Genomic DNA, 55,734 nt, shown 5'->3' on the forward strand with positions numbered 1-55,734 from the left:
AAGGCCGGAGGCTCCGGCGGCCCGCGCCTCGCCCCGCGAGGTCGGCTTTGACCTGGCCCGCCCCGCCCTAGGGATGGCGTGACCGATCGCGCGGGTCCGCGGCCCTGCCGGGCCCGGTCCTGTCGAAGAGGAGACCCGCTCAACACGGTGATGATCGACGCGCCTGCGCCGACGCCCTCCGGACCCAACCAGGCAAGGCCGCCAGGTTCTTAGCCGCCGCCCCGGCGCATCAGACGGTGACGCAGGACCTCGCCTCGGCTCGCTCGAGGCTGCCGCCCGAGACGGATCAAGGCGCCGTCGCCGTCCCTGCCAGGGCCGCCACGGCTCTGTCGGCGAAGCACAAGCGCCATCGACAAGGACGGCCAAGGCGCGTCCAACCCGCTAGAACGCCGGCCGGACACGATGACCCGCCGCTCGGCCGACGAGATTCGCCTGTCAGGACGAGGGGGAGGCTCCTTGCTGCCCGGCAAGCCGGCGCACCGGGGTCGCGCCGAGGAACGAATCGCCAACCTCTAAGGTTGGCGCCGCGCCGAGGCGGTCTCGCAATATCTGGCGTTTCGTTCCGGGTTTATTCCAGGGACGCCGAAGGGGCGCGGGATCAGCTCATCAGAGGGCTGTCTTCCTCCGACATGGCGCGCACCAGCTCCAGGATCTGCCGACGGACGCGCCCGCGTCCGATCCTGGCGAACTTCTCGGCGAGCTCCAGGCCCTCGGGGGTGCTCAGGAAGGCGTCCATCGTGCGCGAGGCCGCCTCGCCGGCCGGGTCGGGCGCGCCGTCGGCCGGATCGGCGAGACCTTCGAAGAAGTAGGACACCGGGACCTTCAGCTCGCCGGCGATCTCGTAGAGTTTGGAGGCGCTGATGCGATTGGCGCCGCGCTCGTACTTCTGGACCTGCTGGAAGGTCAGCTTGAGGCCGGCGGCCAGTTGCTCCTGGCTGACGCCCATAACCTTGCGCCGCGTGCGCACCCGCCCGCCGACATGGAGATCCACCGGATTGGGCGAGCGGGAGTCAGGGGGAGAGTCCGCCAAGTCGAAGTCCTTCATCCAGCGCTGCGGGCCGACAGGGCCCGATGGGCGAGAAGAAAAGCGCCCGGCGGCGGCTTTTCAACCCTCATATTCTCCAGGGACGATCGCCATGGACCAAGCCGCCCGAAAAGGACGACGCGGCGACCGGAGCCCCCGCGTCCAGGCCATCAGGCCCGAAGCTTCACGCAAACGCAACGGATGCCGCGCTCGGCCGCCTTCTGGGCCAGGTTGAGGGCCGGCCCGAACGGCTTGAGGTCCTTTGCTCGGGCCGCGTCCAGCGAATTGGCCAGGGTCAGGACGCAGACCGGCTCCAGCTCCAGCAGCTCGTCATTGGCCCGGAACGGCGCGGCCCGGCCGTTGCGGTCGAAATCGGCGCGGGCCAGCACGGTCGTCACCCCGTGCGAGCGCGCCCACTTCTGGGCCAGCTTCTCCCCGCCGCGCGCGCCGGTGATCGCCAGGGCCATGTCGGGCCAGGTCTGGCGGGCCCAGTTGAGGGCGTCGAAGATCCGCCCAGCGTCGACGGCGGTGTCGGCCTGAGGGGCCGCGCGGAAGCCCACCACCACGGCGCCCGGATCGACGGCGCGATGCCGGCGGGCCTTCATCGCCCGGATCGCTTCGCGGGCCTCGACCTGGGCGGCCGACAGGCGCGAGGCCTTGACGCTGCCGCGCCAGGGCTGCCAGGCCTCGCCGGTCGCCAGGGCGTAGGCCTGGGCGGCGGCGTCGCGGATCATTTCCACGGCCTGGACGGCGACGTCGGCGGCGCGGGTCCGCTGGGTGGCCTCCTGCAAATCCGTGTCGGCCACTTCCGAGCCGTTAAAGTCGCGAACCTGGCGCTGGAGCTCGTCGCGGGCGCGGTCGGCTTCACGCTCGATCCGCTGAGCGGCCGAATGAAAGGCGCCGATCAGGGTCTCGGCCAGGGTGGTCTGGAAATCCTCCAGGGCGGTGTCGGCCAAGAGGTCGAGCAGCTCGGTCATCACGCAATGGCCCAGCTGGACGAGGGCGTCCTCGGGCGGGTGCGGCCGCGGATCGTCCAGGGCCAGGGCCTGGGCCTCGAGGGCGGTGAGGGGGCCGGTGAGGAGGGCAGGGGAGATGGCGGTCATGGGACCAGTCCTTCAAGCGGTTGGAGAGCGAGCCCGTCGGCTCCCGACCGCCTCCGCGCCGCCGGTCGGTCCCGGCCGCAGGGGCTTTGAGCGCAGCGTCCCTTGCGGCCGGGGCCAGCCGGTGGCGAGGTCGCTGGGGCCACGGGCGGCCCGCCGCCGCGAACGGGTCACCGGCCGCCCCAGCCCCACCGCTCCGGCCGCTTCCCGGCCGCCTCGCGGTCCGGCTTGACCTGCAGACGCGGCGGATAGGCCACCGCGTGATGACCCGGACAGTAGGGGCCCTTGCCGATGACCGCCGCGCCGCAATAGCCAAAGCCATCCGCCTTGGGGTCGCCCACCGGCCAGTGGCAGATCCGCGCCGTCAGGGCCGCGCCGTCGAACACGCGGGCGACCGCCTCGATCGTCCGGACCTGGGGCGTTCGCGCCCGCACGGCCGGGGCGGCCGGCGGGGGAGGGGGCCTGGACGGCGATGGCCGGCGCGGGGTCGAAGTCCTTGGCCGTTCTGCCCGCGCCCGGCGCGGGGTCGACGGCTCCATGCGTCCGGCCAGGCCCAGGCGATGGACCTTGCCGATCACGGCGTTGCGGGTCACCCCGCCCAGGGCCTTGGCGATCTCGGCGGCGGAGCGGCCCGCCAGCCAGAGGGTTTTCAGGACGGTGACGCGCTCGGCGCTCCAGGAGGAAGACGGCATCGGACAAACCTCGTCTGCTCGCGCCCGATCGGCGCGCAGACGGGTCCCTTCCTTTGCCTTTCCCCAGGCTGGGCGGGTCCCGGCCCACCCTTGAGATTCTCCGGTATTGGCAGGCCGCCCGCCCCCGCCTAAACCTCGTCAATTCCGATCCTGGCCCCGCCCCATCGGGGCTCGCCCGGGAGGCCAGCGTTATGTCCAGGCTCCGGCTAAAGACGCTGGCGGGTGTCTATCAAGCGCCTTCTCAACTCCCGGAGCGGCTGGTCAAGGTCGACGTCCCGACGCCGCGAGGCTCTAGCGCGTGGCGCATGATGCGCTTGGCGACAGCGCCGGAATGGTCTATTTAAAGCCTTCCACGCGCCCGGAAACATTTAGACCAAGCCATGGCTCGCAGCGCCGCCCCCCTGACCGCCAACGAGGCCGCATCCGTGACACGCGTGCCGCTAAAGCAGGTTCATCGCATCATCGACGCGGGCCTGCTGCTCGACGGCGTGCAGGTGCGCTCCGGATCCCGGTTGATCTCCGGGCGGGCGCTGGTGGGGCTGCGGCTCGCGCATCTGACGGCCGACAGCCTGACGGCCGAGGCACGCCGACGCGTCATCCGACGCGTCCTGGAGGACCCCAGGGCGACGACCGTCGAAGACCATGCCGTGACCGTGCCGGTGACGCCCGCCGCGGCCGATGTCCTGGAAGGCCTCGAAACCCTGGACCGCGCCAAGGCCGAGATCGCGATCGATCCTGAGATCCTGGCCGGCGCTCCGTGCGTGGTCGGGACGCGCATCCCGGCGCACGACCTCGCCGACATGGTGGCGAACGGCGCCTCCGTCGAAGCGGTCGTGGCGGCCTACCCGTCGCTGACTGCGGAGCAGGTGAGACTGGCCAGCGTCTACGCCACCGCCTATCCTCGGCGGGGACGGCCTCCGGCCAAGCCAGCCTGGCGCCAGGCAGAGCCGACGGCGCTGAAGACCTTGAGTTTGGACGCGCTGCCGAAGGCGCCGTGAAGTACTTGATCGACGAATGCCTCAGCCCGGATCTGGCGGCGCTGGCGCGGGTCCATGGCCATCCAGACTCTACCCACGTCTCCTGGCTTGGCCTTTCGGGCCAGCCCGATCACGTGATCACGCGCCGCGCCGTCGACGAGGGCTTTGTGCTGGTCACCCACAACACCGCCGATTTCCGGGCGCTCTACGGCCGCGAGGCGCTCCACCTGGGACTGGTGGCTTTCAACACCTCGGCCAGGATGATGACCCTGCTCCTGCAGAAGCAGCTCTTCTTGCAGGCCATGAACGAGCTTGGACCCGACGAGGACTTCAATTTCGCGCTCGAGATCAGCGTCGACGCCGAGCGTCGGGTAACCATCGCGCGATATGACTTACCTGGCTCGTCGCCAGCGCCCGCGCGATAGCCTTGTCCCACACGGCGCGGTCGGCGAGACTCCACGGCGATGAAATCGAATCTCGACTACCTGCCCGACCGCCAGCACCGGGAGCTGGACAAGATCGTCGGCTGCCTGCTGGCCGGGTTCGAGCAGGCCGTGGCGGGCGGCACCCAGGCCTGGCGGCGCGGGGCCAAGATCTACAAGATCATCCTCTTTGGCAGCTACGCGCGCGGCGACTTCGTCGACGAGCCGCACAACGGCTACCTCTCCGACTTCGACATCCTGGTGGTGGTCAGCGACGAGAAGCTGACCGACACGGCCGACTACTGGTACGAGACCGAGGAGAAGATCGCCCACGACCCGTCGATCGGCCGGATCGTCAACCTGATCATCCACGACCTTGGCGAAATCAACGCCGCCCTCGACGCGGGCCAGTACTTTTTTCGGGAGGTCATCGAGCAAGGCGTCGTCCTTTACGAGGTGCCCGGCCATGCCTTCCACCCGCCCAAGCCCCTGACACCCCAGGCCGAGCTGGCCCTGGGGGAAAAGTATTATCGCCAGATCTTCGACACGATAGAGACGCGGATCGAGACCGCCACTTTTGCGATGTCGAAGGGCGATACGAAGGATTGGCCTCACAACGCGGCCTTCAACCTGCACCAGGCCGTCGAGGCGGCTTACATCGCCGTCTTGCTGCTGACCGGCTTCTACGCCCCGCGCTCGCACAACATCCTGTTCCTGCGCTCCCAGGCCGAGGCCAAGGCGCCGTCGCTGATCCCGGTCTGGCCGCGCGACACCCGCGCGGCGCGCAAGCCGTTCGGCAAGCTCAAGCGCGCCTATGTCGACGCCCGCTACAACCAGGACAGCTTCCACATCACCCAGGCGGAGCTGGAGCACCTGAAGGCCAGCGCCGAGCAGCTGATCGGCCTGGTGCGGGCGGTCTGCGACGCCCGGCTGGCCGAGCTGCGGCGGGCCGTCCACGACGCTCGGCCGTGATCGTCAGGATCAAGAGACGATCCATGACCGAGACCCGCATCCACCCCGAAACCGGCAAGATCCTGCGACGCGCCACCCGCGCGCACACGGTGCGGTTCGGCGCAATCGAGCGCGTCGTCCAAGCGCCCGGCTGGTATCCCGAAGACGACAGCGACTCCCTTCACTCCGGGGCCGATCTCGCCAAAGCCGATCAAGCCTTCAGCGAACTCCAGGTCGCCTCCGTCGAACAGGCCCCCTGACGCCGGCGGGTCCGCCACGCCCGCGTCAGGGATCGTAACCCGAAGGGCCAAGACCCGCGTGCGGGGCTTGGGGCGGCCAGGCCGCCTAGAGCCCGGCCGCCGCAGGCGGGACGCCCAGGCTGCAACAAGAACCGATTATGCCTGCGAAGGGGTCGGCGCGCCGATCTTATCAGGGGACCGGCGGCATGGCCTTGAAGATGGCGAGCAATTCCTCCCCGACCTCGCGGGCTGAGGCGACGGCCGCTGGGTCGTTGTCGAGGCCATGCGCCGCGCGGTTGGCGAGCGCGATGATCGGCGCGAGACGCGCGTGGTCCTTCGGGCTCAAGCCATGGCCGACCAAGCGTCGAACGCCGTCGGACAGCGAAATCGGCCGCTCCCCGTCAGAGCCCAGGAGTCTGCGGACTTCCCGCTCCAGCTCGATGCGCAGGCTGACCAGTGAGAGGTCGCCGAAGTCCTGGGACAGCTCCTCGGTGGATGGCAGAGCCTGCTTGAACGCCTTGGGCAGCTTGGCGAAGGTGTATTCGGCCACGCCCATGGGCTTGTGGCTGTCCCGCAAGGCATATTCGACGATCACCTTGTTTCGGGTCCGGCAAAGGATGATGCCGATCGAGGGCTGGTCGTCGGGATGACGAAGCTGATCGTCCACCGCCGACAGATAGAAGTTCATCTTGCCGGCGAACTCGGGCTTGAACTCCTCGATCTTCAGCTCGATCACGACATAGCAGCGCAGCTTCAGGTGATAGAAGAGCAGGTCGAGATAATAGTCCTGGCCGCCCACCTCCAGGTGGTGCTGACTTCCGACGACGGCGAAACCCTTGCCCAGCTCCAGGATCAGCGACTTCAGCTGGTCCAGCAGACCCTTTTCGAGATCGCGCTCCAGCAGGTCCTCGGCCATGGCCAGGAACTCGAAGCTGTAGGGGTCCTTGATCAGCTGCTGCGCCAGCTCCGATTGCGGCGCGGGAAGGGTTCGTTGGAAGTTGGTGAGCGCCTTGCCTTGCCGATGGAAGAGATCGCTGTCGATCTGGTTGGCCAGAACGTTGCGGCTCCAACCCAGCTCGACGGCTTGCTCGATGTAGAACTGGCGTTCAGCCGGATCGGCGACACTGTCCAGCAGTTTGATGTGATGGCCCCAGGGCAATTGTGCAGCACCCTGCTGCACAAATTCAGCATCGGGGTAGGCTTCGGCGAAGCGCCTCATATATTTGAGGTTTCGAGGTGAGAACCCTTTCATTTCCGGGAACTCAGCCCGCAGGTCCGCCGCGAGGCGATCAATCACCTTGGCGCCCCAGCCCTCGCGCGCCTGGCGGGCGAGCACATCCCTTCCGATCGACCAGTAGAGCTTCACGAGCTCTCGATTGACCGAGACCACGGCCGCCAGACGCGCCGATCGGACCCGCGCCTTCAGATCAGAAAGCAGGTCGATATAGTCGACCGGAATCAGGGGAGGCGATGTCGTCACGCTGCATAGTAGCCCGATTTCGCATCACGCGCGCGCGACCCGGCCTGGCGGCGCGCCATGGGCCTGGACGACGACGCCTAGTCCAGAGGTCCGCTCGCCCCGGCGGCGTCGGGGCGGGCAAGGCCGGCGATCTTGGCGTCACCGCTTGTCGATATACCAGCAAGCCCCCGCCACCTTGATCGGGCGCGTCCAGCCGGGCTTCATTCCGCTCGGGGGAAACCGCCTGTGCGGGCTTAAACAAGGTGGGTCATGAGCTCGGAGTCTCAATCGACCTGGTTCCTGCGGTACCGAACGGACTTCATCCGTAACTATTACGACACGGCCGCCGAGCCGTTCGAGACGATCAAACGCAAGATCGAGGCCGAAGCGCCACCCTACGTTCCGCCATACTCCGAAGACGGGGAGCCGCCATTCCTGGAAGAATTCGACAACGCCGATACCGCGCTCAACGTGCTGGGGCAGTCGTGCGTGTCGCTGCTGTCGGACACCTTGAAGCTGTTCTTCGAGGACTGGAGCTCGACGGTCGTGCGGTTCGAACTTGACGATCGCGAGCGGCCGATCCTGAAGAAGGAGGGCTTCGTCGCCGCCTACCGGGCCGCCTTGGGCGAGATCTACCAGACCGACTGGAGCGATTGTCCGGTGCGGTTCGACGTCATCGAGCAGGTCGTGCTGGCGCGCAACCGCAGCCAGCACGGCGGCAGCCTGATGACCCTGCGCGTGACCCACGACCCGCGCACGCTCGATCGACACCCGCGCCCCCATTTCGCGCGGCCGGAGGAGGCCAAAGCGTGGACCGGGGGTGACGGACCTTGGAGCCGCTATGTCGCGCCGGCCGTGAGCGTGTCGCGCGCGTCGCTATTCAGCGCGATCGACGAGATCGAGGCGCTGGCCGACTGGCTGGACGCCGAGGTCCACCGGGCCTGGGCCTGGGTCGGGCGTCAAGGCAAGGCCTAGGCGTTCTCAGCAGACCCACGCCGATCTCTGGCCAGCCTGCCCCGACCGGAACGACGTCTTAGCGGCCAGGCCCAACGGCAACATCACGGCGACGCCGATGAGCCTGCAGCACCGTCACCGCCCGGGTGATCGTGCCGATCGTCGAGCGGCCGCGGGAGGCGACATTGGGCCGAGGCGCCACGAGTCCGTGGGGCGCGCAGATGCGCTACCCAATCTCTGGGCATGGCATGCGGCTTTGTATAGGGAGGAAGCGCCATCTCAAACGAGAAGGACCGCCCTTTTGCACTCCACCCGGAGGTGGATCGTGTGGCGGCCCGTGACCCCTTATAAGTAGCCTTTCGGACTTGAAGTTCAACTAAATGGGCCCGCTCGCCGTCGCCAATCCGCAAGCCGCCTCTTTCCGCCTGACAATATTGGGGCCCGCCCGAGCCCCGGGGCAGCGCGAAGGCCGGCGACCGGCCTCCCCGGATGGTGGAAATCGGTACGATTACGCCGTAAGATCACCGCCAAGCCCGCCCGGCGGATGTTTTTTCGCGCCTCCCCCAGGGCGCCAACGCCCCCCGGGGGAGACCCCAGCGCCTACCGCCCCCTAGGCGGGCGCGCCTCCCCGGCGGGAGACCCCTACGCCCGACCAAGCAGATTGCCGCCATGCTGCATCCCGTTGGAGCTGCATGCCCTGTCGCTCATTCCCAGATTCCCGCAACCGGGAGACGCCCGCGCCTCCCCCTCTAAGTTGCGCGCGGACCGGCCCGGGCTCATATCGGTTTCAGCAACCGGAGCCGAAGCGATGAGCGCCAAGGAAAAGGGCAAGGCCGCCGACGCGGACCTGCGCACGAACGAGAAGAAGTGGTCCAAGCCGCTGATCGAGGCGGGCTACACGGTGTTCCCCACCGTGATCATCGAGAACCAGCGCCAGCTGGGCCTGGACGCCGTCGACGTCAACATCCTGATGCACCTGGCGTCCAAGTGGTGGAAGGCCGAGGGCAAGCCCTATCCCTCCAAGGGCACGATCGCCCAGGCCATGAACCTGGACCCGCGCACGGTGCAGCGGCGGATCGCGGCCCTGGAGAAGGCCGGCTATGTCCAACGCGAGGAGCGGCGCGAGACCCCGACCGGCAGCAAGACCAACATCTACCACCTGGACGGCCTGATCGCCGCGGCCAAGCCCTTCGCCGAGGAGAAGATCGCCGACATCGCCGAGCGGGTGGCGATCAACAAGGCCAAGGCCGCCCGCAAGGGCGCGCCCAAGCCCAAGCTCACCCTCGTGGCGACCGAGGAGGACTAAAGCCTAGTCCTCCTCCCTGACGCGGCGTAGCTCAGCCAGGATAGAGCCCCTGTTTTCGACATGGACTGGGCGGTGACACGCCAGACTATGGGCAGGGAGGTCGCGGGTTCAAGTCCCGCCGCCGCGTCCCATCCCTTCCGCACCGGACCTCCCTTCGCGCCGTCCGACCTCTCCCCGAGCCGCTCCATGCGCCCCGAACTCGAAGACCACCCCGCCATCCAGTCGATCCGGGCCGAGGGGTTCCTGTCCCCGATCGCCGCCTTCACGCCGTCCCTGCGGGCGATGCACGCGGCGTGGTTCGGCCTGGCCGAGGACATCAACCGCCACGGCCAGGGGTTGATGAACGCGCTGGAGTCCGTTTGCCAGGGCCGTTCGACCCACGACCCGGTCTGTCTGACCACGCGCCTGCTGATGCGCAGTCTCTCGGCGTTCCAGGGCGCGGTCCTGCTGGCCGAGCGCGGCATGGCCGTCGATGCCGAAACCCTGGCGCGCGGCGTCCTGGAAAACGCTTTCTGGCTCGGCTACCTGGCCCGCTCGCCGAAGGAGGCCGTCGCCGCTCTCGTCGCAGAAGAACAGTTCAGCCAGAGGGCCCGCGACCGGGTGCTGCTCAAGGACATCGAGCAGGATCAGCCGGCCCGTCCGGCATTGGCCGCGAGCCTGCGCGCCAGGATCGCCAAGGCCGACGCGGCCCTGAAGGGCGCCAAGTCACTCAGTCTCCCGGCGCTGGCCGCGCGCGGCGGGGGTCCGGCCGACTATTTTGCCTACAAGATGCTGTCCTCCGGGGCGGCCCACGCCTCGCTCCACTCGCTGTCGAAACACCTGGCGAGCGACGGGGAGGGGACCTGGTCGGGCCATGTCACCGGCCCGGACGCGGACGGCGCGCGGCGGGCCCTGGTGCTGGCCACCCACGCCCTGCTGTCGGGCCTGCGCGCCGTCGAGGCTCAGGACGGCGCCGCGCCCAGCGACGCCCTCACCGCCCTGGGCCAGATTCACGCCGACCTTTGGACCAGCCTGCCACCGACCGGAGCGGCGCTATGATCAACATCGACGAGATGCGCGAGGCGGAACTCGCCATGGGCCTGCCGCGCCTGAACGCGGTCTTCACGCTCTACTACGACGAGACCAACAATATCCGCCGTCTTCATGTCCGCCCCGACGGCCTGAACGTCAAACAGCCCAAGGTGTTCGTCCTGGGCGGGGTGGCTCACCCCGGCGCGCCCAAGCCTGTCGACCTGACGCGGCTACGCGCGGATCTGCGCCTGCAGCCCTCGGTCCGCGAGCTGAAGTACAAGCACCTGGCCGACGGCGAATTTCTCGAGGCGCTGGCCTCGCCCAAGGTCGGGGTCTTCCTGGACTGGCTCTTGGGGGAGGGCTTCACCGTGCACCTATTCGCCCTGGACCCCCTCTACTGGTCCATTGTCGATGTCATCGACTCCATCCTGGCCGAGCACCGCGACTGGCGTCTCGATCAGGCGCGCGACCATCTCAAGAACGATCTCTACGGTCTTCTACGCCTCGAGCCGGACCGAACGATCAACCTGCTGCGCCGCTACGACTATCCGGACGTGGGACGGGCCCGCCGCAAGGCGTTCGTCGCCGAGCTCCTTGTCCAACTGCAGGAGCACGAGGCGGCGTTTCCGAAATTCAACTACGACATGCTCAAGGGCGTGCTGCAGATCGCCCGCTCGCTCGAACGCCTGCCGTTCCTGGAGGACGAGCGGCCCAACGTGCTGATCGACCGGTTCGCCACCTTCTTCGTCAAGCGCATCTGCCTGTTCAAACACAGCCACCACGTTCTGGACGTCGAAGAGCTGGTCAAGGCCGAGATGCTGCGCCAGCCGATCCTCGATCGCGGAGCGCCCTATGAGCGCTACCGCTTCGCCGACTCTCATGATGAAGCCGGGATACAGGTCGCCGATCTTACGGTGGGCCTCCTGGGACGCTTGTTCAGCTTCGTCGTCGCCCACGACCGCGACAGCCTCGATGCGATCCGGCGCTCCCTGAGCGAGCGGCAGGCCGCCACGCTGGCGAGCCTCTCGCGGGTGCTGGCCGACAGCCTAAAGGAGACCCCCGCCTTCGTCCAAGTCGTGATGAGCCTGGAAGATCAATTCAAGCTCTGGAGGTTCGTCGATGCCGCGTGATCCCAAATCCCACGGCGGCGCCGCGCCCGAAGGCGGCGATCGGGAGTGGATGAAGGCGGCGCGGATCGTCGCGGAAATCCCTTATCCTCCGGTCTCGGCCTGGGAGTTCAACCAGCTCAAGACCGAGGCGGCGGTGCGCGAACGCCTGCAGGACGCGACGGTCTACATCATCGCCCAGCGTCCGATCCTATGGTTCGACCGGGTCCGTGACGACGGCGGCGACATCAGGTTCGAGATCAACGACGGCTGGGGCCCGCCGGTGAAGGGGATCATCGATCCGCTGCGCCTAGGACTCTTCAGCCCCGGTGAGCCGATGCTGCTCGAATGCGGCTTCCACCATGACGCCGAGGAAACCCCGCCGCCCTGGGACCGCGCCGGAAGCATCAAGCTTTTCGACCGCGACAAGCGCCTGCGGGCCTGGTGGAGCCCGCAAAAGCTGCTGTTCGAGGCCTTGGCGCACGATCTCAAGGTCCCCTTCGCCGGAGACCTCGAACGGTTCATGGAGTTTGAGATCCACTATATCGGCAAGGCCTACGACCAGAGCCTCTGGGAGCGGCTGGCCGCCCATCGCCGCTATCTGGAGATCCTGATCAACGAGAAGGTCCGGGGCGTCGACCACGCCCAACCGTCGCTGGAAATCACCATCTTCGCCCTGGAGGTCGTAGACCTGGAAGAGCTTGCCGGCATGCGCGATGGGCCCGACGAGGACACACCCGATCCGCCTCATGTGAAGATCTTCCGCCACCCCGATGATCCGGCCGATCCGCGCTGGCAAGCCTTCAGGCGCCGCTGGGCCTACCCCCACGAACCGGCGGTGACGACCGAGCTCGAGGCGGCGCTCATCGACCTGTTCAAGCCCGAGCACAACAGGATCAAGGTCAAGAAGTATCCCAACATCGCCGGCGGCCTACAGGCCCTGGGCTATAGCGACACTCTGCTGCGGCTGAGGAATTGCCCCTACATCTTCCGCACCCAGGCCGGCGGGACGCCCCTGGAAGGCGCCGACCCCGGCAACGGCTGGTAGACCAGTTCAGTCGACGCTAGGAGCCGCCGCCCCGCCGCCGAACCGAAACGCCCTGTCCGGCGGCCCTCAGCGGTCCAGGCGCACCCGAAGCCGCCGGGCCCGCTCCATGAACGCCGCCTCGCCGCCCTCCAGGATGTCGCAGACGTCCTTGCGGATGTCGGCGTTCTCCAGGCCGCCGGAGCGGTAGGAAATCTCGGGCAGCTGGCCGCGGGCGTGGGGCCCGGCATGGGCGACGATGATCTGGTCGGCGTCGGTGTTGACCACCAGGTTGGCGTTGTGGGTGACCATGATCACCTGGCGCTTGGCCTTGGCGGCGATGAACAGCTCCACCAGCTCGTCGTGGACGGACTTTGGATCGAGGTTCTCCTCGGGCTGGTCGATGATCAGCGGCCGGTCGTCGGCCTCGTCCAGCGCCAGATACAGCAGGAGCAGAACGATGCCGCGCGTGCCCGGCGAGAGCTTGCGGATATCGATGTTGTCGTACTCGATGCCGTAACGGATTTCGATGTGGTCGGTCGAGTAGAGCCACTGGGCGAAGCGCTTGGTCCAGGCTCGATAGGCGGCCGCGTCGGCCCGCGCGACCAGGGCGTGCTCGAGGATGTCGTCCTGGTACTGGCTGCGGAACGCGTCCATGGCCTGGCCGACCGTCTGCGGGTCGCCCGTCTCCCAGGCGGTCTTCAGCAAGGCCTCGGCGGCGGCCAGGAAACTTCCTCGGCCCCGGAACGGACCCTGCCGGCGCAGGTCCAGCAGCTGCTCCTCGGCGGTCTTGGCCCAGTGTTCGACGTCGGCCGCCCGCGTGACCGAGAAGGTCAGCTTCTTCAAGGTGCCCTTCTCGGCGGCGAGGCGGTCCATCAACGGCTGGTAGAGGCTGCGCAGGACCCCCTCTTCGGCGGTCAGGGCCTCGAAGACCCGCCGGTAGGCGGCGGCGCGATCGTCGAGCAGGCCTCGGATCCGGTCCTCCGCGCCCTTGGCGTCGGCCAGGCGCTCCTTCAGCGCCTCCAGAAGGGCCGTCTCCTGGACGATCTTGGTCGAGAGGCCCTCGAACTTGCGCTGGGTGTCGGTGTCGATCGCCACGAGCTTCTGTAGGCGCTCGATCTCGGCGGTCAGGACGGCGAGCGAAAGCTTGGTCAGGTCCGCGCCCTCGCCGATATGGGGCGTGTTGGGGTCGGCCAGGGCCTGGGGCGCGGTTCCGCGCCACGAGGCGGCCAGGTCCCGGCAGCGCTCCAGATGGGCGGTGATCTGGGCGTCGACGTCGCCGGTGAAGTCGACCAGGAAGTCCTTCCAGTCGTCTTCCTTCAGCTTGGCGGCGGCGTAGTGGGTCTGGCGGGCGCGCAGGGCTTCGGGCGCCTGGTTGTCGCGCAGGTCCTTGACCTCGTCCTGCAGCGACAACAGCGCCTGATCCTGCGTGGCGAAGTGGCGAAGGGCGCCGCGAACGCGCTCGGCCGCGGCGGTCAGCGCCGTGAGCCGACCGACGCGCTGTTCGCTGCCCGGCGTCACCAGCTTGGCCCGATCGGCCACATAGCCGGCGATCTGGCTTTCCTTGAGGGTGATGGAGGCCTCGATACCCGGCTTTTGGCGGTTCTTCTCCAGCTCCGTGCCGATGCGATCCGACAGCACCACCAGGTTCTGCTGCTCGCGCTGGCGCGCCTGGCGGAAGCGGTCGGCCCGCAGGCTCAGCAGTTCCTGGAAATCGACCGCCCCGTCGCGCTCGAGCACCGGATGGGCCTCGAAGATCACGCGCTCGACCTCGGCCAGCAGCGCATCGGTCATGCCCTCGGCCGAACAGAGCTCCTCGACGAACTGCTGGGATAGGTAGCGGACCCGCGCCCCGGCGTAGCTTGGCCCCATGTCCGTGAGCGAGCGGGTCAGGGTCTGGCCCGAGCCCCAGTCCAGGGCCACGCTCGCCCCGTCCAGGAGACTCCCCGCCCGGGCCACGAACGAGGCGCTGGGGCGATCCTCGCGGCTGGGGTCGGGCAGGGCGTCGGCGCCGGCGGCGATCAGGTCGGCCAGGGCGGTCTTGCCCGAGCCGCGCGCCCCGATGATCGCCACCAGGCCGGGGTTGAGCGGGATGGACGGGGTCTTGGCCCAGGACGCATCGAGGATGCGCGCCTCGGTGATCACCTGGGACGGCGCGGCCCCCGCCGGCGGGGCGGTCCCGACATAGGCCCGGCCCTCCGGATCGATGCCGGCCTGGCGCAACGCGTCGAACGCCGCCGCGCCCTTGATCCAGGAGAACCGCTCCTCCGGATTGGCCAGGCGCTTGGGGTCGTGGGCGTCGCTGCCGTGCAGGCAGGGCTTGAGCCCGCCGTACCGCGCCTTGATCTGCTCGGAGCTGTCGGCCCGGCGGCCCAGCCAGAATTCCCGCTGCGCCACGCTGCTGGCGAAGATGATGTGCGCGAAGCTTTCGATCTCCTGGCGCAGGGTGGTGTCGCCCGCCTCGCGCACGCCCGAGGTCCCATCGGTCTTGGAGCCGGCGACGGCGATCAGGATATTGCCCCTGGCCCAGGCGCTGGCGCGATACTCGTCGCGGAGCTTGCTGAGGTTGACCTTGAACTGGGAGGCGCCGTGCCGCAGGGCGGCGCGATCATCGACAACAGCCGGATCGAGCTTGCGACCCAGCCGGGTCAGGTCCTCGGGCGTGCAGGTGAACTTGTCGCCGAGGCTCTCGAACGACAGCCGCCCCAAGAAACGGTCGAGCTCGGCGAGGTGGTCTGGATCCTCGGGACTGACCAGCAGGTGGATGTTGGCCCAGTTGCCCGACACCGTGGCGATGTCCAGCCGCAGCTCCACGTTCGGAAACAGCAGAACGCCGGGAAGGCGTCCGTCGCGCTGATGAGCGAGCACGGCGCGATAGGTGTCGGCGCTATAGTAGTCGGTGACCCCGATCGCCTCGATCGGCGGGTCCGCCGTCTCCAGGCCCGTCAGGTACGCCGCCCACGGATCGCCGCCGAACTGATCGTTGAACAAGGTGCCGGGCGCATGCACATGCGGCTCCCAGCGACGCCAAATCGATCCGCGGCTTGCGGCCTCGGTCATGCCTGTCTCCCCCGTCTCGGCGACAGGATAGAACGCGACTACGGGCCGCGCCACCCGCATCGCTTGCAGTGCGGCGGTCCAAACGCCCGTTCGCCGCCGAGCCGCGCTAAAGCCGCGCGCCCGTGCTCATGGCACGGTAGAAGTCGGCGACGTTGTAGCGGGTCCCCTCGGCGGTCTCGATCACCACCCGGGTGCTGCCCTGCGCCTCGAAGGCGCGCCCGACCGCGTAGGCCTCCTCGGCCGTCTCGCGGCTGGTGGTCACCGCTCCCATTGTATTGACCCCGGTGATCTTGAACGTCATCGGCGTCGCCGTCCCTTTCGCACCGTCTTGCCATCGAAGGAACCGTCGTTCTAGACTCGACCCGCGTCGCTGAAAGCGCGGCGTCGAGGCGTGAGAACCTCGCTTGATAGAGCCGCTTCGCGCCCGGACGTCACCCGGCGCGACCGGTGTGCCTGCGACGCTGGCGTCGACGACGACGCGCGCCTTGTCACTCAAGCCATGGTCTCAAGGACCCGACCCTCGTCGGGCGACGCCTCACGGAGGCAAGCCATGGCCGGTGGCCAAGATCCAAAGGGCGGGTCGGTGACGACGCCCGCCGCAAGGCCGAGCGGGGAGAGGACGCGATGAGCGAGCTTCTTGTCGAACCGCGTCCCGCGTCCAACGAAACGGACGCCCCGGCGCCCAGCGGCGAGGTCGAGCGCCTGTTCCGCAGCCAGGCGCCCCGGTTGTTGCGCCTGCTGACCCGGCGCTACAGCCGCGAGGAGGCCGGCGACATCGTCCAGGAGGTCTTTCTGCGTCTGACCGGCGCGGCCAACCGCCAGACCCTGACCAATCCCGAGTCCTACATGAAGGGCATCATCTGGAACCTGCTGCGCGATCGCTCCAAGAGCTTCACGCGGCGGATCGAACGCAGTCACGCCGAACTGCAGCCTGACCGCCACGCGACGGAGGAGGGCGATCCGCATCAACTCCTGGTGGCGCGCCAGACCCTGGCGCGCTACGAAGCCGCCGTCGGCACGATGAAGCCCAAGACGCGCGAGGTCTTCCTGCGCCATCGGCTCGACGGTGAAAGCTACGGGCAGATCGCCGAGGAGCTGGGCATGAGCGTGAGCGGGATCGAAAAGCAGATGGCCAAGGCCGCCGCGCATCTCAAGCGCGCCCTGTCCAAGCGCTGAACGGGGAAGGGGGCCAATGAGCCAGCAGGACGAGGCCAGGGACGAGGCGGCGGCGCAATGGTTCGCACGGATGCGGGGACCCGGCGCCCTGACCCATCGCGCCGCGTTCGACGCCTGGCGGGCCGATCCGGCCAATCGCCAGGCCTATGAGGAGCTCGAGCAGCAATTCGAAGAAGCCGGCGTCCTGGCCCAGTCGCGCAGACCCGAACTGCGTCATCGCACGCGGCGTCGCCGCGACCGCGCGCCGGTCTACAAGATCACCGGGGCCCTGGCCGCCTGCGTGATCGCGGCCGCCGTCCTGTCGATGATCGTCTGGCGCGGAACCCAGGCCGAAACCCGCTACGCCACGGGCCTTGGCCAGATCCGATCGGTGATGCTGGCCGACGGCTCGTCCCTGGTGTTGGACACCGACAGCATCGCGACGGCCATGACGCGCGGCGGCCGGCAGGTTGTTCGGCTGGACCACGGTCGAGCCCGGATCGTCGCCGCGGGGAACCTGCGGATCGAGGCCGATCGCGCCCAGCTTGACGGCGAGGGCGCCACGATCGATCTGGCCCTGGCCCCGCAGGGCGGCCTGGCCGTCACCGTCGTCTCGGGTCAGCCGCGCCTGACCGGCGCAGCGGCGAAGCTGCTCCCCGCCGGCACGACCTTGCCGGCCGGCCGCGAGGTCCTTTTCGGGCCCAAGCTCTCGTCGGTGAACATCCGCCTGGCCTCCAGGGTCGAGGCTCAGTGGCCGTCGGGCCTTCGCAGCTTCGATCAGACGCCCCTGTCCGAAGTGGCCGCAATCGCCAACCGCTACAACAGCCACAAGATCCGCCTGGCCGATGCGTCCATCGGAGCCCTGCGCGTGTCGGGCGCCTTCCGGGTCACCGGCGCGAAGGAGCTGGCCAACGGCCTGGCCGCCGCCTTCGGCCTCACGGTCGTCACCGCCCCGAACGGAGACCTGATCCTCAGCCGCGCGGCGGCCTGACGACAAGGCGGTGACACCGGCGTGAACTTTTTTGGGAGGCGGCGGCCCCCCGCCTCGTCCCTAGCCCCCAGACACGACGCGCTTGCGTCCTTTGGGGGAAACCATGTTCTCGATCTCGACCCGCCGGGCCCTGCTCGCCAGCGCCGCGGTCCTCAGCCTGACCCTCGCGGGCCAGGCTTCGGCCCAGACCCGTCAGCCCACGGCCGCGCAAGCCTACGACCTCAAGCGCCAGGATCTCGGCCAGGCCCTGACCGCCGTAGCCCAGGCCAGCGGTCGCGAGGTCATCGTCCCTTCCGACCTGGTGGCGGGCAAGGCCGCCCCCGCCCTGAAGGGCCGGTTCACGGCCGACCAGGCCTTCGAGCGCCTGCTGGCCAACACCGGGCTGGTCCTGATCCCGGTCGGCGACAAGCTGGTCCTGCGCCGGGCCTTGGCCGCCGCCCCGGGGGAGCAGACGGCCGGCGACCCTGAAGTCCTGTCGGAACTCGTGGTCACCGGCACGCGCATCCGGGGCGCCGCGCCCGTCGGGGCAGCGCCGATCGTACTTTCCCGAGAAGACCTGGCGAAGAGCGGATACGCTACGGTAGCCCAACTTATTCAGGCCACGCCTCAAAACTTCGGCGGAGGACCGAGCGAGACAACTCCAGGTCTGAGCATCCGCAACGGCGCCGACGCCAACCTCGGCAACGGATCGGGCGTCAATCTCCGAGGGCTGGGCCCAAGTTCTACGCTGGTCCTTTTCAACGGCGTGCGTCCGGCCCTGGGTGGGGTCTCCGGGACGTTCGCCGATCTGTCCCTGGTGCCGTCGTTGGCCGTCGAGCGCGTCGAGATCCTGGCGGACGGCGCCTCGGCGCTCTATGGCTCGGACGCGGTAGCCGGCGTGGTCAATATTGTCCCCCGGCGCAACTTCGACGGGGCTGAGACAGCGGCCCGGATCGGTCTGGCCAATGGCTTCAATGAGTATTCGTTAGGTCAGATCTTTGGACGGCGCTGGTCGAGCGGACACGCGGTCCTGGCCTACGAGCACTACCATCGTGACAATCTGGCCGCATCTGATCGCGACTACGCGACCGAGGATCTGCGCCCCTTCGGCGGATTAGACTATCGAACGTCCTATGGAGCGCCGGGAACCATTGTCGCGGGCGGACGAAGCTTCGGCATTCCGGCCGGTCAGAATGGCCGCGCTCTCACCGCGGGTCAGTTGTCAGCGGACCGTCCTAACCTCGGCGATGTGTGGGCCAGCAGCGATCTGCTGCCCCGGCAATCGCGGGACGCGGTCTATGCCGGCGCCAGCCAGGATTTCGGCGCAGACCTGACTTTGTTCGGCGATCTGATGTGGGCCCAGCGCGACTTTGAAAGGCGCAGCATCGCGGAGGTGAGAACGTCGAGCGTCACGTCCGCCAACCCGTTCTATGTGGATCCGATTGGCGGCGGCCAGCCGATCCAGGTGAGATACAACTACACGGGCGACTTTGGTCCGATGACGAATTCCGGCTCGGTGAGGGCGCTCAACGGCGTAGTCGGCGCCACCTATCGCCTGAAGGCGTGGTCCGCAACGGCGAGCGCGGGCTACGGCCGGCAAACCGAAGCCACGCGCACCGACAATCAGATTAACACCTATCGGCTGGGCCTGGCCCTAGCCGACACCAATCCTGTGACCGCCTACAATCTCTTCGGCGATCCGGGCTCCACGTCGAAGGCTACGATCGACAAGGTCCGCGGATTCTCCAGCAGCCGCGGGCGAGCAGCGGTTTGGTTCGTCGCGGCTAAGGCCGATGGGCCGCTGTTCTCGCTTCCAGCGGGTGTCGCCCGGCTGGCGGTCGGCGCTGAGCGTCGAGAAGAAGAGTATCAGAAGTCCTCGATCAGCGACCTTGCCGCCGCAGCGCCGCGCTCCATCCCCAACGCCTATCCACCGGGCAGGACCGTCTCAGCTGCCTATGCCGAATTGCGCGTGCCGCTGCTGGGCGAGGGCCAGACGCCGCTGCGTCGCCTGGACCTGTCGTTGGCTGGGCGCGTGGAGCGCTACGATCAATGGGGCGTCACCCGCAATCCCAAGGTCGGGCTCGACTGGCGACCGATCAAGGGCCTGGTTCTGCGCGGCGCCTATGGGACCTCGTTCCACGCTCCGTCTTTCGAGAACCAGATAATCGGCATCGGCACGGTCGGCTACCAGCCGATCACGATTCCTGATCCCAAGTCGCCCACAGGGATGTCGACGGTTCTGGGCTTGCTGGGGAACACCACGAATCTTGGCCCGGAACGGGCAAAGACTTTCACGATCGGCGCGGAGGCGAGACCGACTTGGCTGCCCGGCCTGCACGCCACAGCGACCTACTACAAGATCCGCTACCGCGACCGGATCGCCAATCCCAACTCGGCGGCTTTCGACGTGCTGCCTAATCGCGATGTTTACGCCAGCTTGATCAACGAGCACCCGACCCTCGCCGAGGTTGAGAGTTACTATGCCTCTCCGTACTTGCTGAACTTCGACAACATCCCCGCGTCGGCGGTGCAGATCATCCTGGATCTACGGGTGCAGAACCTGTCCGTGGTCGACCAGGACGGCGTCGACTTCGCTCTCGACTATGGCGCGGATTTGGGTCCTGGCCGCCTTAGCGCCAGCCTCAGTGGCAGCTACACCCTGGGCATCGAGCAGCGCTTCACACCGACGGCGCCCAAGATCGACGTTCTCGGCTCCGTCGGCTCCCCCGTGCCCCTGCGCCTGCGGGGTCAACTGGGCTGGAGCCAGGGTTCGATCGCCATCACTGCAGCAGTCAACTTCACGGACGATTATCGCAATCAGACTGTTTCGCCAGCCCAGCACGTCGACGCCTGGACAACCACTGACCTCCAACTGAGCTACCAGTTCCGAAACGGGAGTGGTCCATTGTCGGGGGTGCGGGCGGCTCTATCCGTCACCAACCTCTTCGACAAGGACCCGCCGTTCGCCGTTCTGCGCACGCCGACGACGGTGATAGGCTTCAACCCGGACAACGCTAGCCCCGAAGGGCGGCTGGTGTCGCTGCAGGTCGCCAAGGCATGGTGAGGCGTCGCCGTTCCATCGCCGTGAGGCTCTGCGCGGTCGCCTGGACCTTTACGGCCATCCCGGCGGCTGGATCGCCCAGCCAGCGCTCCCTCATCGAGATCGTCGATCTCTCCAGTCCCGCGATCTCCCCAGACGGGCAACTGGTCGCCTACCGGCAGAACCAGGCGTCGATCGAGCGGAATCGCCAGGAGTTATCCTGGTGGCTGCGCCCGCTGGCCGGAAAGGTGCGGCCGCGCAGGATCGCCGGTGGGGGCGAGGCGATCTGGCAGGACTACGGCGGACTTCGTGCCGAGGCGCCGCGCTGGGCGCCTGATTCCCGGTCGTTTTTCTACCGAGCGCTGATCGACGGTCAAGTTCAGGTGTGGCGCGCGACGATCGACGGCAAGGCGGCTCAGGTCACCCACGATGACGCCGACATCGAGACGTTCGGTCTTTCGGGTGACGGCGCCCGATTGATCTACGCCGCCGGCCCGACTCGCGAGGCGCTGATCCGCGCGGAGCGCCGGCAATATGATCTGGGTGTCCGGATCGATCCGCATGTGGATCCCAGCCAGAGCCTGTTTGCGGCGATCGAGGTCAATGGCCGCCTGTCGGCACAGAGACTGACTGGTCAGTGGTTCGACCACGGAACAGTGCTCTGGGACACTCCTCGCCGGTATTTCACCCAAGACCTCGCGTCGGGCGAGGTGCGGGTGGCGACCGAGACGGAGGTGGCAGCGGCCGGAATCATCCCGCCGGCTAAACCTGAACTTCTGGCGCATGCGGCTATCTCGGCCCGCTCTGCGGGTGAAGATCTGGAAGCAGTTGCCTTGGGCGAAGGCCCTGACCGCCGACTTGAGATCCGGCGCGGCGCGACCATTATCGCTACCTGCACGGCCCCGGCATGCCGTGTCCGGGTTGTGGCGTTGGGTTGGCGCGGCGACCGGGAGGTGATCTTCACAGCGGTCGATCCGCGCCGTCGGCAATCGCTGTGGGCATGGCGACCCGCTTCCGGTGAGACCCGCCTAGTCACCGCAGCCGAGGGGGTTCTCGACGGCGGCGACGGCCTTGGCGCGCCCTGCGCGTTCGACGCAAAGCAGGCGGTCTGTGTCGCAGCCGCTGCGTCGGTCCCGCCGAATCTCGTGCGTATCGACCTAGCTACTGGCCGTCACACTGTGCTGGCCGAGCCGAATCTTGACCTGAAGCGGGAGGCCCCGAGCGTCGAGGCGCTTTTCTGGCAAGATTCGTCCGGACGATCGTTCACTGGATTTCTCGTGCGGCCGGACAAGGCGCCGCCAAGTCGGCCCTGGCCACTTTTTGTCACGTACTATGTGTGCGACGGGTATTTGCGTGGCGGCACCGGTGATGAATGGCCGCTCGCCGTGTTGGCTCAAGCCGGTATCGCGGCGCTGTGCATCACCAAGACCCCCGCAGCGACCGGCGCCTACGATGCCGCCAGTGAGTACGCGGCCGGACAAGCCGGGATTGAATCGATCATCGACCAGCTGGCGGCGCGTGGCTTGGTCGATCCTCGCAAGGTCGGGATGGGCGGCCTGAGCTTCGGCAGCGAGGTCACGACTTGGATGGCAATGCGCACCGGCCGCTTGGCCGCCGCCTCGATCGCGTCGACCCAGGTCGAGGCCGCCTATTACTGGGCGCAGGGGGTGGCCGGGCGTGACACCCCGGAGGCCCTGCGTCGAGTCTGGGGCCTCGGTCCGCCCGGCGAGACGCCGGAGACTTGGGCCAAGCTGTCGCCGGCGCTCAATGTCGACCGGATCCAAGCGCCCATGCTTGTGCAAATTCCCGAGCAGGAATACCGGATGATCCCGGAGTTCGTCGCCAAGCTGTCACGGTCGACCACACCGTCCGAGGTCTGGGCCTTTCCGAATGAGCCCCATGTTCTGGTTCAACCACGCCATCGCGCCGCCGCCTATGCGCGTAATGTCGACTGGTTCCGGTTTTGGCTCCAAGGCTACGAGGATCCGGATCCGGCCAAAGCAGAGCAATACAAGCGCTGGCGCTCTATGGCGGCGCGTCGTCCTGCGCCGTAGGCGACGCGGCGGCGGTGCGAGTCCAGGCCCGAGCCCAAGCTTCGGCGTCGGCCAATTCTAGCAGCCGGTGGGCATGGCTCGAGTGCCCCGTAGCGAGGGCGGCTTCCAAGGCCCGGCGATCAATCAGGCCCGCCTGGGCCAACAGGCCTCCTAGAAGGGCATCGCGCACGGCGGCGCGATTGCGCTCGAACACCCCTGTCACATAGTGATCGACGCCGCCCTTGGACCGGCGCTCGACCACTCGCGCGGGCAACCTGTGGCGATAGGCGAACCTCGCGACTGCACGGTCGCGCCCTCCCTCGATCCAGCGCCAGGCGGGGAGACTAAGACACGCCTCTAGCACGGGGCGCGACAACAGCGGCGAAATCGTGGGCACGGTGGCCGACCTCCCTTGACCGTCGATATAGCCGAGGATGAAGGCGATGGCTTCGATGTGGAGGCTGTGCCCAAGTAGAGCGCGCGGCGGCGCGGCCGCGAGCCAGGGATGCAGATCACGTCGCTCAGGCCGAGCTTCCGACGCAATGAAAAGGGTAGCCGCGCCACGATCGGGGTCAAAGGTCCGACGGATCGAGCGAAATGTCATTCGCGCCGTAGTCCAGATTGACACGTTGTGGCGATCGGAAAGGTCGCCCAGAGAGCGCAGGAAACCTAGACCTGGTCCGCAAGCTCGGAAACGGTCGGCGACCGGGGCCGGCGTATTGAGGGAGCAGAATACACTGTCACCGCCTGCGCCGTTGAATACGGCGTCCGCGCCGAGGGCTCGACAATGGCGCTGAACGACGCGATGGGCCGATCCCAACACACCCGGACGGCCGGGTCTTGGCAGACACGGTTCCGACACCGCCATGGGATCGAAACCTTCGATGGCCAGAAGATGCTCGTCTATGGGAAGGTCGAACGCCGCAGCGACAGCGCGTGCGTAATCGCGCTCGTCGCCTTCAGGTCCGGGCGAAATACAATGCACCGTCGAAAGACCGCGGTGACCTGCCAGGGCCGCCGCGACGATTGAGGAATCCAGGCCTCCCGACAGTTCCAGCGCTGGGCGCTCGAAACACCCAGCCAGAGTCGCGGCGCATAGGTCGATCCGCGCGCGAAGCACGCTAGCCGCCCGGTCGAGCGACGATCGTGAGAGCGCGCGGTCTTGCACGAGCCATGGATCCCAGAAAAGCCGCGTCGCGGCGTTTTCGGAGCCGACCGTCGCAGCTGCTCCGGGAACCAACTCATCGAGCCCAGAAAGACAGGTCCTGACCCCCCGCGCGCGCCGATAGACGATGTCCTCGGCGAGCACGGCCCAGTCGATCCCGGGCGCCGGCATGCCGGCCTTCAGCGCGAGAGAAAGATCCGATGTGAGATAGACACCCGCGGGTGTCTTGGCGATGTAGCAGGACAGGCCGCCGCTCGGATCGCGTGCGATCTCGAAACGGGCATATGTAGCTCCGGCGGGTCCGCGGCATGGTGCGATCGCAACGCAGGGCCCCCAGTAGCGCCCAAGCAGCCCTTCTACATCAAGACCGCACAAGTCGCTGGGACGGGCTGATGTTCCGGTCGCGTCGAACGCAAGGCCCAGCAAGATGCGGCCATCGGAGCTGACGACGCGAGGTAATCGTTGCTCGGCCAAGAGCAACAAGCCATTCTGGGAATGCACGACCTTTTCAAACCGGGACCGCGCGAAGCGCGCCTCTAAACCGCGTCTCGCGGCTTGGCCAGTTGGGCCGCTTCGCGCAAGTAAGCCGATAAACCGCACGCTACACCGCTAGGATAGGCGTATGTCGCCGCGCTTGGTGGAGCGTCTCGTTCAATGCGCAATCACCGGATTGGACCCAGCAATGAGCGGAGAAGGGCGCCGCCTGGACACCGATCACAAGATCGGCGGCACACCCATGCATGGCCAGGAATTCCAACAGCGCCAAGGAGTCCCGTAGACAGATCGGTTCCAACGGCAGGAGCCGGCGCGCGGACAAAAATCGATCGGCCAGTCGGCTAATCTTCGCCCCATGGGGGTTTGCGGTTAGGCGGGTACGGCGGCGTGAGAGTCGGTCGAGGGTCGCCTTCAGGGCACAACGGCGAAGCCGAATTGCCGAAGCCGCGAGCGCGAGGCCGGCCAGGAAGACATCAGCAGCACCCGGCTTCGCGACTGTCGCACGTTCCAGACCGCTGTCCTCCGGCGACGGCCAGGCGAAAGGGCTAATTGGCGTCGCTTCTGCCGGGACCTCGACGACAAGGCCTTGCCCGGCGAGCATCAGCGCCGCATCCGGCGCCTGTTCTCCAATGAGCTGATCGAGCGCTGCGGCAAGCGGCGAGCCGAGCTCGAAGTAGCGATCGGCCTCCAGGTCCAGGAAGATGATGCGCCCTTCAGAACGACAAAAACTGAGCCCCGATCGCAGGCGATAGGCCATTTGGAACCTTTAAGGTCAGGCCGGGGCGTCCAGCCAACGGGCAGACGCCCCGAGCACAGGTTAGTCGTCCGACAGGCCGATCGGGGCGCGGTGGCCCATAATTTCGATCGGTCCCTCGGTGTAGGGACCTTTGGTTTCGGCGCTGGCGCGGCCGAGGTCCACGATCGGGCATTCGGGAGTCTTGTCTTCGGTGTTCATGATCGTCTCCTTGGCGGACTTGGCGTCTCGCCCACGATGATGCGAAAGTTGAGACGTCCGAAGTGTCGGCTCCGGACGTCCCGCGCGGGATCAGAACCGACGCTAATTGCGCCGGCGCCGATTAGTCGTCGGCAAGGCCGGTCAGAGGCTGGCGGCCACCGAACTCGACGTCACCGGCCTGCGGCCCCTTGGTCTCTTCGCTGACGGCGCCCAGGTCGATCAGGGCGTCTTCGATGTGGTCTTCGATCCGTTCCATGACGGTCTCCTTCATGAGGTCACGCCCACCGTGACGGTTGTAAGGTGCGACCGAAGGTGGAGAACACGCAGGGAATAACGCGAGGATTTTCCGAAAATTCTCGCAGGATCTGCTGCCTTGTTGGCTAGCTCCTTGGCCAAGTGTCGAACGTCTGTCCCTAGAGGTGCCCGGGGCAGTTGCCGGACTTTTGCGGAGTCTGCGGCTTCGATTGTCCAATAGACTTGAAGCCGGCGCGCGAGGACGGACTGATGCCCGACAGGGTCACGATCAGGACGTGGTTCATCCAGGAGGTCCTTCCCCTGGAAGGTGCCCTAATGCGCTATATCCATCGGAATTGGCGTAATCCGAGCGAAGCTGATGACATTCGCCACGAAGTGTATGCCAAGCTCATCTCGGCTGCCGCAGAGGGGCTTCCCAGGAATACGCGCGGCTTGGTTTTCACGATCGCCAAGAACCACATGATCAACCTGGCCCGTCGCGCTCGGATCGTTTCGTTCGACTATGTTGCTGACCTGGAAGCGATCGATGCAGCTTCCGAGGAAATCGCGCCCGACCGCCATCTATCCGCGCGTGAAGAACTCGCCCGGCTTCGCGAGGGGCTCGGGCGACTGCCCGACAGGGTTCAGCAGGTCATCTTGCTTCGCAGCCTGGAGGGCCTGACCCGACAGGAGACTGCCGATCGCGTCGGGGTTAGCATCAGCTCGGTGGAGCACGATCTGGTCTACGGCACCCGCGCGCTGATCGATTTTATGATGGGGGGACAAGGCGATTTTATCCGAGCCGCACCATCGAAGGTCAGACGCCAGGGGCGTGAGCCATGAGCCGGGAACAGGTTGAGATCCGCGCCACCGACTGGCTGGAACGGCGCTCTGGCCCAGAGTGGGGGCCGGATGACGCGCATGGGCTCGACCTTTGGTTGGCCGAGAGTCCGGAACATGAAGCGGCGTTCTGGCGGCTCGAACATGGCGAAGAACGCCTTCGACGCCTGCCTGCGCTCAAAGGCGCCCTCGTTGGCGAGCGACCGGGTTCGCATAACCGCCGCTGGATGTGGCCAGCGGCAGCGGCCCTGGCCGCGTGTCTCGTCGCGGTCGCGGTCCTCCCGAGACTTGTTGCGCCCCCCCGTGTTGTTTCCACGGAAATCGGCGGCCGCGAGACCGTGCCCTTGCCCGACGGCAGCCGCGTCGAGCTCAACACGTCCACCAAGCTGCGAGTCAGCGTCTCCAGCGATGCTCGCAGCGTCTGGCTGGACCATGGCGAGGCGTTCTTCGATGTGGCCCACGACGCCGCCCATCCGTTTGTAGTTCATGCGGGACCCCGGACGATCACGGTCCTAGGCACGAAGTTTTCGGTGCGCCGTGACGGCGACCGCGTGCAGGTCGCCGTCCTCGAAGGGCGCGTCCGGCTCGACAGCACGACCGGACCTCGTGCGCAGGCCATGGTCACGCGCGGCGATGTCGCCATGGCATCCGCCGCTTCCATCTTGGTGGCTCCGAACGCGCCCGAAAAGGTGTCTGAAGCGCTTGCCTGGCGCACTGGCCGTCTGAAGTTTCTCGAAAGTCCGCTTAAGGACGTCGCCGCCGAGTTCAATCGGTACAATCAGACGAAGCTGGTCATCACCGATGCTCAGGCGGAGGAAACGCGCATCGGAGGCAATTTCGCCGCAGATAATGTTGAGGATTTCGCCGAGCTCCTGCGTAACGCCTACGGCTTCGAGGTCAAGAAAGAAGGCGCTGTGCTGAAGATTTCCAGCCCCTCCTGATGCGGGTTTCTCGGGCTCCCTTGTCCTGTTTTCAGGGGCTCAAGAGAGCCGAGACACGGGGGTGATAGTGAATCGATCCAACATTCTGAAGACGATGCTCGTGGGGAGCGCTTGCGGCCTGATCCTGGCCAGCGCAGCCCAGGCGCAGGTCCGGACGTTCGACGTTCCTGCTGGTGATCTCCAAAAGGCGCTCGACGCCTATGGCGCTCAGAGCGGCGTCCAACTGATCTACCGATCGGCGGACCTGCGAGGCCTTCAAACCAAAGGAGTGCGCGGGCCGATCGACCAAGCCCAGGCCCTCGAACGCCTCCTGGCCGACAGCGATCTGGTCGCTCAACGACAAGCCTCTGGCGCGCAAGCGATCATAAAGGCGCCGCGCCGCCCCCAGGGTCCATCGGCGGACGCCGCCATCCTTGAACCCCAGCTTCTGTCGGAACTGGTCGTCACCGGCACGCGCATTCGGGGCGCCGGCCCTGTCGGCTCGAACCTGATCTCGATCAGCCGCCGCGACATCGAGGCGAGCGGCTACGCCACCACCCAACAGATCGTGCAGGCGTTGCCGCAGAACTATGGCGGCGGTCCCAACGACAGCACGATGTACGGCACGGGCCGCAACGGCAGCAGCGCCAACCTCGCCGCCGGCTCGGCGATCAACCTCCGTGGGCTGGGCGCGAGCTCCACCCTGGTCCTGCTGAACGGGTCGCGACCGCCGATGGGCGGTCGCACCGGCGTTTTCGCGGACATCTCGCTGGTGCCCTCGACCGCGATCGAACGGATCGAGGTTCTCGCCGACGGCGCCTCAGCCCTCTATGGCTCGGACGCGGTGGCCGGGGTGGTGAACGTCATCTTTCGGGACCGCTTCGAGGGCCTGAGCACGCAGCTGCGCTACGGCGGCGCTAAGGGCGGGGCGGAGGAAGCTCAGGCCGGCCTGCTGGCCGGCAAGACCTGGAGCGGCGGTCATGTGGTCGTCGGCTACGAGGTTGCTAGGCGCGACGCCCTGGCCGCCTCCAAACGCTCCTATGCCACGTCGGACCTTCGTCCGTTCGGCGGGCCGGATTACCGGTCGATCTACGCCAGTCCCGGCACGATCGTCGCGGGAGGCCAGACCTTCGCCATTCCTGCCGGCCAAAACGGCGTGGCCTTGCGTCCTGACCAACTGATCCGCGGGGTCACCAACAAGGAAGACGGTCTGCTCGACACCGACATCCTGCCTCGGCAAACCCGTCAGGCGCTCTATGTCAGCGCTGACCAGAACCTCGGCAAGAAGACCAATATCTTCGTTCAGGCCCTGTTGGCCGATCGGCGCTTTTCGTTCCGCACGCCGACCGGATCCCAGAGCGCGGTAACCGTGCCGGTGGCCAATCCGTTCTATCTCGATCCAATCGGTACCCACCAACCGGTCAGGGTCCAGTACAGCTTCGTCCGCGACCTTGGTCCCAACATCTATAGCGGCCATGTGCGCGCCTATGACCTCACCGGCGGCCTGCGTCGCAGCTTCGGGTCCTGGTCTGCGACCGCGCGCGTCGGCTACGGTCGCCAAGAAGAAGCCACCCTGATCAAGAACTACGTCAACACCTATCGCCTCGGCCTGGCCCTGGCGGACATCAATCCCGCGACCGCCTACAATGTCTTCGGGGACGCGCGCTCGACGCCGGCGGCGACCATCAATTCCATCCGCGGGTTCGCCTCTTCAGACAGCGTCTACAAGGCCTGGTCGGCTGACGTGAAGGCCGATGGGCCGCTCTTCGCCCTTCCGGCCGGCGAAGCTCGACTGGCCGTCGGAGCCGAGCACCGCGACGAGCGCTACCGGTACGACAGCTTCAACGACATCAGCGCCGCGACGCCCCGCGCCAGCAGTCTGCTGTTGCCGGGACCACGCCAGATCGACGCCGCCTTCGCCGAGCTTCTGGTTCCGCTCGTCGATGAGACCATGGCTGTCCCTGGAGTGCGTCAGCTGAAGGTGTCGCTCGCCGGACGCATCGAGCGCTACAGCGACTTCGGCACGACCAGCAACCCAAAGGTCGGCCTGGATTGGGAACCGGTGGAAGGCCTGGTGCTCAAGAGCGCCTACGGGACTTCGTTCCGCGCACCCAGCTTCAACGACATGCGCCAGGGGGTTGGCAGCACCCTCTACCAGCCCGCGCCCCTTAGCGATCCCAACTCTCCGACCGGAAGCACGGTCGTCCTGGCCCTCATCGGCAATTCGCCCGACATCGGGCCGGAACGGGCGAAGACCTGGACCTCGACTGCCGAGTGGAAGCCGGCCTTCGCGCCTGGGGTGAAGCTGACCACGAGCTATTTCCGGGTGAAATATCGCGACCGGATCGCCAGCATAAACGGCGACATTTTCAACGCCCTGATCAACCGCGCGGCCTATTCGGCCCTGCTGACCGACACGCCGGCCGCCAGCGTCGTGGCCGGCTACTACGCCAGTCCCTACTTCTCCAACCCGTCCAACATCCCCGCATCGAGCGTGAAGGTGATCGTCGACGCGCGGGTCCAGAACCTCGCCATCGTCAACCAGGACGGCCTGGACGTCGACATCGATTATCGTCGGGCGCTGGGCGGGGGTCAGATCAACCTGGGCCTTGCCGCCACCTACACCTTCAGGGTCGAACAGGCCGTGACGGAGAACTCAGCCAAGGTCGACACGGTCGGGACGGTCGGTTCACCGGTCAAATTGCGCTGGCGGGCGCGGGCGGGCTGGACGCAGGGCGGCTTCGACGCCGCCGCCTTCGTGAACTTTGTCGACGGCTATCGAAACCAGACGGTGACCCCGAACGAGCACGTCGACGCCTGGACCACGGTGGACCTGACCCTGGGATACCGTTTCACAGGCGGGCGAGCAGACGGCCTACGGGCCAGCCTCGCGGTCGCCAACCTGTTCGATCGTGATCCGCCCTATGTGAACCTGAGAACCTCCTCGTCAGGAATCGGCTTCGACAGCGATAACGCCAATCCGCTGGGACGGACTATCGCGATTCAGCTGGCGAAGTCGTGGTGAAACCCTGGGGGCTAGCGATCTTGGCGCTTCTGGGCGCGGCGCCCGCCGCTGCCCAGGTGTCACTGCGGGACTTGGTCGAGGTCGTCGATGTCTCAAGTCTTTCGATCTCCCCCGATGGCCGGCATGTGGCGTTTCGTCAGGACCAGGCCTCGTTGGCGCGAAACGCCAGGGAGCTGACCTGGTGGGTCGCCGATCTTGACGGGAGGCCAAACCTCCGACGGGTCGCTAACGGGGGGAGGGCGCTTTGGACCTACGCGGGCACCCTGCCGCAGGAGCCGGCCCAGTGGTCCTCCGACAGTCGCCGGATCTACTTTCGCGCCCTCCTCGACGGCCAGGTTCAGGTATGGCGCGGGACGGTCGCCGGCGAGCACAGCGACGCGGTGACGTCCGATCCGGCCGACGTCGTCTCGTTCAGTCTCGCGGCGGATGGAACCGCCCTGACCTATAGTGTTGGCCCCGCCCGGGCGGCGATCCTCGACGCCGAGGAGCGTCAACAGGAAGCCGGCGTGCGCATCGACGCCTCCGTCGACGTGGCGCAAAACCTCTTCGCTGCAGGAGAGATCAATGGCCGCATGGCCGCGCAGAGACTGACGGGCAAATGGTTCCGCCGCGCCGGTCTGTTGTCGGAGACGCCGCTTACGAAGCGAACTGTGCGGCTGGACGGCGCTGAAGCCGGGACCTTGTCCTCCGGTCCAAATCAAGCCTCCGACGGGTCGAAGTCAGCTTTTGGCGAGATAGAGCTCGCCGATGGCGCGTTGCGCGTTCGTCGGCCGGACGGCCGCATCGTTGAGCTTTCCAATCGGCTTGAGGGGCGCGCTTCATGGGCCGTCTGGCGTCCCGGCCATGATGAGGTCATGGTCGCGGCGGGTGACCTGGCGCGTCGCCAAGCGCTCTATTTGTGGTCGATCCCAGACAGACACCTTCGAAAGGTGCTCGTGGCCGACGGGCTCGCGGGCGGCGGCGACTTCTACACGCCTTGCGCGCTCAGCGCCCGCGTTGCGGTTTGCGTGCTGGCGACACCGACTTCGCCACCGCGCCTTGCCCGGCTCGACCTGGAAACAAAGGCGTTGACCGAGCTCGCCGCGCCGAACCGCGACCTTCATCTGACGCCGGCTGGCGCGGTTAAGCCACTGGAGTGGACCGCCCCTGACGGGACGCGCTTCGCTGGATGGCTCTACCTTCCGCCTGGGGGAAGCGACAGGCGCTCGCCACTGTTCATCACCTACTATCTCTGCGACGGCTATCTGCGCGGCGGCTTGGGCGATGAGTATCCGCTGACGTTGCTCGCTCAGAAGGGCATCGCCGCCCTTTGCGTCAACAAGGCCGCTCAGTCTCCGCAGCAGTACGACGCGGTCGGGGACTATCGGCGCGCCACTCAAGGGATCGACGCCATTATCGCCCAACTAGGTCGCGACGGCCTGATCGATCCAAAGCGCGTGGGCATGGGCGGATTCAGCTTCGGCAGCGAAGTGACGACGTGGATCATCATGAACAGTTCGATGCTTGCCGCCGCCTCTATCGCCTCGACCCAGATCGAACCGGCCTATTACTGGCTGAATGGCGTTGCAGGACGCGATAACCACTCGGTCCTGAAGCGAAGTTGGGGCCTGGGCGCGCCCGACGAAACGCCCGAGCGCTGGCGCGAAGTGTCCCCGGCGCTGAACACGGGGCGCATCCATACGCCCTTGCTGCTGCAGATGCCCGAGCAGGAGTATCGCCTTAGCTTCGAACTCTTCGCCAGGCTCACTCACACGACGACGCCGGTCGACCTCTACGCCTTTCCGGGCGAGCCGCACATCAAGACCCAACCGCGCCATCGCCTTGCCGTCTATCAGCGAAATCTTGATTGGTTTGGGTTCTGGCTCGCGGGCGAGGTCGACCCCGATCCCGCTAAGGTCGAACAATACGCGCGCTGGAGAGAAATGGCGAATCGCCAGGTCTTGGCTCAAGACGCCTTGGCGCCCGCGTCGAGCCAGCCTTGAGCCCAGAGTTCGACATCGACAAGTCTGATCACGCTCATGAAGGCGGCGTCGTCGAGGGCGACTAGCGCGGCCATTGTGCGCCGGACGGTCGCCATGTCAATCACGACCTGGCGTTGCATGACGGTCTCCTTGATGAGGTCACACCCACCGTGACGGTTGTGCGTGTGACCAAAAGGTGGAGAGCAAGCAGAAAATAACGCGGAATTTGTCGAAAATCCCTCTGGAATTCAGCGAGGTTCGCGATCGGCCAGACCGTGCATATGACGGACGAGGGTCGGCACCAGGCGGAGACGCCGGCGATGATAGGCGACCATCGTCGTGCGGATCGCCCCGCTGTCGCCGTCTCCAAACAAACGATGAAGCTCGGCGACTTCATCGCCGAAGTCGGGGACGAGAACGATCTCCGCCCTACGAACCCGGCGCAGTCGGTCGCTGACACCGGCCACGGCCCATTCGACCTCGACATTGTCGCTCTGCGCGGCCAGCACGGCGAAAAGCGCCTCCAGGCGAGCGAGCGGCGCCGAGACGGCGATCTCCGGCGCTGGAGGAAGCGCGCGGGCCGGCCCAGCCCTCAGGGCGTTGACCAGCAAGGCGGCGTTCCACTGATAGAGGTCCGAAAGCGCGGGCTCGGAGAGCCGCGGGAAGGAGAAGCCCTCGCCTTGGTGGCTGACCAACAACCGCTCGCCGGCCATGCGGTGAAGCGCCGCCCGCACGGGCGAGGCGCTGGCCCCGACACGACGCGACAGGTCGCCAATATCGACGCGCTCGCCAGGGCGATAGTCGCTCTCGGCAAGGAGGAAGGTCTTGATGGCGAGATAGACCCGCTCTCCGGTTCCGGCTTTCTCGATCATCGCCTGTCGATGATGACGACGAGCTCGCCGTCGCGCATCTCCCGAATAATACGGGTGGAGTTCTCCGGTGTGGCCGGTCACATCAGCCCCTCGGCCTTCAGGCTCAGGACGCGATCACGCCCGACGATCATGTGGTCCCAGACGTGGACGTCCAACGCCTTGCCGGCCGCGACGATCTGCTTGGTCATTTCGATGTCCGGCGCCGAGGGGGTCGGATCGCCGGCGGGGTGGTTGTGGGCCAGGATCATGGCCGAGGCGTTGACCTCCAGGGCGCGGCGCAGGACTTCGCGCGGGTAGACCGGGACATGGCTGACCGTCCCGCGTCCCAGTCGCTCGCAAACGATCAGCTGGTTCAGCCGATCCAGAAACAGCACCCAGAACTCCTCGCGCGGCAGGCCGACCATCTGCGCCCGCAGGAACGCGCTCACCTGGCCGGACGACCCCAGCAAGTCCCGGCGCGGCAAAGCGGCGGCGGCCAGGCGCGCGGCGATGTCGCGCGCCAGCTTGAGCGAGAACGCGGCCTGGTCGCTGACCGTCCTGACGAGTTCGGACCGATCGGCGGCGAGGACGGCCGGCAAACCGCCGAAGCGGTTGATCAGGGCCTCGGCGCAGGTGAAGGCGTCGGGCTGGCCCGCGGCGTCCAGCAGCAGGTCCAGCACCTCGATCTCGTGCAGCACCTCGAACCCGTAGCGCTGGGCGATCGAGGCGACACGCGCCTCGGCCGGCTCGTCTACGACGTCGAAGCGCAGGATCGAGGCGTCCTCGGCGAGCCCGTCCGCAGAGGTCACGGATTGGGAAAGGGGGAGAGTAGGGGACATGGCGCTCTCGGCGCTGCCGGCGCCGGACCCAGTTCCGGATCGCCCGCTCTCTCCCGCCTCCCTTTGCCCTTTGGCCTCAGGCGGCCGCCGGCAGGATTGTCTGAGCCGGCCACTTGTCGAGCAGCGCGGTCAGGATCGGCGGCTGATCCACCGGCACGAAGACGCGCGGCTGGTAGTTGATGATCTCGACGAAGCAGCCGAGCAGCCGGAAGGCCTCACGCTGGGCCGCCGCGCCGACGACCTCGATGCGCCAGCGGTCCATGACCCTGGCTCGCCGCAGCCAAAGCCCGCCGGCCAGGGCGATCGAAGCGCCTTCGTCGAGGATCATTCGTCGGGCCAAGGCTCCGTCACCGACGGCTTGGGCCATGTCGGTCAGGCCCAGCGCGACCTTCACCGCCGGGATCTGGCCGATGTCGAGCGTGCGGCCCAGCCAGCGTCGGCCATCGGGCGCCCTGACGCGACGCACGGTGGCCTGGCGGCTGGGCAGGCTCGCCCATACCGGCAGAAGGAGCCCGGTGACCAGGGCGATCTCGCGCGATATCCACGGGTCGGCCGCCGCCAGTTCGGCCGCCCACGCCTCGCGCCAGCTCGGCTCGTCCGTCGGCTCCCATGCCGATTCCTCGAAGGCCTTCAACGGGGCGATGGTGCGCTTTTCGGGCCGGATCAACCTTACGGCCTGGATCAGCCGGTCGTTGTCGTCGGTCGTGGTCAGGCCCTGCACGATCAACGCCGCGCGGCGGGACTTGCTGTTGACCGCGAACATCAGGCCCGTCGGCGTCTGGCCGGCCAAGGCCTCGTCGGCGGTGATCAGCTGGCGGCGCGTGCGCACGGCGAACCGCATCAGGCGCGTCTCCGCCCCCGTCGAAAGGTCCGTGCGCAGCACCTCCTCGCCCAGCACCTCCAGGTCGTCGGCGACGACGTCCTCCATGCCCTTGTCGAGCGCCCCGGACGCAGCCGCCTTTTCCAGGATTCCGGCCAGGATCGTCTCGAACTTGGCGAACAGTCCGTTCTGGTCTTCGATGCGGAGCGCCAGCAACCGATTGAGGAAGGTGTTCATCGGCGGAAGGTCGTCGCTGTCCTTGAGATTGCCCTCATGGTCGAGCAGGGACAGGCCGGTCTTGGCCTCGAACGCCTCTCGGGTCATGGCCTCGACCTGGCCAAAATGCAGGGCGACGTAGAAGGCCTGCAGGGCCCGATGCGCCCAGGGACTCTCCAGATTGTCCTCGGCCCGAAAGAGGCCGTTTCCGGCGGATCGACGCTCCCCGCGCGTCAAGGCGCCAAGACTGTCCAGCCGACGGGCGATGGTCGACAAGAACCGCTTCTCGCCATGGATGTCGGTCGTCACCGGCCGGAACAGGGGCGCGCTGGCCTGGTTGGTGCGATGCGACCGGCCCAGACCCTGGATCGCCGCATCGGCGCGCCAGCCGGGCTCGACAAGATAGTGCACGCGCCGCTGTTGATTGGTCGCGGCGAGATCGGCGTGATAGCTGCGGCCGGTGCCGCCGGCGTCGGAGAACACCAGGACGCGCTTGCGCGCGCCCATGAAGGCGTCGGTTTCGGCCTTGGCCGCCGAAGCGCTGCGCCGCTCGACGACGCGCCGCCCCTCTCGAGTGACGACCCGGCGCGGCCGGCCTGTGACCTCGGCGACGAGATCTGGCCCCAGCACCTCAAGGAGGGTGTCCAGGACGCCTTGAACCGCCGGCAGGCAGGCCAGGTCGGCGATCGTGGCCTCGCGAAGGGCGAGCGCCTCCTGGCTCAGCACCGGCCTGCCGTCCTCGAAGAGCGGCACGACGGTCGTCTCGCCGTCCTCGGTCTCGACCTCGGTCATGGCCTGAACGGGGAAGGCCGACATCAGGTAGTCGAGCACTTGGTCCTTGGGGGTCATGTCGATCGAGAGGTTGTTCCACTCCTCGACCGGGATCTGCGACAGGCGGCGCTCCATGACCGCGGCGTTGGTGGAGACCACCTGGACCACGGCCGAGCGGCCGCTCGCCAGGTCGTTTCGGATCGCGGCGATGAGGCTGGGCGTCTTCAGGCCGGCGAGCAGATGACCGAAGAACCTGAGTTTGGCCCCTTCGAACGCCGACATGACGGCCGAGGCGGCCATGGCGCTGCGGACCTTGCCTTCGGGATCGGTGACGCCCGTGGCTTGCAGCGCCGCGCGCAGATTGCGGTGGATCATCTGATAGGCGTCGGCCCACGCGTTCCAGATGGCGATGTCCTGCTGGGTGAGGGCGTGACCCAAGGCCTCATACTCAACGCCGTCGAACGACAAGGACCGAGCGATGTAGAGGCCCAGGGCCTTCAGCTCCCGAGCGATCAGCTCCATCATCGCCACCCCGCCGGCCTCGACCGCGTTCAGGAAAGCCTCGCGATTGAGGAACGGCGCTTCGGTTCCGCCCCACAGCCCCAGGCGCGGCGCATAGGCCAGGTTCTCGGGGGTGGTGGCGCCGGTGGCCGAGACATAGACGATGCGCGCCTTGGGCAGGCGGTTCTGCAGCGCCAGACCGGCCATGCCCTGCAGGGAGGCCTTCTTCGGTCCGCGCGAACCCTTGCCCCCGCCCGCGGCGTTGGCCATGGCGTGAGCCTCGTCGAAGACGATGACGCCATCGAAGTCCTCACCGAGCCAGGCGACGATCTGGTCTAGGCGCGACGGCCGCGCCCCTCGGGCCGGTTGGCGAAGGGTCGCGTAGGTCGAATAGAGGATCCCCCGGTCGAGGCGGATCCCGTCGGCCTGTTTCCAGGCGCTTTGCGCGACGATGTCGCGCGCCCCGCCGCCGATCGACGCCCAGTCGCGCCGGGCGTCCTCGAGCAAGGCGTCGTTCTTGGACAGCCAGAGCGCGCGAACGCGGCCCTGGGCCATGTTGTCGGCGATGACGCCGGCGATCTGGCGTCCCTTGCCGCAGCCGGTGCCGTCGCCCAGGAAAAAGCCGCGCCGGAAATTGACCGCGCCCTCGGTCTCGGCCGTGGCGGGCGTGACGGCGTGGGCCCCTTCCCCCAGGAGCCACCATCCCGGCAGCATCGCCGCGTGTGCCTCGCCCGCATAGATCACCGTCTCCAGCTGCGCGTCAGACAGCCGCCCTTCGGCCATGACCGAGACCGGCAAGACGGGTCTATAGGTGGGGGCCGGGGGCGCGACCGAGGCCATCGGCCTGGACTCCACCAGGGCCGAGGGATGGGCTGGGGCGGCGTCGATGGCGATGCGGCCCAGGCGGTAGGCCTGATAGAGGCCGACGTCCTGGCCCTCTCCCGTCCAATCGACGACGCGATAGTCGAGGGTCGCGGTCGCATCGACCACGCTCAGCCGTCCGCAGGGCAGGGCCAGCGACCGCGCCCGTGCGCCCAGGACCGAGGTCTGGGAGACCACCTGGAACCGCCGAGGCTTGGCCGTCGGCCGCGCGGCGACGGCGGCGGCCGCCTGCGCGGCCTCGGCCAGGCTCGCGCAGATGACGAGCGGGGCGGCCTCGCCCGATCGCGAACGATCCACGACCAGAAGCCCGGTCTCGACCGCGGTCCCCTGGCCGGCATAGGCGCGGGGCGGGAACGCGATTCGGCCGACGACCGCGGCGAACGGTCCAAGCCGGTCCAGCGCGGCCGCGTCGTCAAGCATCCGCGCCGGCACGATCGCCGCGAGGCGACCGCCTTGGGCCAGGGTCGCCAAGGCGGCGCTCAGATGCGCCTCGAGGTGTTGGAACGGCGGATTGAGCACCACGGCGTCGAAGGCGCCCGACTGGGGCAGGAGGTCCTTCAGGTGAACCGCGTCGTGGCGCGTGCGAGCCGCGCTGGCGAACAGCCCGTCGAGCAGGGCTGCGCGACCGGGCGCCAGCTCATTGAGGCAAACCGCGCCGCCACAAGATTCGGCGATCACGGCCAGGAGCCCGGTTCCGGCCGAGGGTTCCAGGACGACATCGCCCGCCCGCACCTGGGCGGCGAGCACCGCCAGCGCCGCCAGCTGGGGCGGCGTCGAGAACTGGTCGAGCGCCACCTGCTCCTCCGAGCGCCTTGTCTGGGTCGGGGTGAGGCCGCTCAGGCTGGCCAGCAGCGCGCAGATCTCGGCCGGCGCGTCCTCCAGCCGCGAGACCTGCGGCGCCAAGCGGCGGATCTGCAGCACCATGGCCGCCTCCACCGCGTCATAGGCGTCTCGCCATGTCCAGGCGCCATCGGCGTCCGACGCCCCGAACGTCGTGGTCATCACGCCGGCGATGAGCTTGCGATCAAGGGTGCGGGAACGATTGAGATGCGCTGAAAGCGCCCTGGCGGCCGAGAGCGTATTGGCGCTGGCGTCGGCGTGCGCGGCGAACAGGGGCAGCGATGCGGTCATGGCGAGATCCTTCGATCACCCGCCGCGGAGGGCTCCTCCCTCCAGTCCCGACGGGCTCGCCTCCAGCCCCGTCCCTTTGCCTCCGGGCGGCCCCGCCCCGCCCAATGTCCAGACGCCGCGGACCCGGCGGCGCAAGCAGGGCCCCCTCGTCAGAGGGGGCCCCTGGCGATCACGCCGCCGCGCTCTCGGGCGGGTCGGCTTCCTGGCCATCGCTCTCGTCAGCCGGCGCCTCGGCGGCTCCGGCCTCGCCGACCTCGTCGGGCTCGACCTTGGCGCTCCACGCCAGGGCGGCCGGCACCCACTGCCGCTCGGCCGCGGCCTCGGCCACGAAGGTCACCAGCTCGTCCTTCTTGAGGGTCGCCGCACGCGGGTCCTCGACCTGCATCTCCGCCAGCATCGCCGTCAGCTGCGCCTTGGAGTGGGCGGCCAGGAAGGCTTGGTCCGGCGTCCAGTGGACGCTGAGATCGGCGTCGCAAAGCGCGGCGATCTCCCCGGCCTCCGCCCGCGCCGCGTGACGCACGAGGCTGGTGCGGGCCTCGCGCACATTGAGGCTGATGGCGACCAATTCGGCCAGCAACGCCATCTTCTCGCCGTGGGGCAAGCCGTCGACGAAGCCGATCGGCCGCAGGCCCGAGGCGAGATAGGCCTCGCGCCTGGCGGCCAAGCGCGCGCGAACCTCGCCGTCGAGCGCCGGGTGCGGGGTCGCGCCGCCCCGGCTGTACTTCGTCGCCGAAACGGCCAGGGCCGACTCGTCGTGGTAGGTATGGGTGGTCAGGGCCAGAAGCTTGAAGAGCTGGGCGACGAGCGCCGTCAGGGCCGCGCCGGGATTGTCGGCCAGGTCGCGGATGAGACCCCGGGTCGCCAGGTCGGTCCGCACCTCGTGCAGGCTATGACCGACCCCTTCGACGGCGACGACGGCCTTGGGGGTGACCAGGTCGACCACGGTCGGCGTGCGCCCGAAGACGGATCGGTCCCCGTCGTCTTCGTCCGCCTCGTCCTCGATCGTCTCGTCTTCCTCGGGTTCGGGGTGGGTGTAGAAGGTCGCATCGACGCCACGCTCGGAATTGGGGGACAACAGCACCGCGCCCAGGGTCAGCTTGCCGAGCGCCACCGCGGCGTGGGCTTGGCGGGCGACCAGCACCTCGTCGATCGCCTCGAGGGCGCCGTCGGCGGCCAGGCCGACATCGCGCAGCGTCGCCAGCTTCTCGTCGACCGCGTCGCGAGCCTCCAGCCGGGCGCTTCTCAGCGCTTCGGGCAGGGTCGCGTGGATGACATAGGGCAGGGACTCGAAGTCGTCGGGCGCGCGGTAGCCGGCGTCGGGACCGACGAAGACGGTCAGGCCGCGCTCCTGCATCTTGGCGACCAGCGGCCCCACCCGCTCGCGCCAGACCTGGTCGAGGATGTCCGGATCAAGGACGCGATCGGGCAGCTCTCCGAAGAGATCGATGTCCAGTCGCCCGCCGGCCGCCAGGTACCGCGCCTCGCCGACCAGGGAAAACCTGTGGTCTTCCTTCGTCACCCGACCGGTCTCGACGATGTTGCGCAGCTGGTAGTCCTGGAAGTGGCCGTCGAGGGCCGACTGCGCCAGCTGCGCCTGCTGCTTCTTGTCGGGGATGCGGGCGAAGCTGCGCACCTGCTTGAGCGTCAGGCGGCCCTGGCGCAGGGCGGACAGGACGGTCGGATGGACGCCGGCGAGGGCTTCCAGACGCTTGATCTCCAGCTCCGAATAGCCGAGCGAGGCGGCGATGAAGGCCGTGTCCATCTTGGCCTTCCGCAGATTGCCGATCGCGGTGATGATCGAGGCGATATGCACCGGGGCGGTTTCGGCGTTGGGCAGGACGATGGCGGCGGCCTGGGCGGCCTTGCCGCAAGCCAAGATGCAGTCCACCCCGTAGGTCTGGTCGATGACGCCGCGCTCGACCAGGGTCAGAAGGGCCATGCGGCGACGGCGGCCGTCCAGCGCCATATAGGCCTGTTCGTTATTGCGACCCGCCCGGACGATCGGCGGGATGATGACGCCGGCCGCGGCGATGGTGTCGGCCAGCTGGTCGATGCCATCGTCGGCGGGTTCGTCGAACCGGAGGTTCTCGGGCGCCAGACCCAGATCGCTCAGCGGGATACGGATCTTGGACTCGGCCGCGGACAGGGCGGGAGATTGACGGGTCATGGGACGGTTTCCAGCGCCCCGGACCAGGACCATCCTGCCGTCGGGCGCACCCGCCTCCGTCCTCACTCTGCCTTTTTGCTCAGGCGCCGCTCGCCGGGCCCGAACACGACAGATCAACCTCGTTCCAGTCGCCGAACGGAGCCGGCGGCAGGGCGAGGGACGCATCGATCCCGCCCTCGATCAGCGCGCGGACCAGGGCGGCGGCCGACGCCTCGCCGTCAGCGCCGCGATCTCCCGCCACCAGAACAGACGTCACGCCCGCAGGCGGGCGCCAGCGGCGAAGATTGGAGGTCGACAGCAGCGCCCAGGGCGGCAGGCCAAAGCGGCGTCCCGCTGAAAGGGCGGTGAACACACCTTCGGCCACCAGAAGCGCCGCGCCGATCGGCGAAAGGCGGACCGCGCTGCTCGGCGGGACGAGCCCGACGGTCTTGCGCGGCAGGCGAAGGCCGACCGCCCGCCGGCCGCCTGGCCCCAGATAGGTGATCTCCACGCCGGCGAGTTCGCCATCGGCGGCTCGGATCCCGGCCAGGAGGGCAGGGCGTGTCGCCGGCCCGGGACGGTAGACCGACAGCGGAACCAGGCCATGGTGGCGAAGCGCCGCGCTGTCGGGCAGCGTCCCGTCTATGCCCCGCAGACGGCAGTGGGCGGCCGAAAGGGTGCCCTCGAGGGCGCGGCCGGCCTCCCACAGGGCCAGGGCGCATTCGCGTCGTCGGCGGCGCGCCGGATCGTCATCGGCCGGTGAGGCCGTCGCCGGCGACGCCCGTTCGTCTTGGCCAAGCAGGCCGCGCGCGCGAAGGTCGTCGCGAACGGCCCGCCAGTCAGCGTCGCCGAAGGTATGGACGATCAGCCGTCCGTCCCGCTCGAGCAACGATACCGATCGATCCCGTCGGCTGTGGCCCGGAGCCGGGATATTGGCGCGGCGCCCGCCGTCATAGAGATCACCGCCCAGGGCGCGGACAATGGATCGAAGGGTCATGGGGAGCCTCCAGCGGCCGAACAGCCTCGGCCTCGCCCCGGCCTGACCCCGCTCCGTCCTCCAGTCCCCAGCCCTGGCCCGCAGCACCTGGCCCCGGCGCGGGCCCGCCGACCCCGATCGATTTCAGGCCCTCAGACGCATGAACCGTCCCTGGTCACGACGCTCATCGCCCTGTTCGCCCAGGCGGCGATTTTTGCGCGGCGAAGCGATCCTTCAGCCCATAGAGGCTGGGCAGGAGCTTCAGCCCGCCGAACCGCTCGCGCTCGCACATGGCCCGAAGATAGCCGCCGGCCGAGGACCTGATCTCGCCGTCCTTCCAGCGCGCGAGCACGGTGGCCAGGGCGACGGCGGCCCGGTTTCGGCCCATGGTCTCGCGCGCCTCGCGCACGGCCGAGAGATTGATCCCCATCAGCGGCGCGGCCCTGCCCACCGCGTCGATGAGGTCTTCCCACTGGGCCGCGGCCGGGTCCTCCAGATAGTCCGACATCTCCGGCACGGCCTCCAGCACCAGGGACAGCGGGATCACCTCCTCGCTGATCGCCGCCTCCACCTGGGCCGGGTCAGCCGCCACCGCCGACCGAGACGTTCGCGCCGAGGGCTCGACTACCTCTTTTCGGAGAGAAGAATACGTTGCTCCTGCGGATCTAGGCTGGGTTGTAGGTTCTTTCTGGGCTTCGTCCGCCGCGCCCCTGGGCTTAGATTCACCTGCCATCCGGGCCTGCGACCAGGCCTCGTCCACATTGGCCAACAGCGTCGAGAACGTGCGGCTCAGCTGTTCAAGCTCCCCAAGGCTTGGGGTTCGCGGCAGCCGCCCCAGGGCCAGGTCGACGGCCCTGGACCAGTCATAGCCTCCGAAGCCCCGATAGAGGGCGTCGGCGCAGACGGTGCGGATCTCCCGGCGGATTTCGCCGAGCTTGCGGATCAAGGCGCGCCGCTGGGCCTGTTCGAGGTCGCGCGCCGCGGCCAGATCGGCGAACTCGTCCCAGCGCGCGCCCAGGGGCGCCAGGTCAAAGCCGTAGGCTTCCACGATGAACCCACGCTCGTCGCGATAGCCCCACCGCTTGCCGTTGCCGCTGTCTCTCATGTGGACCAGACCCGCGCGCACGGCCGCCCGGGTCAGGCCCTGGATGCAGCTGCGCGAGCGCTGCAGCGTCTCGCACAGCGCGTCGGTCGAGGGCCAGGCGATCGGGCGGGTGCGCCCGGTCCAGTCCTGTTCATAGGTGACGCGCACCAAGGCGCGGATCAGGCGCACGACGCCGTCGCCGAGCCCCAGCCGGGGCGCGGCGCGCTCGAAACGATCGAGCAGCATGGCCTTGGAGATGCCCTCCGGTAGGCCCTGGTAGGTGTCGGCGAGCCGCGCGGCCGCCCTTTGGGCGTCCGCCAGACGGCGCACGTCTCCCACACCGTTCGAGACGGTCTGCATGGTCTGCTCCTCCTTGGAGGCCGCAGGCGCACAGGTTCCCGTCGCGCGAACGCGCGTTTTTGGATTGCAGCGATGTCGGTGATTCGGTAGAAAGAGCAGGACTTCGGAGCTCGGGCGGGACGCCAATCCCGTCTAGCGAATGACCAGAGAACCCGGCGCGTTTAGGCGAGCCGGGTTTTTCTATGCGCTCACGGCAGGGTTCCTTTCCGATTTGCCCCCTTCGAAATACGCCTGGAGCACGTGCTCCAGGGCGTCGTTCCGATTGGTGAAGCCGCGCTCGGACTTCATCGCGTCGAGCGCCTCGATCAGGCGCTTGGCGACGATGCTGTTGAGCTGCGCCTTGCCGCGCGCCCGGGCTTCATCCCGGAGGCGCTTTTGGTATTGCGCTTGATATTCAAGGTCGCGGGCGGACTTCATGGCGTCGCCGATAAGATCGCGATTCCATCCGGCCCAACTAATAAAGGTGAACGCGGCGGTCGCCGTGGGTGCGAATAAACGCCTTGAACTGAAGAAGAATCGGTCCTCCGGCCCGGCGCGCGTCTGCTCATCGGCGCGCCTCCACTTCCGGCGGCAAGATAAGGTCCTTGTCGACCATGACCCGGACGGGAAATCCCGGGCGGATTCTCAAGGTCGGACTGCGCTGAAGGTCGCGTTCGACCAGGCGCTGGCCCGTTTGGCTGGCCTGGGTCGCCACGCCGCCGGCCCCGTCCTGCAGGACGAGGTTGTCGCTGCCGCGCGCCAGGCTGTTCTGGGCCGCGGACCCGCCGATCGAGATCAGGGTCGAAAGACCGATGGCGCGCGCCAGCACCGGCAAATGGGTGTCGACCTGATCGGAAAGACCCGCCGCGCCGGTGGCGTCCGCGGCGGTCATGGCCCCCAGGTCCATCGAGCGGCCGCTGGGATAGATCAGCCGCGTCCAGACCAGCAGGACGCGGTCCTGACCATAGCCCACCTGGCTGTCGTATTTTCCAACCAGGCGCGCGCCTTGCGGGATCAACACCACCCGGCCGGTGCGATGGTCGAAGACCGGTTCGGTGACCTGAGCGATCACCAGACCAGGAAGATCCGAATTGAGCCCGGTGATCAGGGCGGCCGAGATCACGCTGCCGGCCTTGACCTCATAGGGGCTGAGCGCGGCCTGGGGCAGGGCGGCGACATAGGATGGGCCCGAAGCCGCGGTCCGAGCAATGAAGGCTTCCTTGGGCCCGACCGGGGCTGGCGACGCCGCCCCGGAGACCGAGGCGCTGGCCGGCGCGACGGATGGGCCGGGGGCGGCCGCGCTCGCCATCTGGCCCGCCGCCCCGCCGAAGAACGGTCCCGAGCGCTGGGCCGCGGTGATCTCCTGGAGCCTTTGCTGTCGAGCCGGATCGACCGGGGACGCTCCTGACGCGGGCGCGGCCGCCACGGCCGCGGACGTCTGGTCAGGCTGGGTCTGGGATGAACTGGCCTGCCCCGCCGTCGGGGGCGGCAGCTCGCCATAGGAGGCCGGCAAACGATCGTCGATCGGGGCGGGACCGGGGGCGTCGTTTGCGGTCTGCGGCGCGGGCGGGTCGGCCGGGGCTTTACGGCCGCCGCCAAAGGCGATCATGAAGCCGACGCCAACCAGGATCAGGATCAGGAACACACCGCCCAGGATCACCGCGGGTCGGTAGCGGGCGATGGGGTGGCGTGGGGCGGCCAAGACCGACCGGGGCGAGGCCTTAGACGAGGGGCCGCCATCGGCCGACGCGCTGTCCTGGGGACCGGCCGTGCTCATCGCCCGCCCCCTTCACGGGTGATGCGAACGACGTCTTGGCGCCTTTCGCCCAGCCGCAGCTCGGCCCGATCGATCAGCCGGTCGACGACATAGTAGACCCCCGTCTGGCGGTAGTTGACCAGCTCCGCCCGGTCCTTTTCGCCCAGCAGGAAGAGCGGCGGGGCCGACCGCGTCGCGAGGTCGGCGGGAAACTCGATATAGGTCTTTTGGCCGTCGTCGAAGACGCGGACCGGCGTCCAGGCCGGCGCCCGCCGGTCGCGGGCCGCGATGTGGTAGCGGAAATTGAGCCGGTCGACGGGGACGTCGGGCGCGACCCGCGCGGAGGCGCTGGCCAGCGCCTGCTGGCGCTCGGCGGCCAGCGCCCGCGCCTCTTCTTGCGGGTAATTCCACGCCAGGACGCTGGTATAGCCGGCCGCGGCGTTGCTCGTCGCATCGATCAGATAGGTCCGCTGGTCCGTGGTCAGGACGATGTTGGTGCGCAGGCCCGGCCGGATGGGCTTGACGAACACCGTCACCTGGGCCGCGTCGCCGGCGCCGGCCATCGTCTCGCCGAGCACCCAGCGCACCGTGTCGCCCGCCGCCTTGGCGATCAGCTTCTCGCCGGGGCGCAACTGGATGGTGGTCAAGAAGCGCGGGCTGGTCTGGATCGTGTAGATGCGCCCAGGTTCGAAGTCATAGAACAGGGCCGAGTTCACATAGGCCGCCGAACTTGGCCAGTCGCGGGCCTGGGCGTTGGCCTGGGCGGCGGCGCCGGCCGGCCGGCGGACGGTCCTGGGCCGAACCGGTTTGGCCCTGCGCTCAGGAGGGTTGGGGACGGGCTTCATGGCGACCGGTTGGGACGCGCGCGCCTGGGCAGCGGGGATCGGCGGGCTCAAGCCCGGCGCGAGCCTTGACCCGGACGGTCCGGCGGTCGCGGCGGCGGCGCCCGCGGCCATGGCGCTTGCGACCAGGCTGGCCAGGACCGTGGCGAGTGACGAACGGTTCATAGCTCGCGGCTCCACTGGAAGGAGGTGATGACGATGCCGAGCGGGTTGGCCCGCAGCTCGACCTCGTTGCGCGGCTTGCGCTGGGTGACGGTGAAGACGCCGGTCCAGCGCTCGGCCGGCCCCGGCGCCCCCTGCTCGAAGCGGGTCTCGCGCCACTGGACCTGATAGCTGCTGGGCCCGCGCGGCAGCACGGCCACGATCTCCACCGAGACCGCTTCCTGGCCGATCCGCGCGAAGGGATCGCTGGTTCGGGCATAGTCGGTCAGGGTCGCCTTGGCGTCGCCGGCGATGAAACCGTAGGCCCGCGTCCAATTTTGCCGCAGCACGATGGGGTCGGTGCTCTTGGCGCGAACCAGGGAAACGAAGTCGGCGATGAAATAGCCGATCTGGGCCTGGGTCGGCCGATAGACGTGGTCGGCCGCCTCGATGCGGCCAGGCCGGCCATACTGATCGACAGGAACGATGAAGGTCGCGATCGGCCGGGTGAGCTGGACATAGGCGAAGGCCCCGCTGCTGAGCATGGCTAGGGCCAGGCACCCGAACGCCATCAGCCGCCAGTTGCGCGCCTGGACGAGCTTGGCCCCGTCGCGGTCGTCATGGACCTGGGCGGCGCGGTGATAGGGCGTCTCGACCGGACGGGAGTCACCGTATCGCTCCGACGGGCGTTTGAAGGCGTTGGGCATCTAAGGCTCCTTTGGCGCGGGTCAGGCGGGCGCGCCGTCGTCGGGATCGGCAAGGCGGGGGCCGCCCGCGGGCGGCGCCGGCGGAGCCTGCTCGGCCGGCCCCGACCATCGGCGCGGGCTCCAGGGCCTTGCCGTGCCGCCGCCCTCGCTCGCGCCAGCTTCACCATCGCCGGGCGAGGCGCTTGGCCCGGACGCGGCGCCCCCAGCCGATCCGCCGGACGGCGTCCCGCCCGAAGGACCGCCTCCAGGCTTGCCGCCGGACGCCGAGGACGCGGCCGGCGGCAAGCCGCCTCGCATCTGTCGGGCCGCCGTCATGGCCGCGCCCGCGCTCTGGGCGGTTCCGCCGGCCAGCCACCGCCCGGCAAGCGCCGCCCCGCCCATGGTGGCGGCGATGCCCACGACGCTGGCGGCGGCCGAGCCGGCGCTGAGCTGAGGGCTGCCGGTGATCTGGGCGGCGGCGACGGCGGGGATCTTCAAGGCCAGCATCAAAAGCACGATGGCGGCCACCAGCATGCCGCAGCTCTCCTGCCAGGTCGGCTCGGCCGACAGGGTGTAGCTGGTGAAGATCTGTTCCCCGATCGAGACGACCAGCGCCAAGGCCATCATCTTCACGCCGACGGACGGCACATAGGCGATGGCCCGCTCGGCCAGGAACGCGGTCTGGGTGAGGATGCCGAACGGCACCATGACGAACGAGATCAGGGTGACGACATAGAACTCGATCACCGTCACCACCACCTCCACGCCCAGGAGAATGAAGGCCAGGATCACCCCGACGATGACGATGGCGGTGACCAGGATGGTGTCGATGTGCGTGAAGAAGCCCACGCCCATGCCTTCACTGGCCACGCGGCCGATGTACTTCAGAAGCTCGAAGGCCACGCTCAGCCCGTCGACGACGATCTTCGAGGGGGCGTTCATGAGGTCCGAAGCGCTCATGCGCCCACCGCCGGCCTTCAGGCCCAGCGCCACGAAGCCTTTCACGATGGTCAGGGTCAGGTCGTGCCAGCTGCTGATCAGCCAGGCGAAGAAGCCGAACAGCAGCATCTTGCGGATCAGGGCCGCGGGGACATTCTGGTTCTCGTCAATGGCCCACAGCAGCGCCGCCAGGGCCAGGCTAATGACCATCAGCGCGCCGAAGGTCGTCTGAACGTCGCCATGGATCAGACCGAACCCGGCGCCGATCTGACTGGTGTACCGGGCGATGAAGTCGTCGAGCGCGGCCGGTGAGGCGGTCTGCATCGGAGGCCCTACTTGAGAATATCGCCTTTGAAGCGCGGCTTGTGGGGGGTGAGGTACGCGACCGAGCAAGGATCCTTGGTGTCGCGGATATCCGGGTCCGGACACTTGCGGGCCTTCGCTGCGACGGGTTTGGACGCCGCCTTGGCGTCCTTGGACGGTTGCGGACCACAGGCGGCCAGGACCAAGGCGCTGGCGAGAACGATCACGCTGGTGCGGGTCATTTCAGGATGTCTCCGGAGAAGCGAGGCGGGCTTCGGGTCAGCACCGAATTGCGCTGCCGGTCGGCCTCGCTCTTAGAGACGACCGCCTGGCGCTCGGCCTCCCAGGTTTGCTGCTGACGGGCCTGGCTGATCAGCAAGGTCTGCAGCTGGGTCAGCTGGGTGGAGAGCGCCATCAGCAGCTGGTTGGTGGCTTGAACCGCGGCGGTCTGTCCGGCGGCGTTCTGCGAGGCGGCGACCGCCGCGCCGACCGCCTGGGCCGTGGTCGGCTGGGCCTGGACGATCTGGTTCTGGACCTGCAGGGCCTGCTCGAGGGCCCCGCGACTGTTCTGGCTCCAGCTGGCCAGGCGCTGGGCCAGGGCCTGCGGCGACAGCCCGGCCAGGTCCTGCGGATAGAAGGCGGCGAAGTCGCGTGACAGATCGGCGGCTTGGTAACCCAGGCCTTGGGCCTGGCGCATCAGGCTCGTGGCGTCCGAGACGATCGCCCCCAGGGGACCCGTGACGTCGGTCCCCAGGCTCTGCAGCATCCTGGCCTGCTGGGCGACCTGGTCTCGCAGGTGCTGGATCTGCTGCAGTCCCTGCTGCACCTGCTTGATCGCCTGGGCGATGGCGCTTGGATCCTCGACGATCAACTGGGCCCGCGCCTGGAGCGGCAGAGCCGCGCACGCCGCGGCAAGGCGCAGGAGAAGTCGGCGACGGGTCGCGATCATGGCTTGAGCTCCGAAGGCGGCGATGGCGGGGACGGCGCGGCGGAGCCGCCGGCGACCAGGCCGCGCAGGCGCCAGGCGACGATGGCCGTCCAGGCGAGGCTGAGCGCCAGCAGCCAGGGACTCGTCCAGACGTTGACGGCCGCCACCAGGAGGATGGGCCCCGGCGCCAAGGCCAGGACGAAGGCGACGCGACGCCCGCGTGAGGTCTCCAGCCAGCTCCTGGGTTCAGGCCGCATGGCGCGCCTCGCTGAGGAAGGCGGCGGCCAGGACCAGGCCCTTGGCGCGGAAGAAGGCGGCGGGGAAGCCGGCCGCGCCGGCCTCGGCCCAGGCCCTGTCGATCAGGCGGTGATCGCCGGGGCTGCTGGACCCGGCGGCGGCCAAGGCGATCGGACCCAGGCCCAGCTCGAACAGACGGTGTCCCGCCGCGCTCTGATAGTAGTATTCGCGCTTGGGGGCGGCCGCGGCGATGATCTCCACCTGTTGGGCGTTGAGGCCAAGGTCGGCGTAGAAGGCCGCGATCTGCGGGGTGCGCGCGTCGGGATTGGGCAGGAAGATCCGGGTCGGACAGCTCTCGATCAAGGTCGGGGCGATGACCGAGCGCTGGATGTCGGCCAGGCTCTGGGTGGCGAAGAGCACGGCGACATTGAGCTTTCGCAGGGTCTTGAGCCACTCGCGGATCTTGCCGGCGAAGGCTTCCGAATCCAGGAACAGCCAAGCCTCGTCGAGGACGACCAGGGTTGGGCGACCATCGAACCCGCGCTCGAGCGCGTGGAAGAGATAGGTCAGGACCGGCCCGACCACGGCCGGCTGGCCCATCAAGGCGCCCATCTCGAAGGTCAGGAAATCGGCGAGCGACAGCCCGTCGTGATCGGCGTCGAGCAGTCGGCCATGCGGGCCGGCCAGGGTGAACGGCGCCAGCGCGTCCTTGAGGACCCAGTCCTGCAGGGTGGCCACCAGCAGGGTCAGGGTGCGCTGGTCCCTCGGGCCGGCGGCCAGATTGCCCAGGGCCGTCCACAGCTCCGCCCGCTGGCCTGGCTCGAGCGCCACCCCGGCGCTGGCGGCCACGCCCGCCAGCCACTCGTGGGCCCAGGTGCGCACCTGGGGACGATCGATATCGCAGAGCGGCTGGAAGGCCAGGCCGCCGGCTTCGCCAAGCTCGTGGTGTCGTCCGCCGACCAGCAAGGTGGCGGCCCGCGCGCTGCGCCCCTTGTCGAAGAAGATCACCCGCGCCTCGGGGTAGCGTCGCCATTGCAGGGCCAGGGTGTTGAGCAGCACCGACTTGCCCGCCCCGGTGGGCCCGACCACCAGGGTATGGCCGACATCGCCCTGATGCAGGTCGAGCCGGAAGGGCGTCGTCGCGGCCGTGCGCGCATGCATGAGGGCCGGCTGGTCGCCGTCCGCACCCCGCTTGCGCGCCTCCTGGGTCAGGTGATCGTTACGCAGGGGCCCCGGCCAGATGGCCGAAACCGGCAGGACGTCGCAGAGATTGAGGGTGCTGACCATCGGGCGACGCACATCGGCATAGGCCTGTCCCGGCAGGCTGCCGAGCCAGGCCTCGACGGCGTTGAGGTCTTCGACCTTGGCCACGAAGCCGGCCCGGTTGATCACCGCCTCGACCCGCCGAACCTTGGCCGCCAGGGCGTCGGGGTCGGTGTCGAAGAGGGTGATCGTCGGGGTCAGGTAGCCCATGCTGGCGGCGTCGCCGCCGAGCACGGCCAGGGCCGTGTCGGCGTCGCGCGCCTTCTGCATGGCGTCGGGGTCCTCCAGCAGGGAGGGCTCGTGGGTGATGGCCTCCTTGAGGACGGCCAGCATGCCCTTTCGCTTGGAGAACCAGCGCTTGCGAAGGGTGGTGATCGCCCGGCGGGCGTCCTCCTTGTCGAGCGGCAGGAACCGGCACACCCAGCGGTAGGACAGGCCCAGGGTGTTGAGATGGTCGAGCATGCCGGGCCACGACACGGGCGGGTAGGCCCGGATCGAGATGGTGCGCAGATAGTGCTGACCAAGCCGCGGATAGAGGCCGCCGGCGAAATCGTCATCGGTCAGCACCGCGTCGAGATAGGCCGGCGGGTCGGGCGGGGTCACCGGGTGGGCCTTGGTGGAGACGCACGCGTGCAGGAAGGTCAGCGTCTCGGTGTCGTCCAGCGCCCGGACCAGCGGGAAAACCCCCGCCAGGATGTCGCGCACGCCGCCGACCGTGGCTTGGAACTCGGCCAGGGCCTGGCGGTAGAGGGCCTGGGCGCCGCGCCCTTGGGGCAGGTTCTCGACCAGCAGGCTCTCGGCCTTGCCGATGGCGTCCTCGGGCGGCAGGAAGGTGAAGGTGGCGAAATAGCGGGTCTCGAAATGGACCGCCTCGGCCTCGAAGGCCGCGCGACGTTCTTCATCGACCAGATGGCTGACCGGATCGGGAAACCGGCTGGCCGGATAGGATTGGGACGGCGAGCGGACGGCCTCGACATGCAGGCACCAGCGCGAGCCCAGGCGCCGCAGGGCGTTGTTGAGCTGGGCCCGCACGCCCATCAGGCCGGCCGCCGTGGCGCTGGCCAGGTCGGGCCCGCGAAACTCCAGCGTCTGCTGAAAGGACCCATCCTTGTTGAGCACCACGCCTGGCGCGATCAGCAGCGCCCAGGGCAGGTGGTCGGAAAGGCGGTTTGAACGCGACCGGTACTCGCCCAGGTACAGCATGGCGCTAGCCGTCGAGATGAGAGGGTTGGCGAAGATGGCGGCCCAGGATGTCGAAGACATACGGGTCGCGCTTGGCCATCCACAGCGCCGCGGCGTAGAGCGCCGCGCCCAGAGGAAGACCGATCCACGGCGTTTGCAGGCCCAGGGCCAGGATCGCCGTCAGGCCGCCGATCAGCACGGCGGCCGTGTGCGGGACGCCCGCCAGGGTGACCGGTTCGGAGAGCGACCCGTGGAACGCGATCTCGAAGCCCTCGATCGCGTCCATCAGAAGCCCGCCCCGCCGGTGAAGCCCAGGAACCCGATGAAGGTGACGGCCGAAAAGGCGATGCTGAGCGCGAACATCACCTGCATGCCCTTGCGCACCCACGAGCCGCCTTCGGAAATCGCAACCCCTAGCGCGGTGATGGCGATGGCGATGATGCCGATGGCCTTGGCCACCGGGCCGGTGATGGAATCGGCGATCGAGGTGAGCCAGTTGTCCCAGGGCATGGCGCCCCCCGTTCCCCCGGCTAAGGCCGGCTCGGTCGCGACGGCCGCCAGGACCAGGCCGAGGGCGAGACTGGCGACGAGGGCGCGTTGACGGCGTTGACGACGATGGGCGCGGGTCATGCAGGAAGCACCTCGGGTTGAGCCGAGGCGAGCGTTGCAAACCCGTTACGGGGACGACAATTCCGAGGAAATGCCGGTTGGAGACCTGTCGTTGGAGTCCTCCAATGGCGAACTCTCAGTGCTGAAGCTTCAGTCTGGACGGGGCCAAACGCGGCGGACCGCCCCGCCAGGCGCTGGCGCCATGCCCGCGGCCATGGCACGAAGCTTGTCCATGACGGTCTCCGCCACGCCCCACGAGTTTCATGTGCCAGGATCACCGGTCTCGGTGAATCGCTACGGCACGCGCGCCTACCGCGACTGGCGCGGCGAGGTCCATGCCCGCAGCATCGCCGCCAGCGTGTGGTCGGGTCCGCTCATGCCGGGGCCGTGCTCGGTGAAGGTCCGCTACTTCTGGCGACTGGATCGCCGCAAGGACGTCGACAACATCCTCAAGGCCATCCTGGACGGGCTGGACGGCAAGATCGGCGTCACCCCCAAGCCCTCCCAAACGGTTCTGCTCGACGACCGGGAGGTCGAGCACGTCGTCAGCCAGCGCACGCGGCTGGGGTTCGCCACGCGCCTGGACGCGCGTCGCCTGCGGCCCGAGGAATACCAGGCGGCCCTGGCCGCTCTGTCGGGCCAGGCCGCCGTGTTCGTGTCCATCGGCCCCGGACCCAATCACGCCAGGTCGGTGACGCGATGAACGAGCAGGCGCAGATCGAGGCCATCAAGGCCGAACTGACAGCCCGGGGGTACCAGGTCCAGCAGGACGCCGACCTGGCCCTGGTTCTGGAAACCGAAGCGCCGCGGCAGGACCTGTTGCTGGACCTCGTGGGCGTGAGGCCAATCCCCGCGACGAGCCCGGGCCGAGCCGCCGTCCTCATCATCGAGATCGCCAACCGATCGCGGCCAAGCCGTCCGCGCGCCCGGTCCTTGCTGCGCCCGCCTCTTGAGGATGACGAGGCCGTCGAGCGGTTCACGGCGATCTCGCAGGCCGTCGCCGATCGCGACGACATAGAGTTCCAGATCCGCTTCCTGGATGTTTCGGTCGATCAAGCCAAGGCCCGCGAGGTCAAGCTTGGCAAGGCGACGAGCAAGGCGGCGATCGCCGCATCGCTGCTCGACGACCAGGCGGTCCTCGGCGCGCTGGCGACCTGGCCCAAGCCGATCCAGCCAGCGGTCCTGGCGCGGCTTTGGGCGCGTTGGCTGAGGCTTATCGCCTATCTGCACCCTGGCCGGGCCCGGCGAGAGCTCAAGACCGCGGACCTGCGCACGCTGCACAAGGAGCTCTATGACCAGCAGGTCCTGGACCTGCCGCCCGGCGCCTACCGTCAAATCCACCGCGAGGTGCTGGCCACCGCCGAAGGCGGCGACGTTTCGCTCGATCTGCTGAACCGGCTCGTTCCGGCCCTTCGCCAGCTCTTCGGCTGGGCCCGCGCCTATTACGGCCTTCCGGTCCTGACGCCCGAGCAACGCCAGGAGGCAAGCCTCTTCACCGAGTTGGCCGAGGCGGTCGAAGCGCGCGCGCCGGCGAACCGCCAGGACGAGCTGATCACGACGATCACCTTGATGCGGCTTTGGGAGACCACGGACCGCTTCGCCCAGCTGGTTTTGCTGTTCCAGATGCAGCTGGGGGAGGAGGCCTTCGTGCCCCCGCCGCTGATGCGAACCCTGCTCGCCCGCGCCGCCCAGATCTCTTCGTCCGACGGTTGGAACGACATCCTGGTCTAGCGACCCGCCGAAGCGGTGACCCCCTTCGCGGCCATCGCGCTATGGGCAGGGCGGCGGCGGATCCTGCCCCGGCGGCGAGGCGGCCGGTCCAGGCGAGGGCGGCGGCGTCTCCGCCTCCAGGGGCGGGATTTCGCCGCGCTGGATGGCGATGGCCACCGCTTGCATCCGATTGCGGGCTCCCAGCCGCTTATACGCGTCCGACAGATACTGGTTCACCGTCCGATAGGACAGCCCGAGGATAAATCCTATTTCGACAGCGGTGTGACCTTTGCTCGCCAAAATCAGACACTGGCGCAGGCGCGGCGACAATACATGGCTCACGAACTCTACTCCTAGCTGGTACAGGCCCAGCCGGCGTTCCGTCCCGTCAACAGCACTCAAAGCACAGGCCGTTCTCAAGCGGCGAACACTCCGCATGCCGGATTCCCCAACGAACACCGGCAATTTCTGGTCGCTAAGGCGCGCCGTCATCGCATCGGCGATCAACCGGCTCCGCCCTCGCGGGCGCCGCCGGCGCGGCGGGCGCGCCGTGGACTTCATATCCTTTCCTCAAACTGCGGGGTCTAAGGCGTTCAGGGAGCGGCAGTTGCGATCCCGCGCCCCAGGCCAGGCAGCCGACCATGCCGTAGCTCCAAACCGCCAGCACGGTCAGATAGCCCGCCGCGCCAAGCCGTCCTTCAGCCCCGATGAAGGCCAGGTGCGCCCCGACGGTGAGGACCTGGAAGGCGGCCGCGATCACCGGCCATAGCTTGCGCGATCCCAGGACGACGCCGATCGCCAGAGCCAGGACGATGGCGTCGATGGCGATCACCGCGCCCTGGGGTCCGGTCCAAGGTCGCTTTTCCACCGCCAGCGACGCCATGCAGGCCGCCAGGTACGTGGCGCCCAGCAGTCTCTCTTCCCATCGCCCCCGGACCAGGGCCGCGACGCAGGCCACGACCATGGCGATCGCGAAGACGAGGGGAGACCAGGGAAACACGTCAGCGACGCCTAGGCGGCGGCCTCGAGCGCGCCGGCGGGAGCGACGCCTTCGGGCTTGTGCAGGACGCCGGCGGCGATCGCCTCGATGCCGTATTCGTCGCGCAGGAAGGCCAAACCGTCGTGGGTGTCGAGGACGCTGCGCCGGGCCCGTTCCAGGGCGGCCAACGCCTCGGTGGCGCCGCCGATCACGCGCTGCCCGGCGATCGCCGGAAGGCGATGAGCGATGCGCGCCTCGCACATCGAGGTGATGAGCTTGGCCGTCTCCCCGAGGGTGCGGTCGATGGCGTCTTCAGCCGAAAACAGCTGTGTGGCGATACGCGCCCCAGTCAAGTTCTGCATTGTGCGTACTCTGGTTTTGGCCTGACCGGCCGTTCTGGTGGTTGCCGTGGTCATCCAGCATGCGGTCGAACGCCTGGTTCAGGCCGTACGCCACGGCGGCGGCGCCGAGCGTGACGAGTCCCAAGATCATCGCGGCGATCGCAATGGCGACCAGTCGTCGGGCCGGTGTCCTCAGGCCCCACCCAAGCCAGCGACCGCTGCGTGGCCGCATGCGCCCGGCGTGGGCTCCCCAGGTCTCGCCCTGGTCGTCGTCAAACGCCGGGTCCGAAGCGGGGAGGGGGCCGTGGTCACCGTCCCGGGTGACCCCACCGGTTTGTCGGGAAGCAGCGGGTCCAGCCACTGGCGATGATCCAAAGTCGAGATCATCTCGATCCCACGTCCTCAGTTGGCGCGCGGCGGTCACATAGGCGATCACGGCCTCCTTGCGAGAGGCCACGCCCAGCTTGCGGATGATGGTCTGCATGAAGGTGTCGACCGAGGCGGGCCGGATGCCAAGCAGCGGTCCGATCTGCTTTGAGGTCAGGTGGCGCGCGGCGAGTTCGAGAATCTGGCGCTCTCGGTCCGTGAGGCGCTCAATCATGCGGTTTTCCGACGGGCCTAAGCCGAAACGCTACAACCATAGGTCCCTTTTGACCCAAGGCTGCATAGCGATCAAGGTCGCGCTGAGCGCGTATCTGTGCAAATGCGCGTCGCCGTATCGATCAGCGATGCAAACTCACTAGGTTTAAGACCTCGCGGGATGAGGACCGCGCGGCGCCGTACCGTCGCGGCCATCGCGCAAGCGTCGCCGCATGCAGGCGGCCGCGAAGAAAAAGGAGGCCCGGCGCGGAGCGCCGGGCCAGTCATAGGGAGGAAACGCCCAGGAAGGGCAGAAGCCAGAAGGCTTCACATGTCCTGCTTAGACGAGGCGCGGCTCCGTGCGAATCCAGAAAAGCTGACGACGACGTCAGCCAAGGGAAGCCGCCGGGCTGCCCGTCAAGTCGCGTTACGGCTCCATCGCTCGGCATGCGTCTTAGGACGACACCACCCGCATGGCGGGACGTAAGACTCAGGGCCGCCCCGCCGCCCGCCAAGTCCTGTGCGCGGCTTTCAATCGCGCCTCGGCCAGGTTGATGTCGTCGAA

The 55,734-nt window shown here is 68.1% G+C and carries 52 protein-coding genes and 1 tRNA gene (1 of these 53 only partly in view); 20 read left to right on the forward strand and 33 right to left on the reverse strand.

The annotated features are described in order from the left end of the window. Window positions 1-598 precede the first annotated feature (598 nt). The 3 genes from AC1RNC_RS21945 to AC1RNC_RS21955 form a co-directional block, all read right to left on the reverse strand. Window positions 599-1,030: a helix-turn-helix domain-containing protein gene (locus AC1RNC_RS21945; protein ID WP_369797878.1), complete on the reverse strand. Its 432-nt coding sequence runs from the start codon at window positions 1,028-1,030 to the stop codon at window positions 599-601. A 164-nt stretch (window positions 1,031-1,194) separates the two neighbouring features. Beyond that, on the reverse strand, window positions 1,195-2,127 hold the full coding sequence (locus AC1RNC_RS21950; RefSeq protein ID WP_062098493.1) for a DUF2493 domain-containing protein: 933 nt from the start codon (window positions 2,125-2,127) through the stop codon (window positions 1,195-1,197). A 167-nt stretch (window positions 2,128-2,294) separates the two neighbouring features. Then, complete coding sequence (locus AC1RNC_RS21955; RefSeq protein WP_062098495.1) at window positions 2,295-2,816, reverse strand: GcrA family cell cycle regulator; 522 nt, start codon at window positions 2,814-2,816, stop codon at window positions 2,295-2,297. A gap of 380 nt (window positions 2,817-3,196) precedes the next feature. Here AC1RNC_RS21955 and AC1RNC_RS21960 point away from each other — a divergent pair, with 380 nt between their 5' ends. From AC1RNC_RS21960 to AC1RNC_RS21975, 4 genes are read left to right on the forward strand one after another with little or no spacing between them, the layout of a single operon-like run. Further along, window positions 3,197-3,814 carry a DUF433 domain-containing protein gene (locus AC1RNC_RS21960; protein ID WP_062098497.1) on the forward strand — a complete coding sequence of 206 codons (618 nt, stop codon included), beginning with the start codon at window positions 3,197-3,199 and terminating at the stop codon, window positions 3,812-3,814. Next, entirely contained in the window at window positions 3,811-4,218 is a 408-nt protein-coding gene (locus tag AC1RNC_RS21965; RefSeq protein WP_062098499.1) for a DUF5615 family PIN-like protein, read from the forward strand. Before AC1RNC_RS21960 ends, AC1RNC_RS21965 begins: the two co-directional genes overlap by 4 nt. 39 nt (window positions 4,219-4,257) lie before the next feature. Then, complete coding sequence (locus AC1RNC_RS21970; RefSeq protein WP_062098501.1) at window positions 4,258-5,187, forward strand: HEPN domain-containing protein; 930 nt, start codon at window positions 4,258-4,260, stop codon at window positions 5,185-5,187. A 23-nt stretch (window positions 5,188-5,210) separates the two neighbouring features. After that, entirely contained in the window at window positions 5,211-5,426 is a 216-nt protein-coding gene (locus AC1RNC_RS21975; RefSeq protein ID WP_062098503.1) for a hypothetical protein, read from the forward strand. A gap of 169 nt (window positions 5,427-5,595) precedes the next feature. On the opposite strand, the gene AC1RNC_RS21980 is transcribed toward AC1RNC_RS21975, so the two are convergent. Next, window positions 5,596-6,885: a PDDEXK nuclease domain-containing protein gene (locus tag AC1RNC_RS21980; protein ID WP_492888305.1), complete on the reverse strand. Its 1,290-nt coding sequence runs from the start codon at window positions 6,883-6,885 to the stop codon at window positions 5,596-5,598. A gap of 249 nt (window positions 6,886-7,134) precedes the next feature. Here AC1RNC_RS21980 and AC1RNC_RS21985 point away from each other — a divergent pair, with 249 nt between their 5' ends. The 6 genes from AC1RNC_RS21985 (at window position 7,135) to AC1RNC_RS22010 (ending at window position 12,289) form a co-directional block, all read left to right on the forward strand. Continuing rightward, the gene (locus tag AC1RNC_RS21985) at window positions 7,135-7,839 is read left to right on the forward strand and encodes a hypothetical protein (RefSeq protein WP_062098416.1); all 705 of its coding nucleotides are present in this window, start codon (window positions 7,135-7,137) and stop codon (window positions 7,837-7,839) included. 787 nt (window positions 7,840-8,626) lie between these two features. Beyond that, window positions 8,627-9,124, forward strand: a complete 498-nt coding sequence (locus AC1RNC_RS21990; RefSeq protein WP_492888306.1) for a helix-turn-helix domain-containing protein — start codon at window positions 8,627-8,629, stop codon at window positions 9,122-9,124. A gap of 20 nt (window positions 9,125-9,144) precedes the next feature. Then, window positions 9,145-9,251, forward strand: a tRNA-OTHER gene (locus AC1RNC_RS21995). Between the two features lie 59 nt (window positions 9,252-9,310). Next, complete coding sequence (locus AC1RNC_RS22000; RefSeq protein ID WP_492888307.1) at window positions 9,311-10,162, forward strand: DUF5677 domain-containing protein; 852 nt, start codon at window positions 9,311-9,313, stop codon at window positions 10,160-10,162. Continuing rightward, window positions 10,159-11,265 (forward strand): DUF3800 domain-containing protein, encoded by a 1,107-nt coding sequence (locus AC1RNC_RS22005; protein WP_492888308.1) that lies wholly within the window; start codon window positions 10,159-10,161, stop codon window positions 11,263-11,265. Before AC1RNC_RS22000 ends, AC1RNC_RS22005 begins: the two co-directional genes overlap by 4 nt. After that, window positions 11,255-12,289, forward strand: coding sequence for a hypothetical protein (locus AC1RNC_RS22010; protein ID WP_492888309.1), 1,035 nt, complete (start codon window positions 11,255-11,257; stop codon window positions 12,287-12,289). The genes AC1RNC_RS22005 and AC1RNC_RS22010 overlap by 11 nt, the downstream gene beginning before the upstream one ends. Window positions 12,290-12,355: 66 nt before the next feature. Here AC1RNC_RS22010 and AC1RNC_RS22015 read toward each other — a convergent pair whose 3' ends face one another. Beyond that, window positions 12,356-15,325, reverse strand: a complete 2,970-nt coding sequence (locus AC1RNC_RS22015; RefSeq protein WP_492888310.1) for a TrlF family AAA-like ATPase — start codon at window positions 15,323-15,325, stop codon at window positions 12,356-12,358. Between the two features lie 106 nt (window positions 15,326-15,431). Continuing rightward, window positions 15,432-15,626 (reverse strand): hypothetical protein, encoded by a 195-nt coding sequence (locus tag AC1RNC_RS22020; protein ID WP_062098404.1) that lies wholly within the window; start codon window positions 15,624-15,626, stop codon window positions 15,432-15,434. A 323-nt stretch (window positions 15,627-15,949) separates the two neighbouring features. Between AC1RNC_RS22020 and AC1RNC_RS22025 the strand changes: the two genes are divergently transcribed. The 4 genes from AC1RNC_RS22025 (at window position 15,950) to AC1RNC_RS22040 (ending at window position 22,544) form a co-directional block, all read left to right on the forward strand. Continuing rightward, window positions 15,950-16,501, forward strand: coding sequence for an RNA polymerase sigma factor (locus tag AC1RNC_RS22025; RefSeq protein WP_062098402.1), 552 nt, complete (start codon window positions 15,950-15,952; stop codon window positions 16,499-16,501). A 16-nt stretch (window positions 16,502-16,517) separates the two neighbouring features. After that, window positions 16,518-17,471 carry a FecR family protein gene (locus AC1RNC_RS22030; protein WP_062098400.1) on the forward strand — a complete coding sequence of 318 codons (954 nt, stop codon included), beginning with the start codon at window positions 16,518-16,520 and terminating at the stop codon, window positions 17,469-17,471. Window positions 17,472-17,574: 103 nt separating this feature from the next. Continuing rightward, on the forward strand, window positions 17,575-20,514 hold the full coding sequence (locus AC1RNC_RS22035; RefSeq protein ID WP_062098397.1) for a TonB-dependent receptor: 2,940 nt from the start codon (window positions 17,575-17,577) through the stop codon (window positions 20,512-20,514). Beyond that, on the forward strand, window positions 20,508-22,544 hold the full coding sequence (locus AC1RNC_RS22040; protein ID WP_492888311.1) for an Atxe2 family lasso peptide isopeptidase: 2,037 nt from the start codon (window positions 20,508-20,510) through the stop codon (window positions 22,542-22,544). Before AC1RNC_RS22035 ends, AC1RNC_RS22040 begins: the two co-directional genes overlap by 7 nt. Here AC1RNC_RS22040 and AC1RNC_RS22045 read toward each other — a convergent pair. The 4 genes from AC1RNC_RS22045 to AC1RNC_RS22060 form a co-directional block, all read right to left on the reverse strand. After that, window positions 22,516-24,189 (reverse strand): asparagine synthase-related protein, encoded by a 1,674-nt coding sequence (locus AC1RNC_RS22045; protein WP_492888312.1) that lies wholly within the window; start codon window positions 24,187-24,189, stop codon window positions 22,516-22,518. The two genes, AC1RNC_RS22040 and AC1RNC_RS22045, sit on opposite strands and share 29 nt — an antisense overlap. A 100-nt stretch (window positions 24,190-24,289) precedes the next feature. Continuing rightward, the gene (locus AC1RNC_RS22050) at window positions 24,290-24,940 is read right to left on the reverse strand and encodes a lasso peptide biosynthesis B2 protein (RefSeq protein ID WP_062098388.1); all 651 of its coding nucleotides are present in this window, start codon (window positions 24,938-24,940) and stop codon (window positions 24,290-24,292) included. Between the two features lie 60 nt (window positions 24,941-25,000). Continuing rightward, window positions 25,001-25,138 (reverse strand): benenodin family lasso peptide, encoded by a 138-nt coding sequence (locus AC1RNC_RS22055; RefSeq protein ID WP_156447799.1) that lies wholly within the window; start codon window positions 25,136-25,138, stop codon window positions 25,001-25,003. Between the two features lie 121 nt (window positions 25,139-25,259). After that, a complete protein-coding gene (locus AC1RNC_RS22060) occupies window positions 25,260-25,394 on the reverse strand; it encodes a benenodin family lasso peptide (protein ID WP_156447798.1) in 135 nt (44 codons plus the stop codon). 248 nt (window positions 25,395-25,642) lie between these two features. Between AC1RNC_RS22060 and AC1RNC_RS22065 the strand changes: the two genes are divergently transcribed. From AC1RNC_RS22065 to AC1RNC_RS22080, 4 genes are all read left to right on the forward strand, one after another. Then, on the forward strand, window positions 25,643-26,215 hold the full coding sequence (locus tag AC1RNC_RS22065; protein ID WP_062098386.1) for an RNA polymerase sigma factor: 573 nt from the start codon (window positions 25,643-25,645) through the stop codon (window positions 26,213-26,215). Next, window positions 26,212-27,153 carry a FecR family protein gene (locus AC1RNC_RS22070; RefSeq protein WP_062098384.1) on the forward strand — a complete coding sequence of 314 codons (942 nt, stop codon included), beginning with the start codon at window positions 26,212-26,214 and terminating at the stop codon, window positions 27,151-27,153. Before AC1RNC_RS22065 ends, AC1RNC_RS22070 begins: the two co-directional genes overlap by 4 nt. A gap of 94 nt (window positions 27,154-27,247) precedes the next feature. Further along, on the forward strand, window positions 27,248-30,157 hold the full coding sequence (locus AC1RNC_RS22075; protein ID WP_062098455.1) for a TonB-dependent receptor: 2,910 nt from the start codon (window positions 27,248-27,250) through the stop codon (window positions 30,155-30,157). A gap of 20 nt (window positions 30,158-30,177) precedes the next feature. After that, on the forward strand, window positions 30,178-32,139 hold the full coding sequence (locus AC1RNC_RS22080) for an Atxe2 family lasso peptide isopeptidase (protein ID WP_062098382.1): 1,962 nt from the start codon (window positions 30,178-30,180) through the stop codon (window positions 32,137-32,139). Here AC1RNC_RS22080 and AC1RNC_RS22085 read toward each other — a convergent pair. The 18 genes from AC1RNC_RS22085 to AC1RNC_RS22170 form a co-directional block, all read right to left on the reverse strand. Further along, window positions 32,103-32,258, reverse strand: a complete 156-nt coding sequence (locus AC1RNC_RS22085) for a hypothetical protein (RefSeq protein WP_156447796.1) — start codon at window positions 32,256-32,258, stop codon at window positions 32,103-32,105. The two genes, AC1RNC_RS22080 and AC1RNC_RS22085, sit on opposite strands and share 37 nt — an antisense overlap. A gap of 108 nt (window positions 32,259-32,366) precedes the next feature. Continuing rightward, complete coding sequence (locus tag AC1RNC_RS22090) at window positions 32,367-32,990, reverse strand: GntR family transcriptional regulator (protein ID WP_062098380.1); 624 nt, start codon at window positions 32,988-32,990, stop codon at window positions 32,367-32,369. Window positions 32,991-33,067: 77 nt separating this feature from the next. Then, on the reverse strand, window positions 33,068-33,808 hold the full coding sequence (gene radC / locus AC1RNC_RS22095; protein WP_082749657.1) for a RadC family protein: 741 nt from the start codon (window positions 33,806-33,808) through the stop codon (window positions 33,068-33,070). 76 nt (window positions 33,809-33,884) lie between these two features. Continuing rightward, complete coding sequence (locus AC1RNC_RS22100; protein ID WP_062098378.1) at window positions 33,885-38,129, reverse strand: bifunctional class I SAM-dependent methyltransferase/DEAD/DEAH box helicase; 4,245 nt, start codon at window positions 38,127-38,129, stop codon at window positions 33,885-33,887. 169 nt (window positions 38,130-38,298) lie between these two features. Beyond that, window positions 38,299-40,296, reverse strand: coding sequence for a ParB/RepB/Spo0J family partition protein (locus AC1RNC_RS22105; RefSeq protein WP_062098376.1), 1,998 nt, complete (start codon window positions 40,294-40,296; stop codon window positions 38,299-38,301). A 79-nt stretch (window positions 40,297-40,375) separates the two neighbouring features. Further along, window positions 40,376-41,272 (reverse strand): toprim domain-containing protein, encoded by an 897-nt coding sequence (locus tag AC1RNC_RS22110; RefSeq protein WP_062098374.1) that lies wholly within the window; start codon window positions 41,270-41,272, stop codon window positions 40,376-40,378. A 163-nt stretch (window positions 41,273-41,435) separates the two neighbouring features. Continuing rightward, complete coding sequence (gene repC, locus AC1RNC_RS22115) at window positions 41,436-42,695, reverse strand: plasmid replication protein RepC (RefSeq protein ID WP_062098372.1); 1,260 nt, start codon at window positions 42,693-42,695, stop codon at window positions 41,436-41,438. A gap of 180 nt (window positions 42,696-42,875) precedes the next feature. Beyond that, entirely contained in the window at window positions 42,876-43,112 is a 237-nt protein-coding gene (locus AC1RNC_RS22120; RefSeq protein WP_062098370.1) for a hypothetical protein, read from the reverse strand. A gap of 127 nt (window positions 43,113-43,239) precedes the next feature. Next, the gene (locus AC1RNC_RS22125; protein ID WP_062098368.1) at window positions 43,240-44,451 is read right to left on the reverse strand and encodes a TraB/TrbI/VirB10 family type IV secretion system protein; all 1,212 of its coding nucleotides are present in this window, start codon (window positions 44,449-44,451) and stop codon (window positions 43,240-43,242) included. Continuing rightward, a complete protein-coding gene (trbG, locus tag AC1RNC_RS22130; protein WP_062098366.1) occupies window positions 44,448-45,437 on the reverse strand; it encodes a P-type conjugative transfer protein TrbG in 990 nt (329 codons plus the stop codon). Before trbG ends, AC1RNC_RS22125 begins: the two co-directional genes overlap by 4 nt. Beyond that, complete coding sequence (gene trbF / locus AC1RNC_RS22135; protein ID WP_062098363.1) at window positions 45,434-46,120, reverse strand: conjugal transfer protein TrbF; 687 nt, start codon at window positions 46,118-46,120, stop codon at window positions 45,434-45,436. Before trbF ends, trbG begins: the two co-directional genes overlap by 4 nt. Window positions 46,121-46,141: 21 nt before the next feature. Beyond that, window positions 46,142-47,362 (reverse strand): P-type conjugative transfer protein TrbL, encoded by a 1,221-nt coding sequence (gene trbL / locus AC1RNC_RS22140; RefSeq protein ID WP_062098361.1) that lies wholly within the window; start codon window positions 47,360-47,362, stop codon window positions 46,142-46,144. 8 nt (window positions 47,363-47,370) lie between these two features. Beyond that, on the reverse strand, window positions 47,371-47,583 hold the full coding sequence (locus tag AC1RNC_RS22145; RefSeq protein ID WP_062098359.1) for a hypothetical protein: 213 nt from the start codon (window positions 47,581-47,583) through the stop codon (window positions 47,371-47,373). Next, window positions 47,580-48,290 (reverse strand): TrbJ/VirB5 family protein, encoded by a 711-nt coding sequence (locus AC1RNC_RS22150; RefSeq protein WP_062098356.1) that lies wholly within the window; start codon window positions 48,288-48,290, stop codon window positions 47,580-47,582. Before AC1RNC_RS22150 ends, AC1RNC_RS22145 begins: the two co-directional genes overlap by 4 nt. Beyond that, window positions 48,287-48,526, reverse strand: coding sequence for a hypothetical protein (locus AC1RNC_RS22155; RefSeq protein ID WP_062098354.1), 240 nt, complete (start codon window positions 48,524-48,526; stop codon window positions 48,287-48,289). Before AC1RNC_RS22155 ends, AC1RNC_RS22150 begins: the two co-directional genes overlap by 4 nt. Further along, complete coding sequence (gene trbE, locus AC1RNC_RS22160) at window positions 48,516-51,032, reverse strand: conjugal transfer protein TrbE (protein WP_231737547.1); 2,517 nt, start codon at window positions 51,030-51,032, stop codon at window positions 48,516-48,518. Before trbE ends, AC1RNC_RS22155 begins: the two co-directional genes overlap by 11 nt. Further along, window positions 50,977-51,237 (reverse strand): VirB3 family type IV secretion system protein, encoded by a 261-nt coding sequence (locus tag AC1RNC_RS22165; RefSeq protein WP_062098350.1) that lies wholly within the window; start codon window positions 51,235-51,237, stop codon window positions 50,977-50,979. The genes trbE and AC1RNC_RS22165 overlap by 56 nt, the downstream gene beginning before the upstream one ends. After that, a complete protein-coding gene (locus AC1RNC_RS22170; RefSeq protein ID WP_062098348.1) occupies window positions 51,237-51,581 on the reverse strand; it encodes a TrbC/VirB2 family type IV secretion system protein in 345 nt (114 codons plus the stop codon). Before AC1RNC_RS22170 ends, AC1RNC_RS22165 begins: the two co-directional genes overlap by 1 nt. A gap of 211 nt (window positions 51,582-51,792) precedes the next feature. Between AC1RNC_RS22170 and AC1RNC_RS22175 the strand changes: the two genes are divergently transcribed. Next, a complete protein-coding gene (locus AC1RNC_RS22175) occupies window positions 51,793-52,263 on the forward strand; it encodes a RusA family crossover junction endodeoxyribonuclease (protein ID WP_062098346.1) in 471 nt (156 codons plus the stop codon). Next, on the forward strand, window positions 52,260-53,291 hold the full coding sequence (locus AC1RNC_RS22180) for a hypothetical protein (RefSeq protein WP_062098344.1): 1,032 nt from the start codon (window positions 52,260-52,262) through the stop codon (window positions 53,289-53,291). Before AC1RNC_RS22175 ends, AC1RNC_RS22180 begins: the two co-directional genes overlap by 4 nt. Window positions 53,292-53,330: 39 nt before the next feature. On the opposite strand, the gene AC1RNC_RS22185 is transcribed toward AC1RNC_RS22180, so the two are convergent. The 5 genes from AC1RNC_RS22185 to AC1RNC_RS22205 form a co-directional block, all read right to left on the reverse strand. Next, a complete protein-coding gene (locus AC1RNC_RS22185; RefSeq protein WP_231737545.1) occupies window positions 53,331-53,777 on the reverse strand; it encodes a response regulator transcription factor in 447 nt (148 codons plus the stop codon). After that, window positions 53,746-54,270, reverse strand: a complete 525-nt coding sequence (locus AC1RNC_RS22190; RefSeq protein WP_062098342.1) for a hypothetical protein — start codon at window positions 54,268-54,270, stop codon at window positions 53,746-53,748. The genes AC1RNC_RS22185 and AC1RNC_RS22190 overlap by 32 nt, the downstream gene beginning before the upstream one ends. 11 nt (window positions 54,271-54,281) lie before the next feature. After that, window positions 54,282-54,611 carry a hypothetical protein gene (locus AC1RNC_RS22195; RefSeq protein WP_062098340.1) on the reverse strand — a complete coding sequence of 110 codons (330 nt, stop codon included), beginning with the start codon at window positions 54,609-54,611 and terminating at the stop codon, window positions 54,282-54,284. Next, complete coding sequence (locus tag AC1RNC_RS22200) at window positions 54,562-55,191, reverse strand: response regulator transcription factor (RefSeq protein WP_062098337.1); 630 nt, start codon at window positions 55,189-55,191, stop codon at window positions 54,562-54,564. The genes AC1RNC_RS22195 and AC1RNC_RS22200 overlap by 50 nt, the downstream gene beginning before the upstream one ends. Window positions 55,192-55,659: 468 nt before the next feature. Further along, window positions 55,660-55,734 carry the 3' portion of a hypothetical protein gene (locus AC1RNC_RS22205; protein ID WP_062098335.1) on the reverse strand. Its footprint extends 1,080 nt past the window's final position, so the window shows 75 of its 1,155 coding nt (coding positions 1,081-1,155); the start codon falls outside the window, past its right edge; it ends in the stop codon at window positions 55,660-55,662.

It is taken from the genome of Caulobacter sp. GW822-FHT01G02, assembly GCF_058802865.1.

What these genes read in the sequence shown, in the direction of transcription:
- AC1RNC_RS22145 (WP_062098359.1), bottom strand. Translation starts at nt 47,583, where the DNA reads ATGACCCGCACCAGCGTGATCGTTCTCGCCAGCGCCTTGGTCCTGGCC.
- AC1RNC_RS22010 (WP_492888309.1), top strand. Translation starts at nt 11,255, where the DNA reads ATGCCGCGTGATCCCAAATCCCACGGCGGCGCCGCGCCCGAAGGCGGC.
- AC1RNC_RS22180 (WP_062098344.1), top strand. Translation starts at nt 52,260, where the DNA reads ATGAACGAGCAGGCGCAGATCGAGGCCATCAAGGCCGAACTGACAGCC.
- AC1RNC_RS22120 (WP_062098370.1), bottom strand. Translation starts at nt 43,112, where the DNA reads ATGAAGTCCGCCCGCGACCTTGAATATCAAGCGCAATACCAAAAGCGC.
- trbE (WP_231737547.1), bottom strand. Translation starts at nt 51,032, where the DNA reads ATGTCTTCGACATCCTGGGCCGCCATCTTCGCCAACCCTCTCATCTCG.
- AC1RNC_RS22170 (WP_062098348.1), bottom strand. Translation starts at nt 51,581, where the DNA reads ATGACCCGCGCCCATCGTCGTCAACGCCGTCAACGCGCCCTCGTCGCC.
- AC1RNC_RS22020 (WP_062098404.1), bottom strand. Translation starts at nt 15,626, where the DNA reads ATGACGTTCAAGATCACCGGGGTCAATACAATGGGAGCGGTGACCACC.
- AC1RNC_RS22200 (WP_062098337.1), bottom strand. Translation starts at nt 55,191, where the DNA reads ATGATTGAGCGCCTCACGGACCGAGAGCGCCAGATTCTCGAACTCGCC.
- AC1RNC_RS22000 (WP_492888307.1), top strand. Translation starts at nt 9,311, where the DNA reads ATGCGCCCCGAACTCGAAGACCACCCCGCCATCCAGTCGATCCGGGCC.
- AC1RNC_RS22025 (WP_062098402.1), top strand. Translation starts at nt 15,950, where the DNA reads ATGAGCGAGCTTCTTGTCGAACCGCGTCCCGCGTCCAACGAAACGGAC.
- AC1RNC_RS22165 (WP_062098350.1), bottom strand. Translation starts at nt 51,237, where the DNA reads ATGGACGCGATCGAGGGCTTCGAGATCGCGTTCCACGGGTCGCTCTCC.
- trbL (WP_062098361.1), bottom strand. Translation starts at nt 47,362, where the DNA reads ATGCAGACCGCCTCACCGGCCGCGCTCGACGACTTCATCGCCCGGTAC.
- repC (WP_062098372.1), bottom strand. Translation starts at nt 42,695, where the DNA reads ATGCAGACCGTCTCGAACGGTGTGGGAGACGTGCGCCGTCTGGCGGAC.
- AC1RNC_RS22175 (WP_062098346.1), top strand. Translation starts at nt 51,793, where the DNA reads ATGACGGTCTCCGCCACGCCCCACGAGTTTCATGTGCCAGGATCACCG.
- AC1RNC_RS21975 (WP_062098503.1), top strand. Translation starts at nt 5,211, where the DNA reads ATGACCGAGACCCGCATCCACCCCGAAACCGGCAAGATCCTGCGACGC.
- AC1RNC_RS21990 (WP_492888306.1), top strand. Translation starts at nt 8,627, where the DNA reads ATGAGCGCCAAGGAAAAGGGCAAGGCCGCCGACGCGGACCTGCGCACG.
- AC1RNC_RS22155 (WP_062098354.1), bottom strand. Translation starts at nt 48,526, where the DNA reads ATGCGGCCTGAACCCAGGAGCTGGCTGGAGACCTCACGCGGGCGTCGC.
- AC1RNC_RS22035 (WP_062098397.1), top strand. Translation starts at nt 17,575, where the DNA reads ATGTTCTCGATCTCGACCCGCCGGGCCCTGCTCGCCAGCGCCGCGGTC.
- trbG (WP_062098366.1), bottom strand. Translation starts at nt 45,437, where the DNA reads ATGAACCGTTCGTCACTCGCCACGGTCCTGGCCAGCCTGGTCGCAAGC.
- AC1RNC_RS22070 (WP_062098384.1), top strand. Translation starts at nt 26,212, where the DNA reads ATGAGCCGGGAACAGGTTGAGATCCGCGCCACCGACTGGCTGGAACGG.
- trbF (WP_062098363.1), bottom strand. Translation starts at nt 46,120, where the DNA reads ATGCCCAACGCCTTCAAACGCCCGTCGGAGCGATACGGTGACTCCCGT.
- AC1RNC_RS21960 (WP_062098497.1), top strand. Translation starts at nt 3,197, where the DNA reads ATGGCTCGCAGCGCCGCCCCCCTGACCGCCAACGAGGCCGCATCCGTG.
- AC1RNC_RS22105 (WP_062098376.1), bottom strand. Translation starts at nt 40,296, where the DNA reads ATGACCCGTCAATCTCCCGCCCTGTCCGCGGCCGAGTCCAAGATCCGT.
- AC1RNC_RS22195 (WP_062098340.1), bottom strand. Translation starts at nt 54,611, where the DNA reads ATGCAGAACTTGACTGGGGCGCGTATCGCCACACAGCTGTTTTCGGCT.
- AC1RNC_RS22065 (WP_062098386.1), top strand. Translation starts at nt 25,643, where the DNA reads ATGCCCGACAGGGTCACGATCAGGACGTGGTTCATCCAGGAGGTCCTT.
- AC1RNC_RS22050 (WP_062098388.1), bottom strand. Translation starts at nt 24,940, where the DNA reads ATGGCCTATCGCCTGCGATCGGGGCTCAGTTTTTGTCGTTCTGAAGGG.
- radC (WP_082749657.1), bottom strand. Translation starts at nt 33,808, where the DNA reads ATGTCCCCTACTCTCCCCCTTTCCCAATCCGTGACCTCTGCGGACGGG.
- AC1RNC_RS22040 (WP_492888311.1), top strand. Translation starts at nt 20,508, where the DNA reads ATGGTGAGGCGTCGCCGTTCCATCGCCGTGAGGCTCTGCGCGGTCGCC.
- AC1RNC_RS22110 (WP_062098374.1), bottom strand. Translation starts at nt 41,272, where the DNA reads ATGACCCTTCGATCCATTGTCCGCGCCCTGGGCGGTGATCTCTATGAC.
- AC1RNC_RS22085 (WP_156447796.1), bottom strand. Translation starts at nt 32,258, where the DNA reads ATGCAACGCCAGGTCGTGATTGACATGGCGACCGTCCGGCGCACAATG.
- AC1RNC_RS22030 (WP_062098400.1), top strand. Translation starts at nt 16,518, where the DNA reads ATGAGCCAGCAGGACGAGGCCAGGGACGAGGCGGCGGCGCAATGGTTC.
- AC1RNC_RS22015 (WP_492888310.1), bottom strand. Translation starts at nt 15,325, where the DNA reads ATGACCGAGGCCGCAAGCCGCGGATCGATTTGGCGTCGCTGGGAGCCG.
- AC1RNC_RS21970 (WP_062098501.1), top strand. Translation starts at nt 4,258, where the DNA reads ATGAAATCGAATCTCGACTACCTGCCCGACCGCCAGCACCGGGAGCTG.
- AC1RNC_RS21985 (WP_062098416.1), top strand. Translation starts at nt 7,135, where the DNA reads ATGAGCTCGGAGTCTCAATCGACCTGGTTCCTGCGGTACCGAACGGAC.
- AC1RNC_RS22125 (WP_062098368.1), bottom strand. Translation starts at nt 44,451, where the DNA reads ATGAGCACGGCCGGTCCCCAGGACAGCGCGTCGGCCGATGGCGGCCCC.
- AC1RNC_RS22150 (WP_062098356.1), bottom strand. Translation starts at nt 48,290, where the DNA reads ATGATCGCGACCCGTCGCCGACTTCTCCTGCGCCTTGCCGCGGCGTGC.
- AC1RNC_RS22090 (WP_062098380.1), bottom strand. Translation starts at nt 32,990, where the DNA reads ATGATCGAGAAAGCCGGAACCGGAGAGCGGGTCTATCTCGCCATCAAG.
- AC1RNC_RS22055 (WP_156447799.1), bottom strand. Translation starts at nt 25,138, where the DNA reads ATGAACACCGAAGACAAGACTCCCGAATGCCCGATCGTGGACCTCGGC.
- AC1RNC_RS21950 (WP_062098493.1), bottom strand. Translation starts at nt 2,127, where the DNA reads ATGACCGCCATCTCCCCTGCCCTCCTCACCGGCCCCCTCACCGCCCTC.
- AC1RNC_RS22005 (WP_492888308.1), top strand. Translation starts at nt 10,159, where the DNA reads ATGATCAACATCGACGAGATGCGCGAGGCGGAACTCGCCATGGGCCTG.
- AC1RNC_RS22075 (WP_062098455.1), top strand. Translation starts at nt 27,248, where the DNA reads ATGCTCGTGGGGAGCGCTTGCGGCCTGATCCTGGCCAGCGCAGCCCAG.
- AC1RNC_RS22060 (WP_156447798.1), bottom strand. Translation starts at nt 25,394, where the DNA reads ATGGAACGGATCGAAGACCACATCGAAGACGCCCTGATCGACCTGGGC.
- AC1RNC_RS21955 (WP_062098495.1), bottom strand. Translation starts at nt 2,816, where the DNA reads ATGCCGTCTTCCTCCTGGAGCGCCGAGCGCGTCACCGTCCTGAAAACC.
- AC1RNC_RS22100 (WP_062098378.1), bottom strand. Translation starts at nt 38,129, where the DNA reads ATGACCGCATCGCTGCCCCTGTTCGCCGCGCACGCCGACGCCAGCGCC.